The sequence below is a fragment of the Delftia sp. BGA-UO-ETr-SB1 genome, assembly GCF_059567865.1.
The window spans coordinates 563531-618471 of the sequence record NZ_JCAQOW010000004.1 but is presented as its reverse complement, the minus strand read 5'-3'; the positions used below and the strand labels follow the sequence as shown (position 1 = coordinate 618471).

54 protein-coding genes (2 of these 54 running past the window's edge) are annotated in these 54941 nt (G+C 67.3%); 29 read left to right on the top strand and 25 right to left on the bottom strand.

Annotated features, from left to right (window positions below; genetic code table 11):
* On the top strand, nucleotides 1-433 hold the end of the coding sequence (locus AC57B5_RS03295; RefSeq protein ID WP_496398722.1) for a sulfotransferase family protein. The gene continues 728 nt to the left of window position 1, outside the view; 433 of the gene's 1161 nt are visible here — the last part of the coding sequence; its start codon lies beyond the left edge, outside the window; the stop codon is at nucleotides 431-433.
* Nucleotides 434-677: 244 nt separating this feature from the next.
* Nucleotides 678-833, top strand: coding sequence for a hypothetical protein (locus AC57B5_RS03290; RefSeq protein WP_496398721.1), 156 nt, complete (start codon nucleotides 678-680; stop codon nucleotides 831-833).
* Between the two features lie 45 nt (nucleotides 834-878).
* Here AC57B5_RS03290 and AC57B5_RS03285 read toward each other — a convergent pair whose 3' ends face one another.
* A complete protein-coding gene (locus AC57B5_RS03285; protein ID WP_013802832.1) occupies nucleotides 879-1448 on the bottom strand; it encodes a helix-turn-helix domain-containing protein in 570 nt (189 codons plus the stop codon).
* A gap of 14 nt (nucleotides 1449-1462) precedes the next feature.
* Here AC57B5_RS03285 and AC57B5_RS03280 point away from each other — a divergent pair, with 14 nt between their 5' ends.
* Nucleotides 1463-2365 (top strand): DMT family transporter, encoded by a 903-nt coding sequence (locus AC57B5_RS03280; RefSeq protein WP_013802833.1) that lies wholly within the window; start codon nucleotides 1463-1465, stop codon nucleotides 2363-2365.
* A 655-nt stretch (nucleotides 2366-3020) separates the two neighbouring features.
* On the opposite strand, the gene AC57B5_RS03275 is transcribed toward AC57B5_RS03280, so the two are convergent.
* The gene (locus AC57B5_RS03275; protein WP_496398720.1) at nucleotides 3021-3413 is read right to left on the bottom strand and encodes a hypothetical protein; all 393 of its coding nucleotides are present in this window, start codon (nucleotides 3411-3413) and stop codon (nucleotides 3021-3023) included.
* Between AC57B5_RS03275 and AC57B5_RS03270 the strand changes: the two genes are divergently transcribed.
* From AC57B5_RS03270 to AC57B5_RS03225, 10 genes are all read left to right on the top strand, one after another.
* Complete coding sequence (locus tag AC57B5_RS03270; RefSeq protein WP_496398719.1) at nucleotides 3405-4799, top strand: hypothetical protein; 1395 nt, start codon at nucleotides 3405-3407, stop codon at nucleotides 4797-4799. The genes AC57B5_RS03275 and AC57B5_RS03270 overlap by 9 nt on opposite strands.
* Nucleotides 4800-4982: 183 nt before the next feature.
* Nucleotides 4983-5714 carry a type 1 glutamine amidotransferase gene (locus tag AC57B5_RS03265; protein WP_012205023.1) on the top strand — a complete coding sequence of 244 codons (732 nt, stop codon included), beginning with the start codon at nucleotides 4983-4985 and terminating at the stop codon, nucleotides 5712-5714.
* A gap of 110 nt (nucleotides 5715-5824) precedes the next feature.
* Entirely contained in the window at nucleotides 5825-6634 is an 810-nt protein-coding gene (locus AC57B5_RS03260) for a DeoR family transcriptional regulator (protein WP_496398718.1), read from the top strand.
* Between the two features lie 35 nt (nucleotides 6635-6669).
* Nucleotides 6670-7596 carry a substrate-binding domain-containing protein gene (locus tag AC57B5_RS03255; RefSeq protein WP_496398717.1) on the top strand — a complete coding sequence of 309 codons (927 nt, stop codon included), beginning with the start codon at nucleotides 6670-6672 and terminating at the stop codon, nucleotides 7594-7596.
* Nucleotides 7597-7655: 59 nt separating this feature from the next.
* Nucleotides 7656-9173 (top strand): sugar ABC transporter ATP-binding protein, encoded by a 1518-nt coding sequence (locus AC57B5_RS03250; RefSeq protein WP_496398716.1) that lies wholly within the window; start codon nucleotides 7656-7658, stop codon nucleotides 9171-9173.
* Nucleotides 9170-10216, top strand: coding sequence for an ABC transporter permease (locus AC57B5_RS03245; RefSeq protein WP_496398715.1), 1047 nt, complete (start codon nucleotides 9170-9172; stop codon nucleotides 10214-10216). Before AC57B5_RS03250 ends, AC57B5_RS03245 begins: the two co-directional genes overlap by 4 nt.
* Nucleotides 10217-10276: 60 nt before the next feature.
* Nucleotides 10277-11245 carry a tagatose kinase gene (locus tag AC57B5_RS03240; RefSeq protein ID WP_207444200.1) on the top strand — a complete coding sequence of 323 codons (969 nt, stop codon included), beginning with the start codon at nucleotides 10277-10279 and terminating at the stop codon, nucleotides 11243-11245.
* 4 nt (nucleotides 11246-11249) lie between these two features.
* On the top strand, nucleotides 11250-12638 hold the full coding sequence (locus AC57B5_RS03235) for a D-tagatose-bisphosphate aldolase, class II, non-catalytic subunit (RefSeq protein WP_496398714.1): 1389 nt from the start codon (nucleotides 11250-11252) through the stop codon (nucleotides 12636-12638).
* Between the two features lie 96 nt (nucleotides 12639-12734).
* Nucleotides 12735-12965, top strand: a complete 231-nt coding sequence (locus AC57B5_RS03230) for a ribbon-helix-helix domain-containing protein (RefSeq protein ID WP_496398713.1) — start codon at nucleotides 12735-12737, stop codon at nucleotides 12963-12965.
* Between the two features lie 9 nt (nucleotides 12966-12974).
* On the top strand, nucleotides 12975-13379 hold the full coding sequence (locus AC57B5_RS03225; protein ID WP_319072858.1) for a type II toxin-antitoxin system VapC family toxin: 405 nt from the start codon (nucleotides 12975-12977) through the stop codon (nucleotides 13377-13379).
* Nucleotides 13380-13397: 18 nt separating this feature from the next.
* Here AC57B5_RS03225 and AC57B5_RS03220 read toward each other — a convergent pair whose 3' ends face one another.
* Entirely contained in the window at nucleotides 13398-14312 is a 915-nt protein-coding gene (locus tag AC57B5_RS03220; protein WP_192367868.1) for a LysR family transcriptional regulator, read from the bottom strand.
* Between the two features lie 118 nt (nucleotides 14313-14430).
* Here AC57B5_RS03220 and AC57B5_RS03215 point away from each other — a divergent pair, with 118 nt between their 5' ends.
* Complete coding sequence (locus AC57B5_RS03215; protein WP_034392464.1) at nucleotides 14431-15474, top strand: bile acid:sodium symporter family protein; 1044 nt, start codon at nucleotides 14431-14433, stop codon at nucleotides 15472-15474.
* Nucleotides 15475-15533: 59 nt separating this feature from the next.
* Here AC57B5_RS03215 and AC57B5_RS03210 read toward each other — a convergent pair whose 3' ends face one another.
* From AC57B5_RS03210 to AC57B5_RS03190, 5 genes are all read right to left on the bottom strand, one after another.
* A complete protein-coding gene (locus AC57B5_RS03210; RefSeq protein WP_319072861.1) occupies nucleotides 15534-16634 on the bottom strand; it encodes a DUF6817 domain-containing protein in 1101 nt (366 codons plus the stop codon).
* On the bottom strand, nucleotides 16631-17161 hold the full coding sequence (locus AC57B5_RS03205) for a cupin domain-containing protein (RefSeq protein WP_496398712.1): 531 nt from the start codon (nucleotides 17159-17161) through the stop codon (nucleotides 16631-16633). Before AC57B5_RS03205 ends, AC57B5_RS03210 begins: the two co-directional genes overlap by 4 nt.
* Before the next feature lie 4 nt (nucleotides 17162-17165).
* Nucleotides 17166-17975 carry a MetQ/NlpA family ABC transporter substrate-binding protein gene (locus AC57B5_RS03200; protein ID WP_034368322.1) on the bottom strand — a complete coding sequence of 270 codons (810 nt, stop codon included), beginning with the start codon at nucleotides 17973-17975 and terminating at the stop codon, nucleotides 17166-17168.
* 70 nt (nucleotides 17976-18045) lie between these two features.
* A complete protein-coding gene (locus AC57B5_RS03195; protein WP_012205011.1) occupies nucleotides 18046-18711 on the bottom strand; it encodes a methionine ABC transporter permease in 666 nt (221 codons plus the stop codon).
* A 3-nt stretch (nucleotides 18712-18714) separates the two neighbouring features.
* Nucleotides 18715-19761 (bottom strand): methionine ABC transporter ATP-binding protein, encoded by a 1047-nt coding sequence (locus AC57B5_RS03190; RefSeq protein ID WP_012205010.1) that lies wholly within the window; start codon nucleotides 19759-19761, stop codon nucleotides 18715-18717.
* 433 nt (nucleotides 19762-20194) lie between these two features.
* Here AC57B5_RS03190 and AC57B5_RS03185 point away from each other — a divergent pair, with 433 nt between their 5' ends.
* The 6 genes from AC57B5_RS03185 (at nucleotide 20195) to AC57B5_RS03160 (ending at nucleotide 29061) form a co-directional block, all read left to right on the top strand.
* A complete protein-coding gene (locus AC57B5_RS03185; RefSeq protein WP_496398711.1) occupies nucleotides 20195-23116 on the top strand; it encodes a xanthine dehydrogenase family protein molybdopterin-binding subunit in 2922 nt (973 codons plus the stop codon).
* Nucleotides 23113-23718, top strand: coding sequence for a (2Fe-2S)-binding protein (locus AC57B5_RS03180; RefSeq protein ID WP_496398710.1), 606 nt, complete (start codon nucleotides 23113-23115; stop codon nucleotides 23716-23718). Before AC57B5_RS03185 ends, AC57B5_RS03180 begins: the two co-directional genes overlap by 4 nt.
* Nucleotides 23719-23723: 5 nt before the next feature.
* The gene (locus AC57B5_RS03175; protein ID WP_496398709.1) at nucleotides 23724-25181 is read left to right on the top strand and encodes a c-type cytochrome; all 1458 of its coding nucleotides are present in this window, start codon (nucleotides 23724-23726) and stop codon (nucleotides 25179-25181) included.
* A 461-nt stretch (nucleotides 25182-25642) separates the two neighbouring features.
* Entirely contained in the window at nucleotides 25643-26548 is a 906-nt protein-coding gene (locus AC57B5_RS03170; protein ID WP_043822631.1) for an SDR family oxidoreductase, read from the top strand.
* Nucleotides 26545-28050: an acyl-CoA synthetase gene (locus AC57B5_RS03165; RefSeq protein WP_496398708.1), complete on the top strand. Its 1506-nt coding sequence runs from the start codon at nucleotides 26545-26547 to the stop codon at nucleotides 28048-28050. Before AC57B5_RS03170 ends, AC57B5_RS03165 begins: the two co-directional genes overlap by 4 nt.
* A gap of 33 nt (nucleotides 28051-28083) precedes the next feature.
* Entirely contained in the window at nucleotides 28084-29061 is a 978-nt protein-coding gene (locus AC57B5_RS03160; RefSeq protein ID WP_012205004.1) for a Bug family tripartite tricarboxylate transporter substrate binding protein, read from the top strand.
* Between the two features lie 27 nt (nucleotides 29062-29088).
* On the opposite strand, the gene AC57B5_RS03155 is transcribed toward AC57B5_RS03160, so the two are convergent.
* The 3 genes from AC57B5_RS03155 to AC57B5_RS03145 form a co-directional block, all read right to left on the bottom strand.
* Nucleotides 29089-30003, bottom strand: coding sequence for a LysR family transcriptional regulator (locus tag AC57B5_RS03155; RefSeq protein WP_016448094.1), 915 nt, complete (start codon nucleotides 30001-30003; stop codon nucleotides 29089-29091).
* Between the two features lie 150 nt (nucleotides 30004-30153).
* On the bottom strand, nucleotides 30154-31158 hold the full coding sequence (locus tag AC57B5_RS03150; protein ID WP_238003059.1) for a tripartite tricarboxylate transporter substrate binding protein BugE: 1005 nt from the start codon (nucleotides 31156-31158) through the stop codon (nucleotides 30154-30156).
* 46 nt (nucleotides 31159-31204) lie between these two features.
* Nucleotides 31205-32173, bottom strand: a complete 969-nt coding sequence (locus AC57B5_RS03145; RefSeq protein WP_496398707.1) for an alpha/beta hydrolase — start codon at nucleotides 32171-32173, stop codon at nucleotides 31205-31207.
* Between the two features lie 132 nt (nucleotides 32174-32305).
* Between AC57B5_RS03145 and AC57B5_RS03140 the strand changes: the two genes are divergently transcribed.
* Nucleotides 32306-33241: a LysR family transcriptional regulator gene (locus AC57B5_RS03140; RefSeq protein WP_013802857.1), complete on the top strand. Its 936-nt coding sequence runs from the start codon at nucleotides 32306-32308 to the stop codon at nucleotides 33239-33241.
* 35 nt (nucleotides 33242-33276) lie between these two features.
* On the opposite strand, the gene AC57B5_RS03135 is transcribed toward AC57B5_RS03140, so the two are convergent.
* Nucleotides 33277-33897 carry a hypothetical protein gene (locus AC57B5_RS03135; RefSeq protein WP_496398706.1) on the bottom strand — a complete coding sequence of 207 codons (621 nt, stop codon included), beginning with the start codon at nucleotides 33895-33897 and terminating at the stop codon, nucleotides 33277-33279.
* Nucleotides 33898-34229: 332 nt separating this feature from the next.
* Here AC57B5_RS03135 and AC57B5_RS03130 point away from each other — a divergent pair, with 332 nt between their 5' ends.
* The 3 genes from AC57B5_RS03130 (at nucleotide 34230) to AC57B5_RS03120 (ending at nucleotide 36567) form a co-directional block, all read left to right on the top strand.
* A complete protein-coding gene (locus AC57B5_RS03130; protein WP_496399426.1) occupies nucleotides 34230-34631 on the top strand; it encodes a hypothetical protein in 402 nt (133 codons plus the stop codon).
* Between the two features lie 94 nt (nucleotides 34632-34725).
* Nucleotides 34726-36006, top strand: coding sequence for a hypothetical protein (locus AC57B5_RS03125; RefSeq protein WP_496398705.1), 1281 nt, complete (start codon nucleotides 34726-34728; stop codon nucleotides 36004-36006).
* Between the two features lie 189 nt (nucleotides 36007-36195).
* Entirely contained in the window at nucleotides 36196-36567 is a 372-nt protein-coding gene (locus AC57B5_RS03120; RefSeq protein WP_454709099.1) for a hypothetical protein, read from the top strand.
* Nucleotides 36568-36612: 45 nt separating this feature from the next.
* On the opposite strand, the gene AC57B5_RS03115 is transcribed toward AC57B5_RS03120, so the two are convergent.
* From AC57B5_RS03115 to fepB, 3 genes are read right to left on the bottom strand one after another with little or no spacing between them, the layout of a single operon-like run.
* Nucleotides 36613-37653, bottom strand: coding sequence for a FecCD family ABC transporter permease (locus AC57B5_RS03115; protein WP_202759840.1), 1041 nt, complete (start codon nucleotides 37651-37653; stop codon nucleotides 36613-36615).
* The gene (locus tag AC57B5_RS03110) at nucleotides 37650-38726 is read right to left on the bottom strand and encodes a FecCD family ABC transporter permease (protein WP_496398704.1); all 1077 of its coding nucleotides are present in this window, start codon (nucleotides 38724-38726) and stop codon (nucleotides 37650-37652) included. The genes AC57B5_RS03115 and AC57B5_RS03110 overlap by 4 nt, the downstream gene beginning before the upstream one ends.
* Nucleotides 38727-38729: 3 nt before the next feature.
* On the bottom strand, nucleotides 38730-39713 hold the full coding sequence (fepB, locus tag AC57B5_RS03105) for a Fe2+-enterobactin ABC transporter substrate-binding protein (protein WP_496398703.1): 984 nt from the start codon (nucleotides 39711-39713) through the stop codon (nucleotides 38730-38732).
* Nucleotides 39714-39832: 119 nt separating this feature from the next.
* Between fepB and AC57B5_RS03100 the strand changes: the two genes are divergently transcribed.
* Nucleotides 39833-40648: an ABC transporter ATP-binding protein gene (locus AC57B5_RS03100; protein WP_496398702.1), complete on the top strand. Its 816-nt coding sequence runs from the start codon at nucleotides 39833-39835 to the stop codon at nucleotides 40646-40648.
* Nucleotides 40649-40678: 30 nt separating this feature from the next.
* On the opposite strand, the gene AC57B5_RS03095 is transcribed toward AC57B5_RS03100, so the two are convergent.
* A complete protein-coding gene (locus AC57B5_RS03095; RefSeq protein WP_496398701.1) occupies nucleotides 40679-41470 on the bottom strand; it encodes an IclR family transcriptional regulator in 792 nt (263 codons plus the stop codon).
* A gap of 358 nt (nucleotides 41471-41828) precedes the next feature.
* Here AC57B5_RS03095 and AC57B5_RS03090 point away from each other — a divergent pair, with 358 nt between their 5' ends.
* Together AC57B5_RS03090 and AC57B5_RS03085 are read left to right on the top strand one after the other, a co-directional pair.
* Nucleotides 41829-43778 (top strand): TonB-dependent receptor, encoded by a 1950-nt coding sequence (locus AC57B5_RS03090; RefSeq protein WP_496398700.1) that lies wholly within the window; start codon nucleotides 41829-41831, stop codon nucleotides 43776-43778.
* 19 nt (nucleotides 43779-43797) lie between these two features.
* A complete protein-coding gene (locus AC57B5_RS03085; RefSeq protein ID WP_496398699.1) occupies nucleotides 43798-45108 on the top strand; it encodes an NtaA/DmoA family FMN-dependent monooxygenase in 1311 nt (436 codons plus the stop codon).
* Between the two features lie 27 nt (nucleotides 45109-45135).
* Here AC57B5_RS03085 and AC57B5_RS03080 read toward each other — a convergent pair whose 3' ends face one another.
* From AC57B5_RS03080 to AC57B5_RS03065, 4 genes are all read right to left on the bottom strand, one after another.
* Complete coding sequence (locus tag AC57B5_RS03080) at nucleotides 45136-45831, bottom strand: response regulator (protein ID WP_353175051.1); 696 nt, start codon at nucleotides 45829-45831, stop codon at nucleotides 45136-45138.
* Complete coding sequence (locus tag AC57B5_RS03075) at nucleotides 45828-47462, bottom strand: ATP-binding protein (protein WP_496398698.1); 1635 nt, start codon at nucleotides 47460-47462, stop codon at nucleotides 45828-45830. Before AC57B5_RS03075 ends, AC57B5_RS03080 begins: the two co-directional genes overlap by 4 nt.
* Nucleotides 47463-47474: 12 nt before the next feature.
* Nucleotides 47475-48398 carry a dioxygenase family protein gene (locus AC57B5_RS03070; protein WP_496398697.1) on the bottom strand — a complete coding sequence of 308 codons (924 nt, stop codon included), beginning with the start codon at nucleotides 48396-48398 and terminating at the stop codon, nucleotides 47475-47477.
* 82 nt (nucleotides 48399-48480) lie between these two features.
* On the bottom strand, nucleotides 48481-48780 hold the full coding sequence (locus tag AC57B5_RS03065; RefSeq protein WP_496398696.1) for a hypothetical protein: 300 nt from the start codon (nucleotides 48778-48780) through the stop codon (nucleotides 48481-48483).
* Between the two features lie 128 nt (nucleotides 48781-48908).
* On the opposite strand from AC57B5_RS03065, the gene AC57B5_RS03060 reads away from it, so the two are divergent.
* Nucleotides 48909-49352: a hypothetical protein gene (locus tag AC57B5_RS03060; RefSeq protein WP_496398695.1), complete on the top strand. Its 444-nt coding sequence runs from the start codon at nucleotides 48909-48911 to the stop codon at nucleotides 49350-49352.
* Here AC57B5_RS03060 and AC57B5_RS03055 read toward each other — a convergent pair.
* The 5 genes from AC57B5_RS03055 to AC57B5_RS03035 all read right to left on the bottom strand — a co-directional run bounded on the left by AC57B5_RS03055 (nucleotide 49327) and on the right by AC57B5_RS03035 (nucleotide 54096).
* On the bottom strand, nucleotides 49327-50385 hold the full coding sequence (locus AC57B5_RS03055; protein WP_496398694.1) for an Ldh family oxidoreductase: 1059 nt from the start codon (nucleotides 50383-50385) through the stop codon (nucleotides 49327-49329). The genes AC57B5_RS03060 and AC57B5_RS03055 overlap by 26 nt on opposite strands.
* Nucleotides 50378-50902: a gamma carbonic anhydrase family protein gene (locus AC57B5_RS03050; RefSeq protein WP_065347208.1), complete on the bottom strand. Its 525-nt coding sequence runs from the start codon at nucleotides 50900-50902 to the stop codon at nucleotides 50378-50380. The genes AC57B5_RS03055 and AC57B5_RS03050 overlap by 8 nt, the downstream gene beginning before the upstream one ends.
* A gap of 4 nt (nucleotides 50903-50906) precedes the next feature.
* Entirely contained in the window at nucleotides 50907-51890 is a 984-nt protein-coding gene (locus AC57B5_RS03045) for a tripartite tricarboxylate transporter substrate binding protein (RefSeq protein ID WP_099733969.1), read from the bottom strand.
* 77 nt (nucleotides 51891-51967) lie between these two features.
* Nucleotides 51968-53113, bottom strand: a complete 1146-nt coding sequence (locus AC57B5_RS03040; RefSeq protein ID WP_328511974.1) for a CaiB/BaiF CoA transferase family protein — start codon at nucleotides 53111-53113, stop codon at nucleotides 51968-51970.
* 29 nt (nucleotides 53114-53142) lie between these two features.
* On the bottom strand, nucleotides 53143-54096 hold the full coding sequence (locus AC57B5_RS03035; RefSeq protein WP_496398693.1) for a hydroxymethylglutaryl-CoA lyase: 954 nt from the start codon (nucleotides 54094-54096) through the stop codon (nucleotides 53143-53145).
* Nucleotides 54097-54210: 114 nt separating this feature from the next.
* Here AC57B5_RS03035 and AC57B5_RS03030 point away from each other — a divergent pair, with 114 nt between their 5' ends.
* Nucleotides 54211-54941: the 5' portion of a LysR family transcriptional regulator gene (locus AC57B5_RS03030; RefSeq protein ID WP_097202647.1), read on the top strand. It continues 193 nt past the right edge of the window; 731 of the gene's 924 nt are visible here — the first part of the coding sequence; it begins with the start codon at nucleotides 54211-54213; the stop codon falls past the right edge of the window.

Here is a 54941-nt window from a genome sequence, read left to right as displayed (position 1 = left end):
CCACAGGCAAGCCGGCCGGCACATGTCGGGCGACCCGTCGCTGGCTGGCGCCGGTCCGGTTTTCTGTTCCGGCAGTGGCAGCCAATCCTTTGTCTCCGTGCTCGACCACCGCATGCGCGTGCTGCAGGCAATGATGGAGCGGATGCGGGATCTGCACGAAAGCCAGGGCGTTCCTGTGCTGCACTATCGCCAGCTGGATGCCGAAGCCATGGGGCAGATAGCCCGGCGCTTCGACCTGCATGCAGGCGAGGCGGCGCGCCAGCGCATCGCCGCACGCCTTCGCCAGCATGCCAAGGCGCTGGACCAGCGCTTCAAGCCTGACGAGCGGGACAAGGCGGCCGTCTTTGGCGAAAGCGAACGCCAGCACATCGAGGCGCGCCTGGGTCCGCTGCACGCACAGCTGCTGCGGCGCGCACAACCCGTGGACGAATAGGCCGCGCCAAAGATCAGCGCCAGCAGCACATGGACAGCGCCCACGATGTGCCAGCCCCAGAAAAAACGGCGAGTCGATCTGCGGCTTTGCCCGTTCCTTTGATTTGCGCAGCACAGATCCTTTGGTAGTCCGCGCTGTGTATGAACAGCTTCAGGAAGAACTGCTCAGCTACCAAAAGAGCTTCCCTGTCCGCGCACCCGACTAGCTTGAGGAAGAACTCGGTTTGGACGGTGATGATCTGGACATGAGCGTTGCGCCAGCCATTGCACGCCGCTCGGGCAGGTCACTGGAAGGCGCGCAATCCAATCCCCATTACGGCCGCGTCATGACAGCGTCCGACCTTGTGTATTTCTTCAACTGCCAGTCTGAAGCGGCACCGCAGGCCACCGCATTTCACTGACGACAGTGCCTTGCCCAGAGAACGGCACAGACCGCTGTAGCGCCCTCAGGAAATCACATTGCGAATGAACCGCGTCACGCCTTCGTGCAGGTTCACGTAGGCGTAGTCCTGGGCGCTGCCGTAGATGGCGTAGTCGCCCGCCTCGATGGTCATGGGGCCTTCGCTCAGGTCCACCAGCAGGCGGCCTTCGACCACGACGATCATTTCATGCCAGCCTTCCGGGTCGGGTTGGGCCTGGTAGCGTTCGCCGGGCCCAAGGGACCAGGACCACAGCTGGGCCTCGCGCGTTGCAGGCACACTGCCCAGCAGCATGGCCTGGCTTTCGGGCCGGGTGCCGCGCCAGGCCATGGCGTCCATGCGCAGGCGCTGCGCGGCCGGGTCGCTGACGATTTCTATGAAGCTGGCGCCCAGCGCGTCGGCCAGCCTGTCCAGGCTGGACAGGCTGATGTTGGTGTCGCCGCCTTCCAGCTGCACGACCATGCGCCGGCTCAGGCCTGCGGCCTCGGCCAGGGCCGCCTGGCTCAGTCCTGCACGCTGGCGCAGGCGGCGCAGGTTTTCGCTGACGAAAGCCAGGACATCGGAGCGCTCGCCAGCGCTGTGCAATATATTTCTCATATGATCTGCGCAATATGTTGCACACGTCATCTTCTCACAGTTCGCGCACGCCGCTGCTCAGCCGGCAGGAGCTGGCCCTCATTGCCGTCACCATGGTCTGGGGCGGCACCTTTCTCGTGGTCCACCTGGCCATGCAGCACAGCGGGCCGCTGTTCTTTGTGGGTCTGCGCTTTGTCACGGCGGGTTTGATCGGGCTGCTGGTGTTTCGCAAGGCCATGGCCGGGCTCACGCGCACCGAGCTGGTGGCAGGCATCGCCATCGGCGCCAGCATCTTCCTGGGCTATGGCCTGCAGACCTTCGGGCTGCAGACCATCAGCAGCAGCAAGTCGGCGTTTCTGACGGCGCTGTATGTGCCGCTGGTGCCTCTTGTGCAATGGCTGGTGATGGGCAAGCCGCCGCGATTGATGAGCTGGATAGGCATCGGCCTGGCCTTCACGGGCCTGATGCTGGTGGCGGGACCGGAGTCCGGCGGCATGGAGTTGAACGTGGGCGAGATGGCAACCATGCTGAGCACGCTGGCCATTGCGGCCGAGGTGCTGCTGATCGGGCATTTCGCGGGCAAGGTCGATGCGCGGCGCGTGACCACGGTGCAGTTGCTGGCGGCCGGCGTCATGGCGCTGCTGGCCATGCCGGTGGCGGGCGAATCCGTGCCCGATTTCTCATGGGTCTGGCTGTCCGCCGCGGTGGCCATGGCCTGCGCCAGCATCCTGATCCAGCTGACCATGAACTGGGCCCAGAAGTCCCTGTCGCCCACGCGTGCGACCGTGATCTATGCCAGCGAGCCGGTCTGGGCCGGCATCGTGGGACGCATGGCCGGCGACCGGCTGCCGGGGCTGGCAATTCTGGGGGCCGCGCTGATCGTGGGCGGGGTGCTGGTCAGCGAGCTGCGCCTGGGCAGGCAAACACCCAAGCCGTAACGCACCCCGGCTGCGGCCCCCTGCGTGCTGGGCCGCACCTGTCCAACCCTGCGGCAAGGCCACAGGCGAATTGCTGCGTAGGACAAATTGCGGGGGCATGCCAAGCGCCTCGAAAACCCGGCCAGGACACTTCTCAGAAGCTCTTGAAAAACGGTATTTTTATAATCAATCAGAAACATCCGAGATCAAATAAGCTATTCCTAGGATAAATCCCATTTCCTCAATAATCCTAGGACGACTCTGAAAATCCGATTTTCATCAAAAAGATCATTACAAAACGCAATCAACCCTTTAGATTCCGCTTTTGAAAACAGGCAAGCCATTCATCGGCTTGATGGTCATTCAATTCAGGAACTCATGAAAGGGCGATGGCATGCAAAAGCGTGGCGCGGGAAATCGACGGAAATTGGCCGGCTTTACGGCGGCAATGGCAGTCAGCTGCACAATCGTTTTTGGGACGGGTGGCACCGCATGGGCCGCCTCGGCAGGGGAAGGTCGCGGCTATGCGCTGGAAGTGAAGGCCGGCGTTTCATTGGTAGGCCTCGGGCTGGATATCCCGCTGGTAGATACCGGACTGCAGAGTGCGCCGCCGGCGTTCAATGTCTCCGGGAAAATGCTTGCTGCAGACATCGGGGGCTCCAAAGATAGCTTGATTTCATTGAAGGCGGGTGTGCTCTCGGCAAGCACCGGGAGCTCGCTGGCGCAAAACCGCGTCGAAACAACCGCAGGCATCAGTGACATCAACCTGTCCCTCGCTGGCGTCGTGGCCATCAAGGCTGATGTGCTGCAGTCCCAAGTGCAGGCAACCTGCGTCAATGGTGCCGTCCAGCCCACCGGGGCCGCGACCATCGCGAACCTGAGCATCTCCGTGCTCGGTATCCCTGTCCCAATTCCACTGAATCCATCCCCCAATACCGGACTGAATACCGGAATTCTGGAAATCGTATTCAATGAGCAAAATCCCGTGGATGGGGGAATGGAAGTCAATGCCCTGCGCATTGGCGCGAAAATACCCACCCTCGCCGACATCAACCTCGTCTTGGGCCATTCGCAAGCCTCGCTTGCCGACTGCACCGCAGCGCAAGGGGATACCACGCCACCTGAGGTAGACATCACCACGTCCCCGGTGATCAATGCAGACAACCAGGACGCCTACATCGTCGCAGGCAGTTGCACCGCGGGCGATGGCAATGTGAAGGTGACCATCGGCACGGCCCCGAAGTTCGTGACCATGACGACGGCCTGCAATGCAGCCGGAGCCTGGACGGCACCGGCTGCCAATGTGGCCAGCCTGCCCCTGGGTCCGGTGGACATCACGGCCACCCAGACCGATGCGGCCGGCAACGCCGGCACGCGAAGTGTCATCACCACCAAGACCACGGCCGCAGCCACGGACACGACGGCACCCGTGGTCGCGGTGGACAACGCAGCCGCGATCAATGCCGGCAATGAGCACGGCTACACCGTCTCGGGCACCTGCACGGCCGGCGATGGCGATGTCAGGGTGCGCATCGGCACGGCGCCCAACTCCGTGGAAGCCATCGCAGCGTGCGGCAGCAACGGCCAATGGACCACTGCCGCCACCGACCTGGGCGAGCTGCCTGCGGGCACGGTGCCCATCCAGGCAAGCCAGACCGATGCGGCTGGCAATACAGGGACCGCCAATGTCTCCGTCACCAAGGCAGACACCACGCTGCCTGTGGTCACAGTGGGCACCCCACCCCAGATCAATGCTGGCAACCAGGGCGCCTACATCCTCTCTGGCACCTGCACAGTCGGCGCAGGCAGCGTTACGGTGACCATAGGCACGGCGCCCAACGCGGTGGTGGCCACTGCGCCCTGCGACAGCAATGGCGATTGGACCACCCCCGCCACCGACGTGAGCGCACTGCCTGCGGGCACGGTGGGCATCCATGTGGCTCAGACCAATGCCGCCGGCAATTCGGGCACGGCCGATGCCACGGTCACCAAGGTCGATACCACGCCGCCCACCACGCCCTCGGTCACGGTGGTGAATCCTCCCCCGATAGACGCGGGCAACCAGGGCGGCTACATCCTCTCTGGCACCTGCACGGCCGGCGGCGGCAGCGTGACGGTGAACATCGGCACGGCACCCAAGGCCGTGGTGGTGACCGTGCCCTGCGATGGCAATGGCCACTGGACCACTCCTGCCACAGACGTGAGCGGCCTGCCCAAGGGATCGGTGACCATCACGGTCACCCAGATCCAGGCGACGGGCGATGTCGACTCAAGCACTGCGACCACCACCAAGACCACGCCTGGCGCGGACGATGTTCCAGGCAGCGACTCCGTCGCAGCCATCCCCGTGGGCGGGGCCTGGGCCTCCCTGCTCCTGCTGGGCGCGGCGGCGCTGGGACTGCGCCGCCGTGGCAGGCAGGCGGGCCCGCAGCGCTCCGGGCGGCACCACGATTGACGTAGTTGCCACCATCAAAGGCGCCACGGCCGTGGCGCCTTTTTGCGTTGGGCCTGCGCAAGGCATGGGGCGGCCTTGATGCGGCCTTGATGGCGTTGTGCGCAAACACAATCCGCCCTTGAGGCAGCCGTCCCTAGAGTCAAGGCCTCACAACAAATGGCTTCCCGATGAAGCCGCGCCGCCATGAGACCTGTCGCCATCCTCCAGCACGAATCCGCCCAGGGCCCCGGCGTTCTGCGTGAACACCTGGAGCAGCAGTGCATTCCCTACCGACTGTTGCAGCCCGCCCTTGATGGCACAGCCCCTGTGCACGCCGCCGACTACAGCGGCATCGTGGTGCTGGGCAGCAACCACAGCGTGAACGAGGGCCTGCCGTGGATGGAGGATGAACAGGCCCTGCTGGCCGATGCGCTGCGCAGCGACATCCCCGTGCTCGGCCACTGCTTCGGCGCACAGATGCTGGCGCGTGCCATGGGCGCCAGGGTCTGGCGCAACCCCTGCCCCAACATTGGCTGGAGCCGCATCTGGGTGACGGCCGCCGCCCAGCAGGTCATGGACCTGCCGCGCGAGGCGACGATCTTCCATTGGCACTACGACACCTTCGAGATCCCGCGCGGCGCCGTGCGCACCATGTACGGCAGCCACTGCCTGAACAAGGGCTTTCGCCACGGCCGGCACTGGGCCTTCCAGGGCCACATGGAAGTGACCGCCGCCAGCGTGGCCGCCTGGTGCACCGAAGGCCATGACGAGCTGCTGCGCGCACGCGGCCCCGCGGCGCAGACCGAGAGCGAGATCCTGCGCCACCTGGACCTGCGCATTCCCGTGCTGAACGCCCTGGCCCACCGGACCTACCGGGCCTGGACGGCACAGTTGCAGCGCCCGGTGGTCGTGAACCTGGGCGTGGCCAGCCGATAGCCCTCCCCGAAGCGGACGCCCCGGTGAATACCCGGGGAGCGCTTGACGTGGCGTTTGCACGCAAGGAAACTTTCGATACGAAATAAAAAACTTTCGAATCGAAAGAACACATGCAGGACCAAGGCAACAGTTCACTCAAGCGCAGGCTGCAGATCGTGGAGCTGGCGCGCAAGACCGACGAGGTGCGGGTGGAGGCGCTGAGCGTGCTCTTCGGCGTCTCCACCGTCACCATCCGCAACGATCTGCACTACCTTGAGCAGCAAGGCTATGTGGTGCGCGCCTTCGGCAAGGCGCGCTACAACCCGGCCCTGCTCAAGACGGCCGCCGAGCTGCCCGGCGCCCCTGCCGCCGCGCAAGGCCCGGCGCAGGCCCAGGTGGCCCAGGGCGCGCGGGGCTGGATCGAGGACGACGCCTCGGTCTTCCTGGGCAGCGGCCGCATCACCCACCGCGTGCTGCCGTTGCTGGCCAGCCGCCAGGGCATTGCGCTGACGCTGCACGACCTGGCCATGGTGGCGACAGCGCGGCAGTTTCTCGATTGCGCCATTCACGTCACGGGCGGCGCGCTGGCCGGCGACGAGCCCGGCCTCATCGGCCCCGGGGCAGAAGCGGGCCTGCGGGCCCGGCCGCTGGACATCTGCCTGTTCGAGATCTGCGGCATCGACGACCGCAACCGCCTGCTGTGCCGCGACCCAGGCGCGGCTCGCCTGTATTCGGCGGCCGTGGAGCACAGCACCAAGGCCGTGGCGCTGGCCCTGGATTTGGACAGCACCACGGGCGGGCACCCGGTCTGCGATATCGCCCAGATCGACGGCCTGTGCGCCCACCAGGACATGGAGCCGGGCGCCTTCGATCTGCTGGCGCACCACCGGCTGCAGGCCACCCGCAAGGCCGAGGGCCGCATCGAATTCGCCAGAACCTGAGTTTTTTCCACAACGACAGAGGGAGGGAGACAGCCATGGACCGCAACACGTTTCTCCGGCGCATGCTGGCCGGCGCATTCACATTCGGCCTGCCGGCCAGCCCGGCGCTTGCACAGCCGGGCCCCGGCCCCAACCCTGCCCGCACCCTCGGCGTGTCCCTGCTCACGCAGCAGCACCCGTTCTACCTGGAGCTGGCCCAGGCCATGCAGCAGGAAGCCGCGCGGCAGGGGCTGAAGCTGGACCTGAGCATTGCCAACCAGGACCTGGGCAAGCAGATCTCCGATGTGGAGGACTTCGTCAGCAAGAAGGTCGATGCCATCATCCTGTCGCCCGTCGATTCCCGGGGCGTGAAGGCCGCCGTGCTCAAGGCTGCCGCCGCCCGCATTCCCGTGATCACCGTGGACATTGCCGCCAGCGGGGTCGAGGTCGCGTCGCACGTGGCCACCGACAACCGCGCGGGCGGCGTGCTGGCCGGCCAGCTCATGGGTCGGGCCACGGGCGGCAAGGGCCAGATCGGCGTGCTGCACTACCCGTCCATACAGTCCGTGGTCGATCGCGTGGAGGGTTTCAAGTCCGCCATCGCCACCTTCCCCGGCATGAAGATCGTCTCCGTGCAGCCGGGCATCACGCGGGCCGAGGCCCTGGCCGCTTCGCAGAACATGCTGCAGGCCCACCCCGACCTGGCAGGCATCTTCGGGTTTGGCGACGACGCGGCCCTGGCTGCACTGGCCAGCGTCAAGGGCGCAAGAAAGCTGGAGCAGGTCAAGATCGTCGGCTTTGACGGCATGGCCGAGGCGCGCGCGGCCGTGGACCGGGAGCCGGCCTTCGTGGGCGTGATCCGCCAGTACCCCGACCAGTTGGGACTGCAAGCCGTGGCCATTGCCGCGCAGCTGCTGTCGGGCAAGCCGGTGGAAAAATTCCACCCCGTGTTGCCCGGCGTGTACACGGCTGCCGCCAGGTAAATGGACCTGCGGAGCCCGCCATGCCAGGCCCCACTGCACACAGCCACCCAGGCCGTGCCATGCTCGACGCCGTTGCGCCGCCCCCCATGCTCGAGGCCCGGGCGCTGGCCAAATCCTTCGGCGCCGTGCAGGCGCTCAAAGGCGTTTCCTTCCGCCTGCGCGCAGGCACGGTGCACACGCTGCTGGGCGAGAACGGGGCCGGCAAATCCACCCTGCTCAAGATCCTGGCCGGCGTGCACCGGCCCGATGGCGGCCAGCTGCTGATCGAGGGCACCGGCACCGAGCTGGCCAGCGCCGCCGATGCGCAGCGCCACGGCATCGCCATCGTTCACCAGGAGCTGAGCCTGGCGCCCAACCTCAGCGTGGCGGACAACCTGTTTGCCGCGCGGCTCCCGCAGCGGGCCGGCTGCGTGGACCGCCGCGCACTGCGCCGCGACGCCGCCGCACTGCTGGCCCGCCTGGGCATGGACCTGGACCCCAACGCGCAGGTGGCCGAACTGTCGCTGGCCCAGCGCCAGCTGGTGGAGATCGCCAAGGCGCTGTGCCAGCCCGCGCGCATCGTCATCATGGATGAGCCCACGTCCTCGCTCAGCGACAGCGAGGCGCAGATTCTCTTCACCCTCATCGCCCGTCTCAAGGCCGAAGGGCGCGCCATCATCTACGTCTCGCACCGCATGGACGAGATCATGCGCATCTCCGACCAGATCACCGTCATGCGCGATGGCAGCTCCATCTGCACCCTGGCGCGGGACGAGACCGACATCGGGGCGCTGATCGCGCTCATGGTGGGGCGCCAGATGCAGGACATCTATCCGCCGCGCGGCCCCGCCCCTGACCGCAGCACGCGCGCCCTGCTCCAGGTGCGCGGACTGGGCCAGGCCGGGCGCTTCGAAGGCATTGACTTCGAGGTCCACGCGGGCGAGATCGTGGGCTTCTTCGGGCTGGTCGGCTCGGGCCGGTCCGATGTCATGGATGCGCTGTTCGGCATGCACCGCTGCACGGGCAGCATCCTCATGCACGGCCGGCCGCTGCGCCTGCGCTCGCCGGCCGACGCCATTGGCCAGGGCATGGCCTTCGTGACCGAGAACCGCAAGGAGCAAGGCCTGGTGCTGGACCAGTCCGTGCAGCACAACATCTGCATGGTGCAGGTGCACAGCGGGCGCGGCGGCGCACTGCTCACCGACGAGGCCGCCGAGCAATCGCTGGCCCGCGCCTGCGTGCAGCGGCTGAAGATACGCGTTGCCGGCCTGCACCAGCCCGTGCGCCAGCTGTCGGGCGGCAACCAGCAAAAGATCGTGTTCGCCAAATGGCTGGCCATGCGCCCCCGGCTGCTGGTGCTGGACGAGCCCACGCGCGGCATCGACGTGGGCGCGAAGTTCGAGATCTATGCCCTGATCCGCGAGCTGGCAGCGGCCGGCACGGCCGTCATCCTGGTGTCGTCGGAACTGCCCGAGGCACTGGCCATGAGCGACCGGCTGCTGGTCATGCGCAACAAGCGCCTCGTCCAGAGCCTGGACACCCTTCATCTGCGCCAGGAGACCGTGATGGCGCACGCCACCGGAGCAGGACTGCCATGACCCCTTCCGAACTGAGCATCACCGCGCCTGGCTCCTCCAAGGCCTCCAACGCCGCCGACGCCGCCGAAAGCATCCCGGACAGCCAGGAAACATGGCGAGACGGCTTGCGAGGTGGCTGGCGATCGCTGCGGCGCCACGCCGGCACCCTCATGGGCCTGGCCGCCCTGGTGCTGCTGTTCTCCCTGCTGTCGCCGGCCTTTCTGACGGGCGGCAACCTGCGCAACGTGCTGCTGCAGGTGTCCATCATCGCCATCGTGGCCTTCGGCATGACCTATGTGCTGCTGCTGGGCGAGATCGACCTCTCGGTGGGATCGGTGGTCGCCCTGGCCGGCAGCGCGGCCGGCCTGATGCTGGGCCAGGGCCTGGCGCCCGCCCTGGTGCTGCCCGCCGTGCTGCTGTGCGGCCTGCTGCTGGGCGCGCTCAACGGCTCGCTGTCGGCGCTGCTGCATCTGCCGTCCTTCATCGTGACGGTGGCGACCATGGGCATCTTCCGGGGTCTGGCCTATATCGTCTCGGGCGGCATGCCGGCGCCGGTGGACAACGAGGCCTTTCTGTGGATCGGCAACGGCGAATGGCTGGGCATGCCCGTGCCCATCTGGATCCTGGCCGCACTGCTGGCCGCCAACCACTTCGTGCTGGCCCGTACCGTCTTTGGCCGCAAGACCTATCTGGCAGGCGGCAATGCCGAGGCGGCCACCTATGCGGGCATACGGGTGGGGCGGCTGAAGATCGCCATCTTCATGCTGTCGGGGCTGATGGCGGCCGTGGGCGGCCTGCTGCTCACCTCGCGCCTGTACTCGGCCCAGCCCAACGCGGCCATGGGCTGGGAGCTGGACGCCATTGCCGCCGCCGTGCTGGGCGGCACGCGCCTGGCCGGAGGCCACGGCAGCGTTGCGGGAACCTTGATAGGGGCGCTGATGATCGGCGTCATCAACAACGGCATGAACCTGATGAGCGTGCCCTACTTCTATCAGCTCATCGTCAAGGGCAGCGTGATTCTGGTGGCCGTGTGCATCGATGTGCACAGCAGGCGCAGGCGCTGACGCATGGGCCGGCGGTGCAGCGAACGGCGCACGGGGTTTGATTCCAAAGGGAGGGAGAGCATGCAATCCATCATGACCATGGGCGAGATCCTCGTCGAAATCATGGCCGAGCGAAAAGGCCAGAGCTTTCGCGCGCCGGGGCCGCTGGCCGGGCCCTATGCCAGCGGGGCGCCCGCCATCTTCATCGACCAGGTGGCCCGGCTGGGGCATCCGGCCGCCATCATCGGCTGCGTGGGCGATGATGATTTTGGCTGGCTCAACATCGACCGCCTGCGCCGCGACGGCGTGGACACCAGCGCCATCGCCGTGTGCAAGGGCGCCGTCACGGGCAGCGCCTTCGTCACCTACCGCGACAGCGGCGAGCGCGACTTCATCTTCAACATCACCAACAGCGCCTCGGCACAGCTGCAGCCCGAGCAGGTCAACCAGGCCGTGCTCAAGGACTGCGCGCACTTCCATGTCATGGGCTCGTCGCTGTTCTCGTTTCGCATCATCGATGCAATGAAGAAGGCCATCGAGATCGTCAAGGCCCAGGGCGGCACCGTGTCCTTCGATCCGAACGTGCGCAAGGAGATGCTGCGCATCCCCGAAATGCGCGAAGCCCTGGCCTACATCCTGGAGTTCACCGACATCTTCCTGCCCAGCGGCCACGAGGTCACGCAGCTGGCCCGCTCGGCCGACGAGGCCGGCGCCATCGCCGAGATCTTCGCGCGAGGCGTGCGCGAAATCGTGGTCAAGCGCGGCGCCGACGGCTGCAGCTACTTCAGTGCCGACGAGCGCATCGACCTCGACGCCCTCCGCGTGAACGTGGCCGACCCCACGGGTGCGGGCGACTGCTTTGGCGCCACCTTCATCGCCTGCCGGCGCCTGGGCAAGACCGCGCTGCAATCGCTGCGCTACGCCAATGCGGCCGGCGCGCTCGCCGTCTCCAGCAAGGGGCCGATGGAGGGGACATCCGGCTTTGCGGGGCTCGACGCACTGCTGGCACAACAGCCGCAGCACCTGCGGCATGCGGTGATGGAGGGCTGAAACCATGCCCGCCCACCCCACCCACCCCACCCACCTCACCCACCCCACCCACCTCACCCACCCCACCCATCTCACCCACTTCACCCGCCTAGTGCAGTCACGCTCCACGCAAACGCCAGCAGCCGCAGGCGATGCGCGCGCAACAGGCAACGCACTCGGCATCTACTCCATCTGCTCGGCCCATCCCCTGGTCATCGAGGCCGCCATGCACCAGGCGCTGGACGACGGCACGCCCCTGCTGGTGGAAGCCACCGCCAACCAGGTCAACCAGTTCGGCGGCTACACCGGCATGCAGCCCGCCGACTTCCGCCGCTTCGTGCTGACCATCGCCCGCCGCGTCGGCCTGCCGCTGGAGCGCGTGCTGCTGGGCGGCGACCACCTGGGCCCCACGGCGTGGACGCACCTGCCTGCCGCCGAGGCCATGGACCTGGCGCAGGACCTGGTACACGCCTATGCAGCGGCCGGCTTCGTGAAGCTGCACCTGGACGCCAGCATGGCCTGCGCAGACGACCCCCAGGCGCTGGACGACGAAACCGTGGCCCGCCGCGCTGCCCTGCTCTGCCAGGCGGCCGAGCGCGGCAGCACCTGCCCGGCGCCCGGCCCCGTCTACGTGATCGGCACCGAAGTGCCCGTGCCCGGCGGCGCCGCGCATGCGCTGGAGCATGTGCAAGTCACTGCCCGCGCCGACGCCCAGCGCACGCTGCAGGTGCACCGCGACGTCTTCGCGCAACAGGGGCTGGACCCCGTCTGGCCGCGCATCATTGCCATGGTGGTCCAGCCCGGCGTGGAGTTCGATCACACGCGCGTGGTGGACTACGCGCCCGGCGAAGCGGCCGACCTCAAGCAGTTGCTGGCCCAGCACCCGCAACTGGTCTTCGAGGCCCACTCCACCGACTACCAGCGGCCCGAGGCCCTGCGCCAGCTGGTGCAGGACGGCTTTGCCATCCTCAAGGTCGGCCCCGGCGCCACCTTTGCGCTGCGCGAGGTGCTGTTCGCGCTGGCCGCCATCGAAGAGCAGCTCATCGACGCGCACCAGCGCTCCCACCTGCCCGCCGTGCTGGAGTCCGCCATGCTGGGCCGCCCCGCCAGCTGGGAACGCTACTACCGCGGCGAGCAGCCCGATCCCGGCGCCCAAAGGCTGCTGCGCATCTACAGCTACAGCGACCGCATCCGCTACTACTGGGCCGACCCCACGGTGAACGCCGCCGTGGCCCGGCTGCTGGACAACCTGTCCGCCTGCGCCCTGCCCGAGAACATGCTCAGCCAGTTCCTCCCAGCCCAATACCAGGCCGTGCGCGCCGGGCGGCTGGCCCCCTCGCCCCACGCGCTGGTGCTGGACCGCGTGCGCGAGGCGATCAGGCCGTATGCGGCGGCTTGTGGGGGTGTTGTGTGATGCGCCAGCCTCGGAGGGGAACTGGGTCTTGAACTGGGCAATTATGGTTGCACATATACTTTTTGAACCCGTTCCCCCGCTCAAGGAGTAGCTGCCATGTCGCAAATCACACTCTATTTGGACGACACCACCCAAGCTCTGGTGGAAGAGGCGGCCAGAGCCAATGGCATGTCCAAGAGCCGCTGGGTCGCCGAGGTCATTCGCAAGTACGCAGCGCATGAATGGCCTCAGGAATGCATTGAGCTGGCAGGTCGCTTCGCCGATTTCCCTCTTGCGAACGAACATAACGCTCCAGTTGCCGCCGATGTGCCCCGAGTCGGCTATTGACATGCGGCCATGCTGATCCTCGACAGCAACACCATCAGCTATTACTTTCGCGGAGACCCGCAGGTAGTGCCTCGCCTGCAGGCTTTGCGCCCCAACGACATCGGCGTACCGGCCATCGTGGAGTACGAGCTGCGTTATGGACTGCAACGCTTGCCACCAGCCGCCTCCGCGCCTCGTCTTGAGGCATTGGTTCAACTCCTGCGCCCCATGCAGTTGCTGGCATTCGACAGCGAATGCGCGACTCATGCCGCCCGCATACGCGCAGCGCTGGAGGCCAAGGGCACGCCGATAGGGCCGCACGACACCTTGATCGCAGCAACTGCATTGCGCCATCAGGCAGCGCTGGTCACCCGCAATATCCGGGAGTTTTCTCGTGTGCCCGACTTGCAGTGCCTGAACTGGCACATGGATTGATCCTCGCCCGCCACAGCCTCACAGCTGCGCCGCCTCCCCCCTGATCAAATCCCAAACGCTTTGCGCCACGGGCGACAGTTCGCGCTGGCGGCGGCGCACCAGCATGATGTCGCGCTGCACGCGCGGCAGCAGGGGGCGGCTGGCGAGGGCGTCGGGGGCGGCTCCACTCGCGGGAGTTCGCCATTCCTGCGGCACGGCCAGTTCCGGCACCACGCTCAGGCCCAGGCCCGCCTGGAGCATGCAGAAGATGGTGGTGGTGTGGCCGACTTCCTGGACCACGGCGGCCTCGGCGTCGTGGGCCTGCAGCGCGGCGTCGATCAGGCGGCGGCTGCCCGAGGCGTGGTCCAGCAGCACCAGCGGCTGGCCGGCCAGGTCGCTCCAGGCCACCTGGCGCTTGCGGGCCAGCCGGTGCGTGGCCGGGCAGACCAGGCAAAAGGGCTCGCTGAGTATGGTTTCGCAGTGCAGGTCGTCGCGGCCCTGCGGGTCGATGACCACGCCGAAGTCCACCTCGCCGCTGCGCACGCTTTGCAGCACATCGCTCTGGATGCGGTCCAGCAGCAGCAGCTCGATGCCCGGCGCCTGCTCGCGGCAGCGCGCAATGCAGCGCGGCATCAGGTGGGCCGACAGCGTGGGGCTGCTGGCCACGCGCACCTTGCCCAGGCGCTGGGTGGCCAGGCCGCTGACTTCGAGCAGGCACTCATCCAGCGCATCCAGCACGCGCGTGGCATGGCCCTGCAGCAGGCGGCCGGCGTCGGTCAGTTCCACCTCGCGCGTGGTGCGGTGCAAAAGCTGCACGCCCAGGGCCTGTTCCAGCTCGGTGACATTGCGGCTGACGGCGGGCTGGGTCAGCGCCATCAGCTCGCCGGCACGGCTGAAGTTGCGGCTTTCCGCCACGGCCAGGAAGGCGCGCAGCTGGCGCAGGCTGATATTCATACGGAAAAATTATAAAACCATCAGATAAATCCATTTCTCTTTTCAATGGCCGTGGCGTCCAATCGGGGCCTTGCAGCCTGGCTGCACGAACCGATAGTTAGTTGGAGAGAGTTTTCCCATGGCACGCCCCCGCTTCGCCCCTGACAATTTCACGCTGATGCTGCTGTCCACCGTGGCACTGGCCAGCTTCCTGCCCGCCTCGGGCACCGTCTCGCAATGGCTGGAGGTGGCGACCACGCTCATGGTCAGCCTGCTGTTCTTCCTGCACGGCGCCAAGCTCTCGCGCGAGGCCATCTTTGCCGGCATAGGCCACTGGCGCCTGCACCTGACCATCTTCGCGGCCACCTTCGTGCTCTTTCCCCTGCTGGGCTGGGCGCTGCGCCCCGTGCTCGAGCCGCTGGTCACGCCCGAGATGTACATGGGAGTGCTCTTCCTGTGCACGCTGCCGGCCACGGTGCAATCGGCCATCGCCTTCACGGCCATGGCGCGCGGCAACATGCCCGCCGCCGTGTGCAGCGCATCGGCCTCCACGCTGATGGGCATCGTGATCACGCCCATCCTGGTCAGCATGCTGCTGCACAAGAGCGCCGAAGGGGGCGACGCGCTGCAGGCCATCGGCAAGATCGCGCTGCAGCTGCTGCTGCCCTTTGTGCTGGGCCACCTGCTGCGGCCCGTGATCGGCGGCTTCATCTCGCGCCATGCCAAGCGCGTGAAGTTCGTGGACCAGGGCTCCATCCTGCTGGTGGTGTACACGGCCTTCAGCGCCGCCGTCATCAGCGGCCTGTGGCAGCAGACGCCCCTGCCCGCGCTGCTGGGCCTGCTGCTGCTGTCGTCCATCCTGCTGGCCCTGGTGCTGGTCATCACGTCGTGGACGGCGCGCCGCCTGGGCTTTTCCAAGGAGGACGAGATCACCCTGGTGTTCTGCGGCTCCAAGAAGAGCCTGGTCAGCGGCGTGCCCATGGCCAAGGTGCTGTTCGAGTCCAGCGCGGTGGGCGCCATCGTGCTGCCGCTGATGGTCTTCCACCAGCTGCAGCTCATGGTCTGCGCCGTGCTGGCCCAGCGCTATGCACGCCGGCCCATGCACCCCGAGGCGATCGAGGATGGCGCCGTGCCCGCCAGCGCTGCGCCGGCCGCCAAGGCCGAAACGGCGCCGGCCAAATAAGGCGCGGGCGCGCTCCCATCACAAAAAAGCCTGGCTCTCGCGCCAGGCTTTTTTGCATCTCAGCCCTTCAGGGCCAGGTTGTTGAGCTTGTCCAGGCGTTCAGGCCAGGTTCCCTGCTGCGCCGACTGCAGCAGGATGCGCGTCCAGGCGATCCAGGCGTCCCACTGCACGCGCTTGTCCCAGGCATTGCCCCAGCCGCTGAAGCACTGCAGCGCGCTGGTGGCTGCGCGCGCGGCGTCGTCGGCGCGGCCGGCAGACAGGTAGAGCTGGGCCAGCACCATCTGCGGCTCGCCCACCCAGGGGTTCAGGCGCACGGCGCTTTCCAGCACGGCCGTGGCGGCGTCCAGGTCCACCAGCGGCTGGTCCAGCTGGATCACCGACCAGTACAGCGACACGGCAGCGGCCTCGTCGCCGGGCGACAGCTGCCGGCTGCAATGGTCGAACACCGGCGGCAGCGGCAGTTGGGCGCGCAGCGCCGGGTGCTGCAGCGCACGGCCCAGGTCGCTGATCTGGCTGAGCATGCGGCTGGCAGGCCGCATGGGACCGGGCCACAGCGAGGCCGCCCAGTGCACGCCCTGCTGCCGCTGGTTCTGCACCTGCGGAAACTGCGAGTAGATGTCTTCCTGCCAGCTGAACCACTGCTCCATGGCATCGGCCATGCTCACGATGGTGAAGGCCGCCACCTCATAGGCGCTCAGGCGCTGGCTGCGGCCGGCGGATTCCAGCGCCATGGAGCCGTCTTCGGCCAGGTCGCCGGCCAGGATCTTCTGCATGAACTGCGTGCGGCTCATGGTGCAGAACAGGTAGACCAGGTGCTCGGCGCCCTCGCCCACCAGTTCGCGCAGGCGGCCGCGCTCGCTGCCCGCGTCGAACTTGACCAGGTCCACGAAGGCGTTGCCGTAGACGCTGTGCAGCAGGCCCAGCAGGCGCACGTCGCGCGGCTGGCGCCACAGCGCCAGCGAACGCGCCACGCCCGCCAAGTGGTGGCGGAAGGTGCCGGCCTTGTGCCAGTCCTGGCCCACGCCGCGCGCCAGCACCACGGGCAGCACGGGGGCGAGGTCGGCATCCCTGCGCAGCCATTCCTCGTCCAGCAGGTCCTGGGCGCGTGTGAACAGCGCCTCGTCAAGTGTCTGGAACAGTGTCGGGACAGGCAGGCTCATGCAGGCACCTCCATGGCAGCGGCGGGCCGCTGGGTATATTGCGCCACCCACCCCGCCGTATCGGCGAACAGGCGCAGCGCCTTGATGCGCCGCGTGGCGGTCAGCGTGAAGCGGTGCTCCACGCCGGCCGGTATGCGCAGGTAGTCGCCGGGCTGCACGCGCAGCACGCGCTCTTGGCCGCCGGCATCGAAGAAGCCGAACAGGCCTTCGCCTTCGAGGATGTAGCGCACCTCGTCATCGGCATGGGTGTGGGGCTTGTCGAAGCGCTCCAGCGCCTCGTCCAGGCCCGGCGTGCCCGGGTGCAGCACGACCAGATCCATGCTGTGGTAGCCATGGGCCACGCATTCGTCGACCACCAGCATGCCCACGGCCTGGACCACGGTGGCCTTGCCGCCATCGTCCAGCTGGGCCTGTGCCAGCAGCGCGGCCAGGCCGGGCTCGGGCGCCAGCGGGCGGCGCTGCCATTGCACGCCGATGGCGGCCACGAAGTCCGCGTCGGAAACCCGGTGGGATGCGAGGCTGCCCATGGTCTTACCAGGCCGCCGTGTAGGCGCCCTTGAACTGCGTGTCGATGAACTGGCGCACCTCGGGCGACTGGTAGGCCTTGACGAACGCCTGCAGGCCCGCGTCCTTTTCATGGCCGGCGCGCGTGGCGATCAGCACGGTCACGTACGGCGTGTCCGTGGCTTCCAGCGCCAGCGAATCCTTTTGCGGCGACAGGCCTGCGGCCACGGCGTAGCTGCTGTTGACGGCGGCGGCGTCCAGGTCGTCCAGCGAGCGCGCCAGCTGGGCGGCCTCCAGCTCGACGAAGCGCAGCTTCTTCGGATTGGCCGTGATGTCCAGCACCGAGGCACGGGCGCCCGCGCCGGTCTTCAGTTCGATCAGCTTTTGCGCGGCCAGCACCATCAGTGCGCGAGAGCCGTTGGTGGGGTCGTTGGGGATGCCCACGCGCGCACCGCTCTTGAGGTCGGCCAGGCTTTTGATCTTCTTGGAATACACGCCCATCTGCTGGTTGACCGCACGGGCCACGGGCACGAGCTTGTAACCACGGTCCTTGTTCTGGGCGTCCATGAAGGGCTGGTGCTGGTAGATGTTGGCATCCAGCTCACCCTGCGACAGGGCAGCGTTGGGCTGGATGAAGTCGCCGAACTCGACCAGCTTCACCTTCAGGCCGTTCTTCTCGGCCACCTTCCTGGCCACCTCGGCGATCTGGGCATGTGGGCCCGAGGTCACGCCGATGGTGACCGAGCCGTCGGCCGCATGAGCCGGCAGTGCGACCAGCCCGGCAAGGGGCAGGACGGCGGCCAGGGCCAGCGATTGAAGCAATGCGCGCTTTTTCATGGAATCCCTCTTTCAGACAATCTCGCGGCAGCTTGCCGCCCCGGCTGCCCCGGCCGCCGGGGTGTGTGGATCAGCGGTGGCTGAGCCTGCGCACCGCCCAGTCGCCCAGGCTCTGGATGGCCTGCACGAAGAAGATCAGAATGATGACCACGGCCAGCATCACATCGGGCAAAAAGCGCTGGTAGCCGTAGCGGATGCCCAGGTCGCCCAGGCCGCCGCCGCCAATGGCGCCGGCCATGGCCGAGTAGCCGGTCAGGCTCACGAAGCTGATGGTCAGGCCCGCCACGATGCCGGGCAGCGCCTCGGGCAGCAGGATCTTCCAGACGATCTGGCCCGTGGTAGCGCCCATGGACTGGGCCGCTTCCACCAGGCCGTTGTCCACCTCGCGCAGCGCGGTCTCCACCAGGCGCGCCACGAAGGGCGCTGCCGCAATAGTCAGCGGCACCACGGCCGCCCAGGTGCCGATGGACGAGCCCGTGATCAGACGCGTCAGCGGGATGATGGCCACCAGCAGGATGATGAAGGGGGTGGAGCGCAGGGCATTGACGATCCAGCCCACGATCTTGTTGGCCGGGCCGTTCTGCAGCACGCCGCCGTGGTCGGTCAGGCGCAGAAACACTCCCAGGGGAATGCCGATCAGGCCGCCCACCAGGCCCGAGACGCCGACCATGATGATGGTCTCCCACAGCGAGCTGACGAACAGCTCCAGCATCATTTCCGAAAAATTCTCAAACATCGCTCAATCCCTGGTGGAAACGATCTGCACCTGCACGCCGGTGGCGCGCAGATGGTCCACGGCGGCATCGATCTTTGCCGCGTCGCCGCTGGCGAAGACGGCCAGCGAGCCGAAGGTCTGCTCCTGGATCTCGTCGATCTGGCCATGCAGGATGGACAGGTCCAGCCCCAGCTCGCGGATCAGGTGCGACAGGATGGGCTGGTAGGCGCTCTCGCCCGCATACGACAGGCGCAGCAGCCGGCCTTGCTGGCCCGGCGCCAGCTGGGCGGCCAGCGCATTCACGCGCACGGCCACCGACTCGGGCAGTTGCTGGGGAACGATCTCGTCGATCAGGCTGCGCGTGATGGCCTGCTGCGGGCGCGTGAACACGTCGATCACGGGGCCCAGCTCGGCGATCTCGCCGCCGTCGATCACGGCCACGCGGTCGGCGATCTGCTTGATCACCTGCATCTGGTGCGTGATCAGCACCACGGTCAGGCCCAGCTCGCGGTTGACCTTGCGCAGCAGGTCCAGGATGGAACGCGTGGTCTCGGGGTCCAGTGCCGAGGTGGCTTCGTCGGACAGCAGCACCTTGGGGTGGCTGGCCAGCGCGCGCGCAATGCCCACGCGCTGCTTTTGCCCGCCCGAGATCTGCGCGGGATAGCGGTCGCGCAGCGCGCTCAGGCCCACCAGGTCCAGCAGCGGGTCCACGCGCTTCTTGATGTCGTCGGCCGACATGCCCGCCATCTCCAGCGGCAGCGCGGCGTTGTCGAACACCGTGCGCGAGGACAGCAGGTTGAAATGCTGGAACACCATGCCGATGTCGCGGCGCGCCGTGCGCAGCTCGGCATCGCTGAGCTGCATCAGGTCACGGCCGCCCACCAGCACCTGGCCGGAGGTGGGGCGGTTGAGCAGGTTCAGGCAGCGCACCAGCGAGCTTTTGCCCGCGCCGCTGCGGCCGATGATGCCGAACACCTCGCCCGACTCGATCTGCAGGTTGATGCCCCGCAAGGCATGGACGGGCCCGGTGGGGCCCTTGTAGGTCAGGGAAAGATCCCGAATCTCGATCATGAAAAAACGCCGCGGCGCAGGACGGCCTGGGGACGCCGCTGCGCATTGTTGGGAAGTGGGAGCAAATATAGGTTGCGCGTATAAAAACGCAAACTATAAAAAAATAAAGTAATAAGAAGCTCCGGTTATGCCCGGGACTTCACTACTTTCTGCACAACCCTCAACTATGCCTGAATGTGGACACGCCCTTGCCCTGCCGGGCTATGCGCGGCGCCACAGAGCACTGCGGCAAGGCCCTTCTTGCGCCGGCGTCTGATTGACAGTGCGGCCGGCACGCTGCCGTCGCGGCCTGGCGGCCCTGGCCCGCTCCTGCTTTTGACGATGGCAAGCACCCGCCGCTGCCGCCGCGCTGACGCCAGAAGCAGCCTTTGCTGACAGGCCGCGCGGCATGCGCACTCCTACAGTGGGCTCAACCCCACAGGAGAAGAGCGCCATGCGCCCAGAACAACACTCCGGCGCCGGCAGCCAGGCCGGCGCGGCTCCCTTGTCGCGGCGCGGCTTTCTGCAGGCCGCCAGCATCGCAGGCGTCAGCGTCTGGGTGGCGCCGCTGGCCAGCCAGGCCTATGCAGCCCTCTTTGAAGACCGCGTCCTGGGCAGCGTGGCCCGCGAGCCGGCCACGCAGCTGCCGCGCATGCGGCTCGATGGCCGCTCCAAGGTCATGGGCGCCAAGGTCTTCGCCCGCGACATCCGCGCACGCGACATGCCGCACTGGCCCCAGCAGCAATCCCATGCCTTCATCGTGCGCACCACGCTGGCCGACCGGCTGTTCGATGGAATGGACCTGTCTTCCCTGGACGGCGAACTGGCGCCCGACCGCGTAGTCACGGCCGAAGACCTGGCGAGCGACGGCCTGGCATTTCCCGAGTTCTATGGCGAAGACATGCTGCTGCCCGCAGGCAAGACCCCCGCCTACCTGGGCCAGGCCGTGGCCATCCTCATCTACCACGACTTCGCGCGCTTTCGCTTTGCCAAGGAAAGGCTGCAGGCCACGGCCGGCGTCATCCGCTACGGCCGCATCACGGGCGCGCTGGACCGTCCGCCCTGGGGCGTGTTCCGCTACGTGCGCCAGGGCGGCGCCACGGCCTTTGACGACGACGTGTTCTCCAGCCTGCGCGATGCCCCGCTGTTCCCCGCCGAACGCAAGCCGCTGGTCTGGCCGCAGATCTCCAAGGCCGACGCGGTCACGGCACGCGGCCTGCGCGCGGCCGAGCAGATCGCCCAGGAGCTGGCCACGCCGCCCGCCGACTGGCTGGTGCTGCAGCGCCACTACGCCACGCAATCGGTGGACACGGCCGCGCTGGAGCCCGACAACGCCAACTGCTGGTATGACGCGGCCACGCAAAGCCTGCACATGGTGCTGGCCACGCAATCGCCGCACGAGGTGGCCGAATGGGCTGCGCAGATGGTGCAGGCCAGCAGGTTCCCGCTCAAGAACCTTTTCGTGCACCCGTGCTACACGGTGGGCTACGGCTCCAAGGACCACGCGCCCATGCCCTACTACGGCCTGGTCTGCGCGCTGTATGCGGACGGCAAGCCCGTGCGCCTGGCCAATGACCGGTTCGAGCAGTTCCAGTCCTCGCTCAAGCGCCATGCCTTCGAGATCGACTACACCATGGCCATCGACAGGAAGACCGGCCTTTTCCAGAGCCTGGTGGCCAGCATGACGGCCAATGGCGGCGGCAGGGCCAACTTCTCGCCCTCCGTCGCCATGGTCGGCGGCACGGCGGCGCAGTCCATCTACTACTTTCCCAAGAACGACATCACCGCCGTGGCCCTGGCCAGCCGCGCGCTGGACGCGGGCTCGGCACGCGGCTACGGCACGCTGCAGAGCATGGCGGCCACCGAAATGATGGTGGACGAAATCGCCGAACTGCTGCAGATCGACCCCATCGAGCTGCGCCTGCGCAACGTGCTGACCTCGGGCGCCAAGAACACCCAGGGCGCCATTGCCGCCGGTGCCCTGCGCGCCGACGAGGTGCTGGAGCGCGCCCGCCGCCATCCGCTGTGGACCGAGCGCGCCAAGCGCAAGACCGCCTACGAGGCCAGCCACCCGGGCCAGCGCTACGGCGTGGGCTTTGCCTGCGTGCAAAAGGACTTCGGCACGGGCGGCGAGGCGGCCTTCGCCCGCATCGAGATATCGCCCCAGGGCCGCGTGCTGCTGCACCACTCGGGCACCGAGATCGGCACGGGCATGGGCACCTCGCAGGCCCAGCTGTGCGTGCAATGGTTCGGCAAGCCCGCCGACGAGCTGCAGACCGCCTGCCTGGACTGGCCGGAGCTGCCGCTCAAGGCCGAGGGCGACAACTACACCATGCCCCAGGCCGACCAGGACCGCTTCGCCACCCGGCCGCTGTGGACGCCGGTCTACGCCTCGCCAGCCAGTGCCAGCAACTCGGCCTACTACTACAGCCACGCCACCAGCGAGACGGCGCGCGTGGTCTTCGAGCACGGCCTGTGGCCGGCCGCCGTCGCCATCTGGAGCCAGGGCACGGGCGGCGGCCAGAAGGCGCCCTACGTGGTGCGCCGCGAGGACGCGCGCTGGGTCAACGGCATGCTCACGGCCAACGGCATGCAGCCGCTGTCCCTGCAGGCCCTGGCCCAGAAGGCCCATGCCATGCAGCTGGTCACGGGCGCCGTGGGCCATACCTTCAACCGCTGGCAATGGGCCGAGGCCGACTTCGACATCCTGGGCACCAGCGCGCGCCGGCCGCTGGACGCGCTGGCCGTGCGCCTGGGCAGCGCGCCCGATGCCGGCGCCGTCACGCCGGCCCCTGACACCACCGACACGCCGCAGGCGGCCACGCCCGTCGAGGCCTCTGTCACCGCGCGGCGCAGCGCCGCCGGCTACCGCATGATTGCGCGGCGCAACCTGTTCTATCCGCCCATGCAGCGCAACAACGCGGGCGTCACCTACTACAGCGCCAATGCGGCCCTGGTCGAGCTGGCGGTGGACACGGGCACGGGCGCAGTCGAGCTGCTGGCCCACCACTCCATCATGGAGTGCGGGCGGCCCATCGTGCCCGAGCTGGTGCACGGCCAGCTTGAAGGCGGCATCGCCATGGGCATAGGCCACGCCCTGTACGAAACCATGCCGCTGTACGAGGGCGGCCCCGGCGACGGCAACTGGAACTTCCACCGCTACCACCTGCCGCGCGGCAGCGAGGTGGCGGTCTGGAAGCAGACGGCCGAGCTGCTGGCACCTCTGTCGGACACCGATCCGCCCAAGGGCATTGCCGAGGTGGTGATGATTCCCATCGTCGCCGCCATCGTCAACGGACTGCACCACGCCATAGGCAAGCGCTTCCACGACCTGCCCGTGACCCCGCAAAAGATCAGGGAGGCACTCGCACCATGAGCCTTGTCCCGCGCCCCTTGTCGCTGACCGTCAACGGCCAGAGCGTCGGCCCCATGGACGTGCCCGAAGGCATGCCCATGATCGACTTCCTGCACGAATACCTGAACCTCACCGGCTCGCGCCTGGGCTGCGGCATCGGCGAATGCCGGGCCTGCACCGTCATCGTGGACGGGCCAGAGGGCAGCCGCGAGATGCGCACCTGCATCACCGGCGCCCACTACTTCCAGGGCCGCAAGGTCCGCACCATCGAAGGCATTGCCGACCCGGCCGGAGCGGACACCGCGCCCCTATCAGCCCCGGCCGCCTCGGGCGCCTCGGGTACCTCGGGCCAGCCACGCAAGGTCATCGCCATCAGCCCCGTGCAGCAGAAGTACCTTGAGCATTTCAGCTTCCAGTGCGGCTACTGCACGCCGGGCTTCGTCATCGCGGCCACGGTGCTGGTAGAGCGCCTGGCCAAGGCGCCCATCCGCGCGGCCGATGTGGAGCAGGTCGTGGGCGAGGCGCTGCAGCCCCACCTGTGCCGCTGCACCGGCTATGTGCGCTACTACGCGGCCGTGAAGGACCTGGTCCTGAACACGCCCGGGCTGACCTTGAAAGGATGAGCGCCATGTCCGCCGCCGACCCCAGCGCAGCCGCCCCCGCCGCCGCCACCGCCGCCACCGCCGCGCCACCTGCCGACTACAGCGGTGCCCGCCCCCCGCCACCGCGCAGGCCCAGGCGCCGCTGGCGCGGGCTGCTGCTCGTCCTCCTGCTGCTGGCCGTGCTGTTTGCCATTGCCGCCGTCTGGGGCAACCGGCCCCATGTGCCGCAGCGCGAGCCGCAGGCCGTGCACCGCAGCCCGCAGCAGCTGGCCCAGGGCCTGTACCTGGCGCGCGCCGCCGACTGCATGGCTTGCCATGACGGGGTGGGTGGCATAGGTGGCGCCCGGGAAGGCCAGCCCTTTGCGGGCGGCAAGCCCCTGCCCACGCCCTTCGGCACCCTCTACGGCACCAACATCACCCCCGACCCGGACCACGGCATAGGCCGCTGGACGGCCGAGGAATTCCACGCCGCCGTCACGCGCGGCACGGCGCCGGGCGGGCGCCAGCTCTACCCGGCCATGCCCTATGCCTCCTACCACCTGATGAGCCGCGAAGACTCGGACCTGATCTACGGCTACCTGATGAACATCCGGCCCGTGGCCCAGCCCAACACCAAGCCCGCCCTGCCCTTCCCCTTCAACCTGCGCGTGCTGATGTTCGGCTGGAAGACGCTGTTCCTGTCCAGCGCGCCCCTGCCCGTGGGCTCACAGGGCCAGAGCCCGGCCTGGCTGCGCGGGCAGTACCTGGGCAATGTCATGGGCCATTGCGCCGAATGCCACACGCCGCGCGGCATGTTCGGCCAGATGCAGAAGGACCGCTGGCTGCAGGGCGGCACGCTGTCGCTGTTCACGGCCCCCGGCATCACCGCCGAAGCCCTGGCCGCACGCGGCTGGACGCGCGAGGGCATGGCCCAGTTCCTGCAAACGGGCTTCTCGGCCCATGGCAGCGCCTTCGACGAAATGCACGAGGTCATCGCCAACAGCACCCGGTACCTCACGGCCGAGGACATGACGGCGCTGTCCACCTTCCTGCTGGGCGACAACCCGCCCGCGCCCCAGCCCCTGCCGGCCGCCGCGCCCCCGGATTCCGGTACCGGCAACAGCGCGGGCAATGGCGCGGGCACGCTGGACGCGGGCCGGGGCCACTACATGGCGCTGTGCGCCAGCTGCCACGGCAGCGAGGGCCTGGGCCGCAGCCTCACCATGCCCCCACTCAAGGGCAACAGCACCGTGCGCCAGGCCGACGCCCGCAACCTGGTGCTGGCCATCCTCGTCGGCCTGCCCAAGCACCCGGCCACCCAGCAGGGCCCCACGCCTCTGCCCGGCATGCCCGGCTTCATGCAGGAGTTGACCGATGGCGAAGTCGCCGCCCTGGCCAACTACACCCGCACGGCCCTGGGCGGCCAGCCCGCCGACGTGACGGCCGCCCAGGTGGCCGACCTGCGCAGCGCAGCCGGAAAGTCAGGGCACAAGGCTGCGCCGTGAAACACCGGCTGTTCTACGGAGCCCAACCCGTATGCCCGCGCCTGCGGCGTGGCTGTTGCGGGGTTGCAAGCCTGCCGAAGGACAGGCTTGCTTCGTCATCTGACTCGCCGTGATGTCTGAACGTAGCGCGCAGCGCGAAGTGAGTTTCACGGCGAACCCCGCAACCGCCGCGACGCAGGTTGCCCGCAGCGAAGCGGAGGGTCGCGGGCATTCGGGTCGCCTTCTTTGACCTGACCTTTCTTGGCGAATCAAGAAAGGGCAGTCGGCCGCCGGGCCGAGACCCGGCCTCGAAAAACAACCACCCGGCAGGGGGAAATGAGCCCCCGTGCACTCGCTGACAAGCCGCGGTCACAGCCCCAAAACACAAGCCCATTGTTTCCACCACGGAACCAACCGCGTTCCACCACCCTCCTTTGCCAGCCGCCCCTGTCTCCCTAGAGTGAAAGCAAAAGGAGACAAGCATGTTCGAAGCCAATTTATTCCAGGGCCAGCGCGTCCTGATCACCGGGGGCGGCACGGGGCTGGGCCTGGCCATGGCGGCCAAGCTGGCAGAGCTGGGTGCCGAGCTGCACCTGTGCGGCCGGCGGCGCTCCGTGGTGCAGCAGGCCTGCGAGATGCTGAACAACGACACGGGCGCGCAGGCCTTTGCGCATGAACTCGACATTCGCCAGCCCGAGGCCGTGCACACCGTCATCGACCGCATCTGGGCCGAACACGGCCCGCTGACCGGCTTGGTCAACAACGCGGCCGGCAACTTCGTCAGCCGCACCGAGGACCTGAGCATCAACGGCTTCCATGCCATATCGGACATCGTCTTCCGGGGCACCTTCTACGTCACCCAGGCCGTGGGCCGCCGCTGGATCGCCGAAGGGCTGCCGGGCTCGGTGCTGTCCATCGTCGTCACCTGGGTGGACACGGGTTCGCCCTTCGTCGTGCCCTCGGCCATGTCCAAGGCCGGGCTGGACGCCATGACCAAATCGCTGGCCGTGGAATGGGGTCCCAAGCGCATACGGTTCAACGCGATTGCGCCGGGCGTGATTCCCACCCAGGGCGCCAGCCAGCGCCTGCGCCCCAGGATCGACGGCAACGAGGACTCGGCCGACCGCCGCCGCCTGGACAACCCCACGCGCCGCCTGGGCACGGGCGAGGACATCGGCAACATGGCCGCCTTCATCCTGGCCCCGGGCAACACCTGGCTCAACGGCCAGACCATCACGCTGGACGGCGGCGACGCCCTGGCCAATGGCGCCTACTTCACCGAATACCAGGCCTGGGACGATGCCGACTGGGCGCGCGCCCGGCAGATGGCCAAGGCCGCCAACCAGCCCAACGTCAACGATGGGGAGCAGGAGGCCACGCCCACATGAGCACCGCCGCCACGCCCCATTCCACCCTGGTCTTCGAACAGCGCACGCTGACCGGCGCCGCCCAGCAGCAGCGCGGCCGCCAGCTGGCCCAGGGCCTGCGCAGCCTGGGCCTGGCCGAAGGCGACGTGCTGGCCGTCTTCCTGCGCAACGGCATCGAATACGCCGACGTGGTCCATGCCTGCCGCATTGCGGGCATCTACTACTGCCCCGTCAACTGGCATTTCACGGCCACGGAGATCGACTACATCCTGGCCGACAGCGGCGCCCGCGCCCTCATCACCAGCCAGGACCTGCTCGACGGCCTCAAGGGCGAACTCTATGCGGACCTGCCCCGGCGCGTCGCCCACGCGCGCGAGCCGGAGCTGGACTACGAAACCTGGCTGGCCGCCCAGGCACCCTACGACGGCCCGCTGGTCGCGCCGCGCGGCCACATGGCCTATACATCGGGCACCACGGGCCGCCCCAAGGGCGTGCTGCGCAAGGCGTTTCCCGTGGAAGAACTGCCCCGGCGCCTGGCCGTGAACCAGGCGCTGATCGCCACCGCCTACGGCCTGCAGCCCGGCGCGCGCACCCTGCTGACCGCGCCCATCTACCACAGCGCGCCCAGCCTGTACTTCCAGAACGCGCTCATGCTCAGCGAGCTGGTGGTGCTGGAGCAGCGCTTCGACCCCGAGCGCTTCCTGCAGCTGGTGCAGGAGCACCGCATCGACACCGCCTACATGGTGCCCATCATGTACGTGCGCCTGCTCAGGCTGCCGCGCGAGGTGCGCGAGCGCTACGACATCTCCTCGCTGCGCTTCATCGCCTCCACCGGCTCGCCCTGCGCGCCCGAGGTCAAGAAGGCCATGATCGAGTGGATGGGGCCCATCATCAACGAGACCTATGCCTCCAGCGAGTCGGGCCTGGTCACCTTCATCGGCTCGGCCGACGCGCTCGCCCACCCGGGCAGCGCGGGCCTGCCGCTGCAGGACGCCGAAGTCCGCATCCTCGACAGGCAGGGCCAGGCCCTGCCCACGGGCGAGGTCGGCCTGATCTACGTGCGCCAGCCCGCCTATGCCGACTTCACCTACAAGGGCAACGAAGAGGCCCGCCGCAAGATGGACCAGGGCGGCCTGATCACCCTGGGCGATATGGGCTACCTGGACGAAGAAGGCTTTCTCTACGTCTGCGACCGCGACTCGGACATGGTGATCTCCGGCGGCGTGAACATCTACCCGGCCGAAATAGAGAACGAGCTGCTCAGGCACCCCGGCATAGCAGACTGCGCCGTCATCGGCGTGCCCGATGCCGAGTACGGCGAACGGCTGCTGGCCCTGGTCGAGCCCGGCCAGTCAGGCACACTGCCCGAGGCCGAACTGAAAGAATGGCTGCGCGGCCGGCTGGCGGCCTACAAGCTGCCGCGCAGCTTCGTCTTCCAGCGCCTGCCCCGCGACGACAACGGAAAGATCGCCAAAAGAAAGCTGCGCGACGCCCACTGGGGCGCGACGCAGCGCAAGATCTGAACCCGCCAACACCGAAAGAGAAGGAGACAACGCATGAACAAGGCCATCGCATTGCTGCTTGCCGCTGCGGCCACCGCAGCCGCAGCCCCCGGGTTCGCCCAGTCCGACTACCCCAGCAAGCCCATCAAGCTCATCGCCCCGTATGCGCCGGGCGGCTCGGTCGATGTGCTGGCCCGCACCCTGGCCACGCACCTGTCCACCGAGCTCAAGCAGTCCGTGGTCGTGGAGAACCGGCCGGGCGCCAACACCATGATTGCCGCCTCGGCCGTGGCGCGCTCGCCGGCCGACGGCTACACCCTGCTGCTGGCCAGCAATGCCAGCATGGTGCTCAACCCCCTGCTCTACAAAAAGCTGAGCTACAACCCCGACCGGGAGCTGAAGCTCACCAACATCCTGGCCGAGGCCCCGCTGGTGCTGGTCACCAACAGCCAGACCGGCATCAAAAACGTGGCCGACCTCAAGGCCTACTCCAAGGCCCACGCGGGCAAGCTCAACTACAGCTCGGTCGGCCTGGGCAACCCGCTGCAGCTGACCACCGAGCTGATCAAGTCCCGCCTGGACGTGGCCGCCACCCACATTCCCTTCAACGGCAGCGCGCCGGCCCTCACCGCCCTCATGGCCAACGACACCCAGCTCATGGTGGACGTGGCCGGCACCTCCCTGCCGCACATCAAGGCCGGCAAGCTGGTGGCCATTGCCACCACCGGGCCCGAGCGCTCGCAGTTCCTGCCGCAGACGCCCACCATTGCCGAATCGGGCGTGCCGGGCTTCAGGGCCTCCACCTGGTTCGGCATTGCCGTGCCCGCAGGCACGCCAGCGGACGCGCGCAACACCCTGCAGGCCGCCGTCAACAAGGTCATGCTCAACCCCGAGTTCGCAAGCGCCCTGGGCAACCAGACCCTGGCCGCCAGAAAGCCCCAGACCCAGGCCCAGCTCGACGACTTCCTGGCCGCTGACGGCCAGATGTGGCGCAAGGTGATCGCGGACAACGCGATTGCGCTGGAGAACTGAAGACCGAAAAGGTGATGAACTAAGGACCTAAGGGCCGGACACCTCGGCCTGCTCCACGAAGCGCAGCAGGCTGGCCCTGAGGAACTCGGTCATCACCTTGACGGCATGCGAGGGCCGCCGGTCCTCGGCCGTGATGATGTACAGCCGGTCGCCCAGGCCGGACACCGTCCAGTCCGGGCACACGCGCTGCACGGCGCCCGATCGCAGCTCGTCCATCACCATGTAGTTGGGCAAGGTGGCCACGCCGCTGCCCCGGAGCATGGACTGCTTGAGGAAGGGGAAATGCTCGCTGGTGATGCAGGGCTCGCACTTCAGTGCAATCTCCTGCTGCCCCTTTTTTACCGAGACGGCATAGGTCTTGCCATCGCCGGGCGGCGTCAGCAGCACGCCGTGGGGAATCTCGGCGGGGTCGTGGAACGGCCGCGCCTTGGCATAGGCGCTGCTGGCATACAGGCCAAAGCCCACCGGCCCCAGGTCGCGCGCCACCAGGTGCTCCTGCACGTCGCGCGCCACGCGCACGGCCACATCCACCTGGGCGCTCATGGGATCGCTCACCCGGTTGGAGAACAGCACGCGGATGCGCACCTGCGGGTGCCGCTTCTGGAACGCCAGCAGCATGTCGGCCAGGTACAGCTCGCCCAGGCCCGTGGGAATGCTCAGCCGCACCGAGCCCGTCACCACATGCTGCAGCGCGTCGATGGCGCCCTGCGCCGCCTCCACCTCCTGGATGATGCTGCGCCCGTGCTCGTACAGCACCTCGCCCGCCGCCGTCAGCAAAAAGCTGCGCGTCGTGCGGTGCAGCAGGGTCACGCCCAGCGCCGTCTCCAGCGCCTTGAGCTCCTTGCTCACCTTGGAGCGCGTGATATCGCGCTTGCGCGCCGCAGCGCTGAGGCTGCGCGCGTCCACGATCTCTACGAAATTGCGGATGAGGTTGATGTCCATGGCTTGAGAGCGGCAGATCAGGCGGCCAGCCTTGTGCGCGGCCGCAGGCAACGCGCCCGGACCGCCCCCCCGGACTATGGCACCGTCACGACGCCTGACCCCGCCACCCGTGGGCGCCGGGACACAGGGCTTTCCCCGGTGCCCGCCGCATCAGTCCAGGCTGATCTGCGACGAAGAGGCCACCTGCTTCCAGGTCGTCACATCCTTGAGGATCACCGCGCCGAACTGCTCCGGCGTATTGGCCACCACCGTGCCGCCCAGCTCTGCCAGGCGCTGGCGCAGTTGCGGATCGGCAAGGGCCTGCACGCTGGCCTTGTGCAGCTTGTCGCGGATGTCCTTGGGCAGGCCCTTGGGCGCAAGCAGGCCGTTCCAGGCCTGCACGGCGTAGCCGGACACGCCGGACTCTGCAAAGGTCGGCACATCGGGCAGCTCGCTGCTGCGCTGGGCCGTGGCCACGGCCAGCGGGCGGATCTTGCCGGACTTGATGTGCGGCAGCGAGGCCGGCAGCGGCTCCCACAGCATGGACACCTGGCCGCCGATCAAATCGGTGAAGGCCGGGCCCGCGCCACGGTAGGGCACATGCATGATCTGCACGCCCGCCTTGGCCTTGAACAGCTCCATGGCCAGATGGCCCAACCCGCCCGCGCCCGAGGACGCATACGACAGATGGCCCGGCTGCGCCTTGGCCAGCGCGATCAGCTCCTTCAGATTGGCCGCCTTGACCGAGGGATGCACGCTGAGCACGCCCGGCACCGTGATCACCTGGGTGATGGGCGTGAAATCCTTCACCGCGTCATAGGGCAGCTTGGTGTAGACGGCCGGATTCGTGCCGTGCGTGCTGGACGTGGCGCCCAGCAGCGTATAGCCGTCCGGCTTGGCATCGGCCACGAAGCGGGTGCCCAGCGAGCCACCGGCACCGGCCTTGTTCTCCACGATCACCGAGGCGCCCAGCACCTTGCCCAGCTGCTGCGCGAACAGGCGGTTCACCACATCGGCCGTGCCGCCTGGCGGGAAGGGAACGATCAGGCGGATGGGCTCGGCCGTGGGCCAGCCGGCATCGGCCGCCAGGGCCGACTGCGCGGGCGCCAGCGCGCCCAGGGCCAGGGCCGCCGTGGTTGCAGACAGGCTGCGGATCATGAAATTGCGGCGTTGCATAGGATTTTTCTCCTCGTTGAAATTCTTCGGAACCAGCACTCTCCAGTCACCGGCCCAGGCGCTCCAGCCAGGCCAGCACCCGGCCCAGCACCTCGTCGCCATTGGTGTCCAGCATGCAGAAATGCGAATTGCCGGTAATGCCTGCGGCCGGTAGGTCCAGCACCTCGGCACGGCCGCCCAGGCGGCGCAGCAGCTGCCAATACACATCGGTCTGCGCGCGGTACTTCTGCCACTGCGGGCTGTGCGCGAAATGGTCGCCCCACACCGCCAGGTGCGGGATGGCCGATGCAGGCGCGAAGGCATCCGCCCCCTCCTGCCCCTGTTGCTCCTGTTGCTCCTGTTGCACCACCGGCATGCCCGTAGGCTCCACGCCCACCACGGCGCGCACCAGGTGCGGCTTGCGGCTGGCCGCATGCGCGGCAAAGCCACCGCCCTGGCTGTGGCCCATCACCACGCAGGGGCCGAACTGCTCCAGCAGCGCGTCATAGGCCGCCATGGCCATGGCCTCGTGCCCCAGCCAGCGCGGCACCATCTGCCGCACCAGGGCGTCAAAATTCTCATGTGGAAACCGCTGGCCAACGAAGGGCTCGCCCACACCGTCGCCTGAAGGCGCCGCATGGCCTATGCGAAACAGCGTCCACGCCTCCTCGGCACTGCGGAACACGGGCGCCTCGGCATAGATCTCGGGGAACATCGCCCAGCCCGCGCGGCCGCGCTCCACGGCATCGCAGACCACCACGTCATGGCCGGCCTCCAGCAGGCGCCACAGCCAGCCCTGGCGCCCATCGGGCGTGGACTCCCACTGCGCACCCGTCATGCCGCCGCCGTGCCACAGCAGCACCGGCAGGGGGCTGCGCGGACGCGCCAGCCGGTACTCCATGGCGTACATCTGGCCCACGGCATAGCTGCCATTCATGTCCAGCGGCCGCTCGCCGCCATTGCGCACCACTTCCCTGTGCTGGATCGGCAGATCCCGCACCGTGCGCTGCGCACCGCCAATGAAATGGCTTTGCATCTTCCTGAGGCAAACTTCAGGCATAACAGGGCTTCTCTCGCATGCCGCCATGCTAGGCATGCCCCGCCTTGGTGCTGTGCCGATTGCGGCGGGGCTGTGCCGGATCAGCACAGCCCTGCACCCACCCTACCCATGCACGAACTCAACCTCAAACTGCTGCAGGACCTGCAGGCCCTGGCCGACACCGGCAGCCTCTACAAGGCCGCCGAGCGCCGCCACATCACCCACCCCGCCTTCGGCCGCCGCATCCGCGCGCTGGAGGAATGGGCGGGCACGCCCCTGGTCGAGCGCGGCCACCAATCCACCACGCTCACGGCCGCCGGCAAGACGCTGCTGGCCTCGGCCCATGAAGTGCTGGGCATCCTGGAGCAGACCCACGGCCTGCTGCAGCGCCCCCACCGCACGCGCGATGAAACCATCACCATCGCGGCCGGCCGCACGCTGTCGCACACCGTCCTGCCGGGCATCATCACCGCCCTCAACCAGGCCATGCCCCAGCTGTGCTGGAAAGTGGTCACCACCAGCCTGGACTACGGCGTGGAAATGCTGCTGCAAGGCAAGGTGGACCTGCTCATGTGCCACGCCCAGCCCGCCATCGAAGGCAGCCTGCAGGGCCACCACCTGGCCTGGCTGCCCGTGGGCCAGGACACGCTGATCCCCGTCAGCATCCCCCTGGTCCCGCAACTGCCCAAATACGCCCTGCCCGCCCACGGCGGCGGCCCGCTGGTGCCCTACCTGGACTACGCGCAAAGCATGTCCCTGGGCAAGATCCTGCGCAGCCACCTGCACGAACTGTGCGACACCACGCGCCTGCGCACCGTCTACGAGGCCGACCTCGCCGACTCCCTGCACGCCATGGTCCACCAGGGCCTGGGCCTGGCCTGGCTGCCGCTCACCCTGGTCAAGACCGACCTGACCGAAGGCCGCCTGGCCCGCGCGGCCGGGCCCGACAAGGACGTGCCCATCAACGTGCGGCTCTACCGCCGGCCTGCGGCGCAGAGCAAGCCGCTCACGCGCAGGGTGTGGGCGGGGTTGGAGAATCTTTATGGGAGGAGTCAGAAGTCGTGAGCACTCAGTCTGACCCGTAGCGTTCGACCTTCACGTTACTCAGCGTCTGCGAATTTAGAGCTGCAGAACTCATCCACCATCGCCTTGAACATCGGGCTTTGGCCAGTCTCTGCGGCCACCAGCGTACTGGCAGCATTCGAATAGAAAGCGCGATAGCCGGAATAGGCACCGGCTTCATTCTTGCCATCAATTTTTCCGCACAGCGTGGGCTGTTCATCCACGTTGCTGATAAACAAGTCCTTGAAGCGTGCAGACTGGGGATTCTGGAGCTTCTTGGATGTACTGATCTTCGCGTTTGCCACGAAGCTCTTCCAATTGCCACCGGCGATCTGGCCGACTGCCTGTTCATTGGATTGGCGCTTTTCCTGCGAGGATTTCAAATCAGCCTTTGAGAACTTGCGCCCCATCACGCTGGCCTCTTCCACCTCCGCACTGGTCTTGCCCACAGAGCACACCAGCTTTGCACCCTTGTAATTGAACTCAAGATTGATGCGGTCGTCCTGTGCAAACGTTCGCGCCTTGTCGTCTACGGGCGAAGCGGCATCGGGGAATGTCTTGAGGCACGCCTTTATCGCACTGTCGCGATTGGCCACAGGTGCGGCGGCAACGCCCAATGCCATCTGCGCAACGGCCATTGCAATGATCAGCTTCTTCATGTGTTCCGCTCCCTTATCCAATTGATTCATTCATGCCCGACTTGGGCGCGGGCATCTTATCAGTTGCATTTGAATCATTCGCGCAATGGACGATGCGGATTCCCACTTCGGATTGCTTCCCTTCATCACCTTGCCAAACAGCTGCTTCTCAAAGCCTGCATTCGGCCACGCAGACACACCGAATCGCTGCCCCGCCCTCCGCACCCTGCGGCATCAGGCAGGCCACATTGCAGAGATGGAAGCTGCCCAGGACTTTCCCCTTGGCCCCGCTGCAGCCTTGAACTAGCATGGCCTGCACCGTCCCGGCCGGGACGGATCTTCCCTGGGCATCGATGAGCTTTCCCGTTCAGATTCCGATCCGAGTCCCCTGCCCTCCGGGCGCCTGCATCTGCGAGCACGACGCCCTGCTCGCCGACTCCATGGCTGACCAGCGCATCCTGCGGCTCACCAGGGAAGAGGAAAAACGCCTGCTGCAGCGGCTGGAACGCATCACCAGCCTGCAGGACCTGCGCCATGTGGAGCAGCGCATGTATGAACAGCTCGGCATCCGCGTGCGCATCAAGGCCGGCGCCAGCGAAGTGCGCACCGTGCGCGGCATACAGATCGAGGTCTTGCCCATGCGCGGGCTGTGCAGCAAGACGCGGCAGGCGATTCCTGCGGCGATTCGGCGGGGGATGGAGAGGACGCCGGAGGTGGCGTTTGAGTTGTTGGATGAGGGGGGGTTGTTTGGGTGAGTAGTCAGACCGATTATTGACGACCCCGATATTAGACCTATTCAATAATTACATTTGACATTCAAAAATTAAATCACAACTGATTAGGATAAATGTGAAGAAAATTTCCAACAACCCCTCATCAAAAGAGATGATAGAACTTTTAAACGCTTTTGAAAACCTTGAAGCGCTATACAAACACGTTCCGTTTGCCCGAAATTTTCTCCCCAACGCTGGGCAAATTTTCACTGACCTTCAAGAGATAAAAAAGCAATCTGAACTACTTTTTATCCCAGATCGTTTTAATGAGAACTTCTCACAAATGGGATGGATTGCCTATGAGTCAATGAACATAGACGTAATGATTGAGGCGCTTGAAAGAAAAACAACTGTTGGCATCGAAGACGCGGAACAGTTACTTGCGGATCACTACGATCAAAAAACACTAGACTATGGAATCATCCGTTTTCATAGTCATCCAGAATTCCGGAAGAGGCTACGATTGATTGAATTGGCCAGAACAGACTATCTCGCAGGCAGATTTCATGCATGCGTACCTCTTCTACTATCAATAGTAGATGGCCTTGTTAATGACATATCTAAGAGTGTTGGCTTCTTCGCGGATAGTGTTGACATGACAGCATGGGACAGTATTGCTGCTCATGAGACAGGGCTTTCAGCAATTGCCAAGATTATGCGCTCAGGAAGAAACAAAACAAACGAGGAACCAATCAGCATTCCATTTCGGAACGGAATATTACACGGGCGTGATCTCGCCTTTGATAACAAATTGGTTGCAGCAAAATGCTGGTCAACCATTTTTGCAGTTCGAGATTGGGCTAATTCAGTAGCCAACAGCAGAAATCAGCCTCAAGCGATGGATGATTTCTGCTGGTCTCAACTATTCAGAAAAGCTACCGAAAACAAAAAAATCCGGAACGCCCTTGAAGCTTGGAAGCCTCGCCAATCGGAAGAAGTAGTTCATTTACCATCTCATGGTCCAGCAACATCTATTCGCGAACAAACTCCAGAGCGCATAGTTGCCGAATTCATCGAAAATTGGGAAAAAGGAAGATATGGACTAATGGCTGAATTATTAGTTGATTTTTCAGATATACCGAAAGGAAAAAGATCCGGCAGGACCAAACGAGATTTTGGTTCGCACAAACCAATTTCATACACGATAATCGGCGTTACAGATGAGTCTGCTGCAATTTCTCAAATCGAAGTTGAAATCGTCTTTGAGAAGCAAAACATTCACACCCCCATTTTCTTCAATATCCGCACTGTCTATCAAAGCAGTAGCAATGATTTATTAATAAGAGGAGAAAAAAATGGCTCATGGAAAATCGTGCAAAACAGCTTTGGAAATGTGATATACGGCAGCTCGATGTAATTTTCAACCGCTGTTTAGATATTTAGCACACAGCTACGAAACCCGTAGTATCTCTAGCACTTCAGACAAGCGAACATCCTCCACTTTTGAAGAGGATGCCATGCCACACGCCAGTCATCAGAGGGGACACAAGCCGACAGACTCCTTGCCAGTTGCAGACTGGGTAACGCCCCACAGGAGCAGCAACCCATGAAGCACATCCCCCCATCCCCTCCCCCCGAAAACACCCAGACCCAGAAACTCGCAACAGCTCTGCACGAAATGGACCGTTTCGTGCAGCAAGGCTGTGCCGAGGTTTCCGCCCTGGCCCAGCTGGCGCTGGCCTGGCTGGAGATCCCCGAAGGCCATCAGCGGCTGGACGTGGTGGCGCAGGCGCTGGTGACCATTCGCAACAGCGCTGAATCGCTGGCGGAGTTCGCGGGCAGTGAAGCCCGGGTGATGAACTGCGAGTACGAGGACCAGGCAGAGGTGCGCCGCAGCGAGGCGGCCAAGGTGGCTGCCGAAGAGGCCGGGCATGTGTACACCGTGGCGGGGCCTGGGGTGGCGCGCGGCGTCAGGTAGTCCCGCAGGTACTGGGTCTGCGCCCGTTGCACCCTGCACGGCCGTCTATCCCTTGCGCGTGCGAAACAGCAGCCACAGCAGATACACCCCGCCCAGCAGCCCCGTCACCAGCCCGATGGGCAGATGCAGGCGCACGGGTGCCCACTGGCTGAGCATGTCGGCCGCCAGCAGCAGAACGGCGCCCATGGCTGCCGCCGTGAACAGGGGCACGTCGGGCGACAGCCCCAGGCGCCTGGCCACCTGGGGCGCGGCCAGCGCGATGAAGGCGATGGGCCCCGCCGCTGCCGTGGCGATGGCGGTCAGGGCCACGGCAGCCATCACCATGGTGAGCCGCGTGCGCGGCACGTTGACGCCGAGCTGGGTGGCGGCATCGTCGCCCAGCTCCAGCAGGTTGATGCGGCGGGCGCACCACAGCACGACGGGCACGATGGCGATGAAGCCCAGCGCGGCGGGCACGACATGGGCCCAGGTCCGCGCGCTGAGCGAGCCGGCCAGCCAGCGCTGCGCGGCGACGGCCCGGTCCAGGTCCCCCATGACCAGCAAGATGGTGTTCAGGCCCGAGAGCGTGGCCCCCACGCCTATGCCCACCAGCACCAGCCGGTAGCCGCCGGCAGCACGCCGGCCCCCGGACAGCGCAAGCACGACCGCCGCCGTGGCCATGCCCGACAGCACGGCGGCCAGCGATGTCCACAGCGGCCCGGCGTCACCCAGCACGATGAGCGCAATCGCCCCGCTGGCCGCGCCGGTGGTGAAGCCGATCACGTCCGGCGAGCCCAGCGCGTTGCGGGAGATGGACTGGAAGATGGCGCCCGCCATGCCAAGCGACGCGCCCACGAAGACGGCCGTGAGGACACGCGGCAGCCGCACCCGCTGCACGATGCGCTCTGCTGCGGGGTTGGAGCCCGTGCCCAGCAGGCTGTCCAGCACTTCGGCGGGGCTGAGGGACAGGGTTCCCGTGCCCAGCAGCAGCACACCCAGCACCAGGGCCAGCACGACCAGCGCCATGCCCACGGCCAGCGGCCTGGGCCGCCAGAGAAACGAACAGGCTCCCCAGCGCACAACGGATGTGTTCACGGAGGTCTTCATAGCCTGCTCAAGCGGTATCTGCACGCCACCCAGACAAAGAACGGCCCGCCGATCAGGCAGGCGACGATGCCCGCAGCCACTTCGGCAGGTGCTGCGACGACGCGGCCCAGCACATCGGCACCCAGCAGCAGCACCGCCGCGTAGAGCGCGGACAGCGGCAGTATCCAGCGGTAGTCCGGCCCGCACGAGAGGCGTGCCAGATGCGGTGCCACCAGGCCGACGAAGGCGATGGGCCCCACGGCCGCCGTGGCCGCCCCGGCCAGCAGCATGACCGCAAGGCAGGCCAGTTGTGCGGTGGCGCGCACATTGACGCCCAGCGCCAGGCCCACGTCATGCCCCAGCGCCATGGCGTTGAGCTGGCCGACGATGGCCCAGGCCGCCGCCAGCCCCGCCGCCACGGCGGCCGCCAGCACGGCGGCGCTGGCATAGCCGCTGCCCTCCAGGGAGCCGGCCGCCCAGTGGCGGAAGCCGTCAAAGACTTCCGGGGGCGCGTTGAGCAGGATGATGCCGGCGCTGGAGGTGAGCATGACCGACAGGCCGGCCCCGGCCAGGACCAGGCGCACCGGGTGCGCGCCCGCGCCCCGGGACTGCCCGAACGCGAAGACGGCGGCGCCCGCCAGCCCCGCGCCGGCAAAGGCGCACCAGACGTACTGGAGCACGGACGTCAGGCCGAAGGCCGTCATGCCGATGAGCACGGCCAGCGCCGCACCCGCGTTGACGCCCAGCAGGCCCGGCTCCGCCAGGGGATTGCGGGTGACGGCCTGCATGAGCGCGCCGGCCACGCCCAGCGCCATGCCGGCCAGGATGGCCACCACGGTGCGGGGCATGCGCAGCAGGCTGACGATCAGGTGCTGGTCATCACGCAGGTCCGGAGCCCGCAGCGCGCCGAGGATGTCGGCCAGCGCAATGTCGCGCGAGCCGACGGTGATGCCGAGCACGGCGATGATGGCCAGCGCCAGCAGCCCGCCTGCAAGGCCCAGCCAACGCCTGCAGTGCAGGGAGGAGCGCGGGGAGGAGCGCAAACAGGAGCGCTGGGCAGGCCGCGCCGCCGCGCCTTGGAGCCGTGCACGCATGGCTCAGCGGAAATGGCTTGCCACGGCGTCGACCATCTGCTGCCCCGAGTAGTAGTCGATGCGAAACGAGGTCGGGCCCAGCGGATAGACGCGCCGGCCGGCAACGGCGGGCAGGTTGGCCAGCAGCGGATCGTCCAGGAAGGCCTGCACATCGCCCTGCGAGGCGCCGAGCAGGAAGACGGAGTCGCCGGTGATGGCGGCCGAGAGATTCTCGCGGGAGATGAATTCGAAGTCCGAGGCGCGTGTGACCTGGGCGGCCAGCGCGGGCGGCAGGCCCTCCACCTTGAAGCCCAGTGCGGCCAGCAGCCGCGCATGGGGGCTGGCGGCGCGGCCTATGGAGTAGCTGCCGGCCAGGTTGTAGGCGACGATGCTGACAGGCTGGGCCGGTGGCGTGATGGAGGCGGCGGTCTGCGCCACATGGGCATCGAAGCGGGCAATGGCTGCGGCGGCCTGCTTCGCATGGCCCGTGATGCGGCCCAGCTCGGTGGCGATGTCCTGCCAGGACTGGCTGGAGTAGTCGACCACGACCATGGGCACGCCCTGCGACTGCAGTTCGGTGCGGTGCTGGGCCACGCTGTCGGCCCCGGTGGCGGAGGCCACCAGCAGGTCGGGGCTGGCGCCGATGGCGGCCTCGATGTCGAATTGCAGGTTGCGGTAGAGCACCTGCACGCCGCGCTTGTCGGCAACCGCGGCCCATTGCGAGAAAAAGCCCTTGTCGTCGGTCATGCGGCTGGGCGTGGTCGCGGCGGTCGCAACGACCGGCGCATCGATGGCCAGCAGGATGCCGGTCACGCTGGGCGAGGTGGAGACGATGCGCCGGGGCAGCGGTGCATGGTCTGCGTGTGCTGCAGCCGGCGTATCCGATGTACCCGGCGTATGCGGTGCGGCGCCCGCCACGGGAACGGCGGCGCGTGGAAACCATGCGAAACAGGCCAGCACGGCCAGTGCGGCGGCCGCGCCCAGGGCGGCAAGTTGGAGTCTGTTCATCTCGATCCGAAGCGACGGGGCCGGGCGCCAGGGCGGCGTCTTCAGCGTATTCCGTATTGTAGAATTCATTCCACATTGCAAACACCGAAGGACCTATCGATTGTGGGAAATGACCGGCCATGACGCAGCGCCTGAGTGCTGATGCGGTGACGCTGCGCTACGGCGAGCGCACGATTTCGCAGGGCCTGTCCCTTGCCATTCCCGATGGTTCCTTCACCGTCATCGTGGGGCCGAACGCCTGCGGCAAGTCCACCCTGCTGCGCGCGCTGTCGCGGCTGCTGGTGCCGGTGGCCGGGCAGGTCATCCTCGATGGCCGGCACATCTCGCAATTTCCCGCCAAGGAGGTGGCACGGCGCCTGGGCCTGCTGCCGCAAAGCGCGGTGGCGCCCGAGGGCATCACGGTGGCGGACCTGGTGGCGCGGGGGCGCTACCCCCATCAATCCTTCCTGAGGCAGTGGACGGACGCGGATGAGCAAGCCGTGGCCGAGGCCATGCAGGCCACCGATGTGGCAGCACTGTCCGACCGCCTGCTGGACGAGCTGTCAGGCGGCCAGCGCCAGCGGGTGTGGATTGCGATGGTGCTGGCGCAGCAGACGCCGATCCTGTTGCTGGACGAGCCCACGACGTTCCTGGACATCGCCCACCAGATCGAGCTGATGGAGCTGCTGGCGGATCTCAACGACGCCGGCCGCACGGTGGTTGCGGTGCTGCACGACCTCAACCAGGCCTGCCGCTATGCCTCGCACCTGATCGCCATGCGCGACGGGCGCATTGCCGCGCAGGGCGCGCCCGGAGCGATCTTCACGGAGCAGTTGGTGCAGGAGGTGTTCGGCCTGCCGGCCGTGATCATGGCAGACCCTGTGTCGGGGACGCCCCTGGTGGTGCCCAGGGGGCGCAGGGCCGTGAATGCCAGGGAGCGCGCCGCAGGGAACTGAGGCGCCCGGGCATTTTTCCCGGCGCGGCTTTCAAGGCGAATCTGCGCTGAAGGCCCGCCCGCCCGTGGACTGGTTGATCAGGCTGGCCTCGCGGAACAGCGCGACCCGGTCTTGCGGCGACTTGAGCTGGCCCAGGTCCGAGACGGTGGTGACCGTGCAGACGATTTCATGCTGCGCATCGAACACCGGCGCCGCCTGGCCCGTGACGTTGGACAGCAGGTGGCTGGTCATCTCGGACCAGCAGCGCTCGCGCACTTCGTCGAGCACGGCCTTGGCCGGCGGCTTGCCACGGAAATGCGGGGGCTGCTGGCGCCGTGCGGCGTCGATGGTGGCCTTGGGCAGGAAGGCCTGGAACACCAGGCCGCAGGCAGTGTTGTCTATGGGCAGGATGTCGCCCAGCGCCAGCGGGTTGATTGAGAAGTAGGCGCTGCGGTACCAGCGCACCAGGGTGGGCCCCCGGTCGGTCCAGATGGCCACGCCGCCGCTGAGCGCATGGCTGTGCGTCAGCGCCTTCATGCGCTGCGCCGCAATCTCCACCGCATCCACACGCTTGAGCGCGCCAATGCCGATGCTCAGCGCCGCGCTGCCCAGGTCATACAGGCCGCTGGCCGGGTCCTGCTTGGCCAGGCCTTCCTTGACGAGGCTTTGCAGGTAGCGGTGGGCCGTGGAGCCCCCCGTTCCCGTTCGCCGGGCCACCTCGCCCAGCGCCAGTTCGCTTTCGGCATTGGCCAGGACCATGAGAAACCGGGTGGCGATGGAGACGGACTGGATGGTGCCGGAGCGCTTCTCGCCGGCTGTCGTCTGAGGTGTTGTTGTTTTCAAGGGCTGGGCTTTCTTGCCTGTACCAGGCGCATCGCAGGTGGGGGCGCGAGCGCCGCCGGTGTCGATGATACCGGCTCTGCCGAAGGCTCTGCACGGGTGCGCGCACACCATTTCGCTGCTGTTTTTTTCTTCCGCATGTGGGAATGCATTCCCTACTGTGGAATTTCAATGCATGATGGCGACCTTTGAAAAATACGAATCATTCTCATCAAAGGAAGATGCTGTGAAGCTGTGTTTCCATCGCAGGCTCCCGTCCCGGGCGGGCGCCATCGCACTCTCTACCCTGATGGCGCCGGCCGGCGCCTTCGCACAGGGCGCATCGGGTTCCGGGGGGGAATCCAACGCGCTTGAAGCGGTCGTGGTCAGCGGAGAAAAGGTCAGGCGCGAACTCAAGGACACGGCCTCCTCCGTGTCGGTCAAGGCCGGCAAGGACCTGGCCCGGCAGGAGTCCGGCAATGCCTCGGTCCACGAGGTGCTGCACGACGTGCCCAACGTGGTCTACACCGACACGGTGGGCGCGCCCATCATCCGCGGGCAGGACACGCAGGGCCCCAACAACGGCCAGAACGTCTTCTGGGGCGGCACGGTGCCGCGCGCCACCATCAACCTGGATGGGCACTACCTCAACTACAACGAGATGTTCTTCGGCGCGACCTCGGTCTGGGATGTGGAGAGCATCGAGGTGTTCCGCGGCCCGCAGACCACCTCGCAGGGTGCCAATGCCATTGCGGGCGCCATCGTCGTGAACACCAAGGACCCCAGCTTCAAGCGCGAAGGGGCCTACCAGCTGGAGGCGGGCGACTACCACTCGCGGCGTGCGTCCATCGCCGTCTCCGGCCCCGTGGGCGAGGAGCTGGCCGCGCGGCTGGCCGTGGACTACTCGGGGCGCGACACTTTCATCGACTACACCAATCCGCAGTTCCAGCGGGGCCAGGCCGATCAGGATTTCCGCGCGCTGAACGCACGCATGAAGTTACTGTGGCTGCCCAGCCGCATTCCGGGCCTGGAGGCCAAGTTCACCTATTCCCACAACGACAGCAACCGCCCCAGCCAGGAGGCAGCGTCCGCTCCGTTCAACGCGCTGGAGCACTGGACGACGACCATGCCCAGCTGGAAGCAGAAGACCGACACCGGCATCCTCGACCTCAGCTACGAGCTGGGCAATGGCGTGCGGCTGGTCAACCAGTCCCAGTACTCGCGCTCGTCCGTGCAGCGCTACACGGGCATCCCCGGCGAGGGCGATGCCGATATCCGCCAGAACAATGTCTCCAATGAGCTCCGCGCCCTGGTGGGCAGCGACAAGGACCGCCTGAGCGGCTTCGGCGGCGTCTACTACGCGCGCACCGGCACGGACGAAAGCCTGCTGCTGCGCGGCCTGTCCGCCTTCGACGACACGAAGAAGAACCTGGGCGTCTTCGGCGAGCTGAACTGGCGCCTGGCCGACCGCTGGACCCTGACCAGCGGCCTGCGCTACCAGCAGGACGAGGTGGTGCGCACCGGCACTTCGGTGCTGGCACCCACCGCCCTCGACTACACGAAAACCTTCTCGGCACTGCTGCCCAAGCTGTCCCTGGCCTATGCCGCCACACCGCGCTGGACCGTGGGCGCGCTGGTCAGCCGGGGCTACAACCCGGGCGGTGTGTCGCTGAACCTCACCAGCCGGCAATGGGCCTATTTCAAGAAGGAGTCGATCTGGAACTACGAACTGTTCAGCCGCGCCAGCCTGCTCGATGACCGGCTGATGCTCAACACCAACCTGTTCTACATGGACATGCGGGATGCGCAGTACAACATCCCCGTGGTCATCTCCCCGGGCGTGGCCCAGTCCTACACCATCAACGCGGAGAAGGCCCATGCCTATGGCTTCGAGCTGGGCGCCGACTACCGCGCGCTGGACAACCTGCGGATCAAGGCCGGCGTGGGCGTGCTGCGCACCCGCATCGAGGAAATGGGCAGCAACCCCGGCTACGAGCACAACCGCTTCGCCCGCTCGCCCGGCTACAACCTGAGCCTGGGCGTGAGCTGGGACGCCAGCCCCCGGTTCAATGTCTCCGGCCAGGTGCGCCACCTGGACGGCTACTACTCCGATACCGCCAACACGCGCGCCTATGCGGTCGGCTCCAACACCATCGCCGACCTGCGCATGACCTATGCCTACAGCGCGCGCGTGCAGCTGTACGGCTATATCAAGAACGTCTTCGACAGGCGCGCACCGACGTACCTGCAGCAAAACCGCGGCATCGGCGGCATCGAGGCCAGCATGACCGCGCCGCGCATGATCGGCGTGGGCGTGCGCGGAACGTTCTGAGATGGGAATGACAGCAGACATGACAACCCGCAAACCCCTGCACATCGGCCTTTCGCTGGCCCCCACCTGGCTGAGCGGCGACGCCTGGCGGCGGCCCGGCAGCAATATCGAAGGGCTGTACTCCAGCGACTTCGCCCTGGACCTGGCCCGGCGCGCCGAGGCTGCGCACCTGGACTTCGTCTTCCGCCCGGACGTGAGCTTTCTGCCCATGGAGGCGCTGGAGACTGGCGCGGGCTTCGCCAGCCTGGACCCCACGGTGCTGATGGCAGCGCTGGCACGCGAGACCTCGCGCATCGGCCTGGTGTCCACGGTATCGACCACGTTTTTCCCGCCCTATGCGGTGGCGCGCCAGCTGCAGTCGCTGCACTGGATCAGCAACGGCCGCGCCGGATGGAACATCGTCACGGCCCTGCAGGGCCACGAGAACTTCGGGCTGCAGGCCATGCCCGATGCCGATGAACGCTATGCGCGGGCCGCAGAGTTCACCGACGTGGTGCGCCGGCTGTGGGCCAGCTTTCCCAACGAGGCCTTGAAGATCGACCGGGACAGCGGCCGCTACGCCGATGCCTCGCTGGTCCACCCCATAGACCACGAGGGACCGCACCTGAAGGTGCGCGGCCCGCTGAACCTGCCGGAGTTCGGTGGCACGCGCATTCCGCTGGTGCAGGCGGGCGCGTCCAGCACCGGGCGCGACTTTGCCGCATCGGTGGCAGACATTGTTTTCGCGCCCACGCCGGACCTGGACGCGGCGCTGGAGCTACGCCGGGACCTGTCTCGGCGCGCACAGCGCCATGGGCGCCAGGCGCAGGATGTGCGCCTGCTGCCCGGCCTGAGCCTGTACCTGGCCGACACCCGCGAGCAGGCCCGGGAGATGTTCCAGCAGACGCACGGCCGGGTGGACAGGGGCCGCAAGCTGGCGTCGATCAAGGCCATGGTCGGCCTGGACCTGACGGATTGGCCCGCAGACCGGCCGATCACCGCAGCCGACCTTCCGCCGCCCGTGGCAACCCCGTCCAGCCGCACGCATGCGGGCCTGCTCAGGCGCCTGATGGAGCGCGAGCCATTGCGTATCGACGAGTTGCTGCAGCGGCCGGAAATCCTCTCCGCCGCGCACTGGCAGGTGGTCGGCACGGTGGACGATGCCGTGGCGCAGATCACCGAGTGGAGCGCTGCCGGCGCCATCGACGGCTTTCTGGCCGCGCCCGGCGGCTCCGTCGAGTCCCTGCATTGCGTGCTGGAGCAGCTGGTGCCGCGCCTGGTGGAGGCCGGCCTGTTCCGCTCCCGCTACACGGGCACCACGTTCATGGAGCACCTCGACGAGTCGAGGTAGGGGCTGCGCCCTGCCCTCGCCTGGCCTTCACTGCGCCCGCGTGTCGGAACCGCCATCGGGCTCGAACGCAAAGCCCACGCCATAGACGGAGCGAATCCACTCATGGCGGTCGTCCGCCGCCTTGAGTTTCTTGCGCAGGTTCTTGATGTGGCTGTCGATGGCGCGCTCGTTCACGTCCAGCGTGTCGGCGCAGGCCAGCTCCAGCAGCTGCGCGCGGGAGTACAGGCGGCCGGGCTGGCGCATCAGGGCCTGCAGCAAGGTCAGCTCCCGCTTGGTCAGCGGCAGCACGCTGCCGTTGAGCATGGCGCGGCCCTGCTCGGGCAGCAGCGTCAGGCGTTGCTGCGCGGGGCCGGGGCCGGCACTGCGGCGCAGCACGGCCTTGACGCGGGCCACGACTTCGCGCGGGGCGAAGGGTTTGCAGATGTAGTCGTCCGCGCCCAGCTCCAGGCCCAGCAGGCGGTCCATTTCCTCGACACGCGCGGTGAGCAGGATGACGGGGCTGGCGCTGTGGGGGCGGAACTGGCGCAGGATGTCCAGGCCGTCCAGCCCCGGCAGCATGATGTCCAGCACGGTGAGGTCGGGCGGGGAGCGCAGCATGCGGTCCAGCGCCTCGCGCCCGTGGCGGATGTGCTCGACTTCGTAGCCTGCATGGCGCAGGTAGTCGATGACGATGGCGGCCATGTCGGCTTCGTCTTCGACCAGGAGGATGCGGGCTGGCTTCATGGCGCGGGATTTTCCAGCAAGGGCAGCCACAGCGTGATGCGCAGGCCGCCGAGCGGCGAGGCAGCCGCCTCGATGCTGCCGCCATGGGCCTGGACGATGGTGCGGCAGATGGCCAGCCCCAGGCCGGAGCCGCCCAGGCCATCGCCGTCGCGCACGCGGGAGGCGTCCACGCGATAGAGGCGGTCGAACAGGCGCGGCAGGTGCGGGCTGGCCACGCCGGGAGCCGTGTCGTCCCAGCGCAGTTGCAGCATGCTGCGGTCCTGCATCTGGACGATTTCGGCGGACACCTGCAGCCGCCCGCCCGCAGCCGTGTAGCGCAGGCTGTTTTCCAGCAGGTTGGCAAACACCTGGTGCAGCCGGTGCGGGTCGCCCTGCACCAGCGGCGGCGGAACGCGCGCAGCCAGCTGGTCCACGGTGGAGCGGTCCAGGCCGATGCCCACCTGCTCGAAGCCGGGCCGCGCGCCGTCCAGCGCCTCGCCCAGCAGGGTCAGCACATGCACGGGCACATGGCCCGAGCCGTGCAGGGCCTGCGGGTCGTCCAGGCTCACGCGCAGGTCGCTGACCAGCCGTATCAGCCGCATGATCTGCCGATGCAGGCGCAGCGCCATGCGGTCGTCCATGGGCAGCACGCCGTCCTGCACGGCCTCGACCTCGGCGCGCATGGTGGACAGGGGCGTGCGCAGCTCATGCGCCACGTCGGCCAGCCAGCGCTGGCGCGAGGCCTCCATGGTGGCCAGCTGCACGGCCATGTCGTTGAAGGTTTCCGCAAGGCGGGCCAGCTCCGCATCGCCCTTGATGGCCACGCGCGTGTCCAGCCGCCCGGCCGCAATGCCGCGCAGGCCGTCGACAAAGGCGGTCAGCGGCTCCAGCCAGCGCCGCGTGAGCCAGGCCGACAGCAGCAGCGCCAGCAGCAGGCCGGCCAGCCCGGTCCAGGCCACAAAACCCATCTGCTGCGCGAGGAAAGCGCGGTCCAGGTCGCGTTGCATGCCCTGCCCGGTCTGCACGGGGGACAGCACGATCTCGCCAATGGCCTGCCCATTGGCGGCGCGCAGAACGCGGTGCGCCGCACCGGGCTGCGGCGCCATGCCGGAGATGAGCTGGCCCTGGGCATCCAGCAGGCCCACGCGCGCCCACGGGCCGCCGAAGGGGCGATCCGGCGGCGGGCCAGGGCGGTCTGTACGGTCGGAGCGATCTGAGCGAGCTGAGCGATCTGCAGGCTCTCCGCCTTCCAGCCCAGGTGGCGGCGGAAACTCCGGGCCAGGCCCCGGACCGAGGCTTCCCTCAAAACCAGGCCTCGGCTCCGGCATGGGCATGGGCATGGGGGGCCGTGGCCCGGGCTCACCCGCAGGAAAGCCCCGGCCCATGCCTGCGCCCGGGCGCACCATGTCGCGCCAGAAACCGGGGTTGGCGCGCGCCGCATCCCAGCCGCCGTTTTGCTCGTGGTGCTGGACCAGCCGCTCGGCCAGCCCGTCCATGCCGGTCAGCTCCACCTCGGCCATGTACGGGCCCAGGCCCCGCTGCAGGCCCAGGCGGGAGAAGCCGAGAAACACCAGCAGCAGGGCCACCAGCAGCACGGCCAGGGCGAAGAAGGCCTTGTGCTGCAGCTTCAGGCGCGGGAGGCGGAGGCTCATTCAGTTGCTGCGTCAGACGGCAATGCCGATGGAAATCGTGGCGGTGTGGCCATTGGTGGTGTCTCCGGTGAAGGTGGGCGTCTGCCAGGCGATCTGCTCGCTGGTGTTGTCGCCGAAGACATTGTCCGATGTCACGCTGACCCGCGACAGGTTGGAGACGCTGGCGCTGTAGCCGCTGACACCGGCATAGACGGCGCTGGCCACATCCTTGGGCATGGCCATCTGCGAGGTCAGCAGCTTGTTGGTGTAGCTGCCGGCCGTGTTGAGGCTGCGGAACACCTCGAAGTGCATGTGCGGCCAACGCCCGTCATAGCAGCCCGGGAAGATGGTCACAAAGGTGCATTCGCCATTGCTGTCCGTCGCCTGCACGCCGCGCAGGAAGTTCTGGTTGAGCAGGTCGGTGGAGTACAGCGAATACTCGCCCTCGCGGGTGCAATGCCACAGGTAGATGGCATAGCCTTCCAGCGGGCTGCAGTTGGTGCCGACGTTGACCAGGGTGATCTTGAGCGTCAGCGGCAGGCCTGCGGCCGTGCCGCTCATGCCGCCAAAGCTGCTGCGCAGGTCGCTGCGCACCACGCCGCTTTGCGACAGCACGTTGACCAGGCTGCCGCGCGAGCCGTTGGAGCCGTCGGCGGGGTAAGGGCCCTCGGTTTCCGTGGGATCGACCATGCAGGTGCCGGTCGTGGTTCCAGTACCCGTACCTGTGCCCGTTCCCGTGTCGGTGCCCGTTCCTGTCCCGGTTCCTGTGCCGGTCCCTGTCGAATCACCGGAATCACCTCCGCCGCCACCGCAGGCGGACAAGAGCGCGGCAGCGCCACCGGCAGCCATCAGGCCCAACAGGCGGCGGCGCTCGGACAGGCGGCGCGCCATGACTTGCAGATCGTGCTGAAGGCCCAGGTCGTGGGCAAGATCATGGGCATCTTGAGAGTGGTTCATGGGGATGGCTTTTCATGAGGGCCTGTGCGCAGGCCCGTGGGGTTGCAGACAGCCCGGCGGCGTGGCTCACCGGGCCACGCGATCACTGCTGCGGATGGGGCGGCGGCCCGCCTGCGCCGGGCCCGCCAGCCGGCATGGCCACCAGCTGCCCATTCAGGCTGCGGCAGGTGCCGGCCAGCGTCTTGCCATCGGGCATGGTCAGCGTCACGCTGTCACCCTCGGCCTTGCCCTGGCAGGCGGTATAGGCCTCGGGCGGCGGCGACGGCGGATTGCCGTGCCCCCCGTGGCCCTGCGCATGGCTGCAGGCCGCCGCGAAGGCCGCCATAGCCAGCACCAGGGCCGGGCGAATGCGTGAAGCGTTGGTTTGCGAGAAAACAATCATGGTCTTTTCCTGGAGTTGCCAAGGAATTCTTGCGACCAATATGGGGGGAAATTGGGAGAAGTGGGGACGAGCTGGTACAAGCTCACAGAGCGAGTGGGTCAACAAGCTCTGCATCGCACAACAGAACCATGAAACCAACAAGATTCCTGCTGCTGGCCGCCCTGCTCGGCCCACCCGCTCTTGCTGCAGATCTGACCGTGATCGAAATGCATGCGGCAATCGGCAATGATCGCCCTTACAGCCTGGATGGCCAGCGGGTCAGTCCGGCTCAGTTGAGAAACACACTCTCCAAGAAGCTGATCGCTGCCCCCGATGCCAAAAGTACGGTTCGCATTGCCGTGCTGGTCGATCCCGATGTGAAGGTCGGCGCCCTCTCCGAGCTTCGCGGTCTGGTGATGAAAGTGGGATTCGGCATGCCGCGCTATTTCATGACGACGCGGGTGAATGACAAGCTCTCCGAGATCCAGGTGAACTACAGCCCGGTCTTCCCGAGAAGCGGGCTGGAGGCGGCGATGTCGTCCGGCCAACCGGCTGCGGATCCGTCGCTCACAACGCCAGCGCCACCCCGCTGAGCCGTGCCAGCGCCTGCAACTCATTGATCAGCGCAGACGACAGAGGGATGCCTTCGGCGCGGCGCTGGAGCTCGCATTCATGCTGGCGCAGTCCGGGATAGCGGCCTTGGGTGCCCTGGGCCGCGAGCAGGCCGGTGATCCAGCTGGCCATGTAGTTGTCAAATCCCCGGGGTGACGGTGCGGCCAGGGCTGGGTTGATGACCAGCAGAAAGGCGCAGGCGTTGGCGGCGGAACCTTCCGCCGATCCGGGTACAGCGGGCTGGAACAGGCCGCCGCCCAGCGCGCCCGCCAGGCATTCGACCACCATGGCCAGGCCCAGGCCCTTGTGGCCGGCCATGGGCTGCATGGCGCCCTGCAGTGCGGCGTGGGGATCGGTGGTGGGATGGCCGTGTGCGTCCAGCGCCCAATGCGGCGGGATTTGCGCATGGCCGTCGCGGGCGGCAGCCATTACAGCGCCGCGTGCGACCGCACTCAGGGCCATGTCGAAGACCAGTGGCGGCTGTCCGGCCACGGGCGCGGCGAAGGCGATGGGGTTGTTGCCCAGCGCAGGCCGCGTGGCACCGGGCATGGCCATGATGGGCGGCGTGCGCTGGCACAGCAGGGCCATGCAGCCCTGTTCCACGGCGGGCAGCAGCAGCACGCCCAGGGCGCCGAGGTGGCCGCAGGCCTCGATGTGGCAGGCCACCACGGCCTGGCTTGCGGCCCTGTCCAGGCAGGCTTGCAGCGCCAGCTCCAGCACGGGCTGGCCCAGGGCATGGTCGCCATGGCAGCGCAGCAGGCCGTTGCGCTCCTGCAGGCTGGGCTTGGCCCGTGTATGGATGGTGCCTTCGCGGATGCGCTGCACATAGGGCGGCAGTCTTGCCACGCCATGCGTGTCCACGCCGCGCAGGCTGGTGCGCACCAGTGCCTGGGCGGTGGCCTGCGCGTGGCATGCGCTCACATCAAAGGCCTGGAGCACGCCAGCAGCCCAGGCTTGCAGCGCTGCGGCAGGCATGCGCACGGCGTCGGTCAGCGGGTTCAGGGAATCAGTCAATGCGCTGCAGCTCCTGGCGAAAGGACATTGCACGCTCCACGTAGCTGGCGGCGCTTTGCAGCAGGCCCGCGACTTCTTCGTCACTGAGCGTACGCACCAGCTTGGCGGGGGCGCCAAGAATCAGCGAGCGCGGAGGGAACTGCTTGCCTTCGGTGACGATGGCGCCGGCACCCACCAGGCTGTGCGCGCCGATGACGGCACCGTTGAGCACCACGGCCTGTATGCCGATGAGCGAGCCCTCCCCCACGCTGCAGCCATGCAGCATGGCCTGGTGGCCCACGGTGACATGGGCAGCCAGGGTGAGCGCGAAGCCGGGATCGGCATGCAGCACGGCGCCTTCCTGCACGTTGCTGCCCTCGCCTATGCGCACGGGTTCGTTGTCGCCGCGCGCCACGGCGCCGGGCCAGAGGCTGGCGCCCTCGCCCAGTGTGACGTCGCCGATGAGCGTGGCCTCGGCCGCCACATAGGCGGATGCGGGCAGCTGCGGTGCCTTGTTCCGATAACGATAGAGGGCCATGCGCTTACTCCAACGTGACATTGGCTTTTTTGACCAGGCGCGCAAAGCGTTCCTGCTCGGAGCGCAGGAACTGGGCTGCCGCCTCGGGGCTGTTGAGCACGGTGTATTCGTCGCGCCGTGCAAAGCCGGCCTTGACCTCGGGGTCGGCAAAGGCGGTGGCGATGCCGTCGTGCAGGCGGCGCACCTGGGCGGGCGGCATGCCCTTGGGGCCTATGGCGGCCACCCAGCCGGCGATGTCCACGCCGGGAAAGCCCTGCTCTGCCACGGTGGGCACATCGGGCAGCGATGCCACGCGCTCGCGGCCCATGATGCCGATGGCACGCAGCGCGCCGGATTTGAGGTGCGCCTGCGCCGTGCCCACGGCGATCACGCCGAAGTCCACCTGCCCGCTGAGCAGGTCCACCACCATCTGGCCCACGCCCTTGTAGGGAATGTGGCGTGCCGTGGTGCCGGCCGCGTCCAGAAAGACTTCGGCCGCGAGGTGGAAGATGGTGCCGTTGCCGGACGAGGCGTAGTTGAGGTCGCCGGGCCGCGCCTTCATGAGCGCCTGCAGTTCGCGCGCATTGCGCGCCGCCACCTTGGGGTGGACGACCAGCACGAAGGGCGAGCCGCCGACGATGGACAGCGGCGTGATGTCGGCCAGGCTGTCGTAGGGCAGCTTCTTGAAGACGCTGGGGTTGACGGCGTGGTTGTTGGAGATGAAGGCGATGGTGTTGCCATCGGCCGGCGCCTTGACCAGCATCTGCGTTCCCGTGATGCCGCCCGCGCCCGGCAGGTTCTCTATGACCACGGGCTGGCCGCCCAGCGAGCGCACCAGCGCAGTCTGGGCCGAGCGCACGATGGTGTCGGCGCCCGAGCCTGCCCCCACGGGCAGGATGACGCGCAGCGGCGTGCCATTTTGGGCACGCACGCCCAGGGCAGCGGCCCCCAGCGATGCGCCGGCCAGGGCCAGCAGGGTGCGGCGGCGGGTGGGATGGGACGAGTGCATGGGGTTGTCTCCTTTTTGTGTTGTCTCATGCGCGCCGGGGTGGTTTTTCTGCGGCCTTCGGCGCCCGGGGTTGGCTGTCAGGTCCGTGATGCAAGGGCTCCGAGGATTTCTTCGGTGTGCTCGCCAATCCCGGCCAGCGGCATGCGCACGCCGGGACGGTGGCCGTTCATGAGCAGGGGCAGCAGCACCACGTCGGTCTGGCCGCCGTCTTCGGTCTGCATGGAAGCCAGGCCGCCGCTTTGGCGCAGGTGCGGGTCGTCCACCAGTTGCTCAGGCCGAGTGATGGGAGCGTAGGGAATGCCTGCGGCCTCCAGCTGCGGCGCGAGCCGGGCCGATTCATGGCTGGCCAGGATGGCGCCCAGCTCGGCCAGCAGTTGAGGGCGCACTGCCACACGGGCGGCGTTGTCGGCGTATTCGGGGCGCTGCAGCAGGTCGGCGCGGTCCAGCACGCGGCACAGGGTGGCGAACTGCTTGTCGCTGACGGCGCCGATGAACAGCTGCTCGCCACCGGCCAGGGTGAACACGTCGTAGACGCTCCAGGCCGATACGCGCGAGGGCATGGGCGGCGGTGCCTCGCCGGTCATCAGGTACTGCTGCATGTGCTGGGAGGACAGGAAGACGCAGTTCTCGAACAGCGCGCTTTGCACCTCCTGGCCGCGCCCGGTGCGCTCACGCTCGCGCAGGGCCGCGAGCACGCCGATGGCGCCGAACATGCCGCCCATGATGTCGTTGACGCTGGTGCCCGCGCGCAGCGGCCGGCCCACGGGTCCGGTCATGTACGACAGGCCGCCCATCATCTGCACCACCTCGTCCAGCGCCAGGCGCTTTTCGTAGGGGCCGGGCAGAAAGCCCTTGTGGCTGACGTAGATGAGGCCGGGCGAGCGCTGCGACAGCGTGGCGTGGTCCAGGCCCAGGGACTGCATGAGGCCGGGGCGGAAGTTCTCCAGCACCACGTCGCTGCCAGCGGCCAGTTCAGCAGCGGTGGCGCGGCCCGCTTCGGTGGTGATGTCCAGCACCACGCTTTTCTTGTTGCGGTTGAAGCTGCGGAAAAAGCCGATGCCCAGGCCGGGCAGCGTGCGCGTTTTGTCGCCGCCCGGTGGCTCGACCTTGATGACTTCGGCGCCCAGGTCGGCCAGGATCATGCCGCAGGTGGGGCCCATGACCATGTGGGTGAATTCGATGACGCGGATGCCGGACAGCGGCAGCAGGGGTTCGGTGGCCATACAGGTGTGCTCGTGGGAAGGTAAGGGGTTCATGCAGCGGCGGGGGCTGCGTCGGCGGTGACGCTGCGCGGCAAGCCCGCGCGCCACAGCGCGCCGTGCAGGCTTTCGCCGTCCAGCCAGGCGGCCACCTTGGCGCGCAGGCGCAGCAGGGCCTCGATGTCCAGGCCCGTGTCGATGTCCATGGTGTCCAGCATGAAGGCCAGGTCTTCGGTGGAGGCATTGCCGCTGGCGCCGGGCGCATGGGGGCAGCCGCCGATGCCGGCCAGCGTGGCGTCAAAGCGCGTGACGCCGGTTTGCAGTGCGGCATGCACATTGGCCAGGGCCAGGCCGCGCGTGTCGTGGAAGTGGCCGCACCAAAAGCGCTCGCCCGCAATGCGCCGCGCCTGCTCGAACAGCGATTGCACCTGGCCCGGCCCGCCGTGGCCCACGGTGTCGGCCATGCTGACGCGGTCGGCCCCCGCGTCCAGCAGCGCCTGCATGCAGCGCAGCACCTCGGCCGGCTCCACCCTGCCCTGCAGCGTGCAGCCGAAGGCCGTGCCAATGCCGCCCTCGATCAGCATCGTCGAACCCGCCGCATCGCGTGCGGCACGCATGCGGGCCACCTCGGCCACGACCTCATCGGGCGTCTTGCGCAGGTTGGCCAGGCTGTGGGCATGGCTGGCCGACAGCGGCACCAGCATCAGCTCGGCCCCGCTGGCAAGGGCGCTTTCGGCACCGCGCAGATTGGGCACCAGCACGGAGACGAACAGGCCCGGCAGCGTTCGGGCATAGGCCACCAGCTCGGCCGTGTCGGCCAGTTGGGGCAGCAGGCGCGCAGGGACGAAGGAGCCGACTTCGATCTCGCGCTGGCCGGCAGCGTAGGCATCGCGTATCCATTCCTTCTTGCGCTCGGTGGACAGCACGGTCTGGATGCTTTGCAGGCCATCGCGCAGGCCGACCTCGCGGATGACGGCGGACTGCAGGGCACGGATGGGTTCTGGCATGGGAAGGTTCGCGTGGGGTGGTTTGTCTTGAATGGCACTTTAGACATTCCCACCAGCGTGCAGAAGCGATAATTTTTCGCCTTAGAGTTTCCCAAATGGAAATCCATAACCGCCATGAAAGACCTGGACCTGACCACCCTGCGGCTCTTTGTCGCCGCCTGCGACCTGGGCAACATCGCCCGCGCGGGCGAGCAGCAGCACATCGGCTCATCGGCCATCAGCAAGCGCATGGCGCTGCTGGAAGAGCAGGTGCAGGCCCCGCTGCTGGAGCGCCACCGCCGCGGCGTGGTGCCCACGGCAGCCGGGCTGATGCTGCTGGAGCACGCACGCGCCATGCTGGCCAGCGCCGACCGCGCGGCGCGCGACATGGCGGCCTACCAGCACGGCGTGAAGGGACAGGTGCGGATACTGGCCTCGGTCTCGTCGATTGCCGAGTCGCTGCCCGATGACATTGCGGCCTTTCTGCAAAAGCCCGAGCACGCGCAGATCCGCGTGGACATCGAGGAGCTGACCAGCAGCGAAATCATCCGATCCATCCGCGAAGGCCTGGCCCTGGTGGGCGTGTGCTGGAACGCGGCCGATCTGGAGGGCCTGCAGACCCTGCCCTACCGCTGCGACACCCTGGCCGTGGCCGTGCCGGCCGGCCACCCGCTGGCCTTGCGCGACAGCTGCAGCTTCAGCGAAACGCTGGATTGCGAGCATGTGGGCCTGCCCGCCTCCACGGCCGTCTACACCATGCTGGCGCGGGCGGCGGCCATCATCGGCCGGCCCATCAATTACCGCGCCGTGGTCAGCTCCTTCGACGCCACGATCCGCTGCGTACGCGCCGGCCTGGGCGTGGCCAT

What these genes read in the sequence shown, in the direction of transcription:
- AC57B5_RS03290 (WP_496398721.1), top strand. Translation starts at nt 678, where the DNA reads ATGAGCGTTGCGCCAGCCATTGCACGCCGCTCGGGCAGGTCACTGGAA.
- AC57B5_RS03285 (WP_013802832.1), bottom strand. Translation starts at nt 1,448, where the DNA reads ATGAGAAATATATTGCACAGCGCTGGCGAGCGCTCCGATGTCCTGGCT.
- AC57B5_RS03280 (WP_013802833.1), top strand. Translation starts at nt 1,463, where the DNA reads ATGTTGCACACGTCATCTTCTCACAGTTCGCGCACGCCGCTGCTCAGC.
- AC57B5_RS03275 (WP_496398720.1), bottom strand. Translation starts at nt 3,413, where the DNA reads ATGGCCCAAGACGAGGTTGATGTCGGCGAGGGTGGGTATTTTCGCGCC.
- AC57B5_RS03265 (WP_012205023.1), top strand. Translation starts at nt 4,983, where the DNA reads ATGAGACCTGTCGCCATCCTCCAGCACGAATCCGCCCAGGGCCCCGGC.
- AC57B5_RS03260 (WP_496398718.1), top strand. Translation starts at nt 5,825, where the DNA reads ATGCAGGACCAAGGCAACAGTTCACTCAAGCGCAGGCTGCAGATCGTG.
- AC57B5_RS03255 (WP_496398717.1), top strand. Translation starts at nt 6,670, where the DNA reads ATGGACCGCAACACGTTTCTCCGGCGCATGCTGGCCGGCGCATTCACA.
- AC57B5_RS03250 (WP_496398716.1), top strand. Translation starts at nt 7,656, where the DNA reads ATGCTCGACGCCGTTGCGCCGCCCCCCATGCTCGAGGCCCGGGCGCTG.
- AC57B5_RS03245 (WP_496398715.1), top strand. Translation starts at nt 9,170, where the DNA reads ATGACCCCTTCCGAACTGAGCATCACCGCGCCTGGCTCCTCCAAGGCC.
- AC57B5_RS03240 (WP_207444200.1), top strand. Translation starts at nt 10,277, where the DNA reads ATGCAATCCATCATGACCATGGGCGAGATCCTCGTCGAAATCATGGCC.
- AC57B5_RS03235 (WP_496398714.1), top strand. Translation starts at nt 11,250, where the DNA reads ATGCCCGCCCACCCCACCCACCCCACCCACCTCACCCACCCCACCCAC.
- AC57B5_RS03230 (WP_496398713.1), top strand. Translation starts at nt 12,735, where the DNA reads ATGTCGCAAATCACACTCTATTTGGACGACACCACCCAAGCTCTGGTG.
- AC57B5_RS03225 (WP_319072858.1), top strand. Translation starts at nt 12,975, where the DNA reads ATGCTGATCCTCGACAGCAACACCATCAGCTATTACTTTCGCGGAGAC.
- AC57B5_RS03220 (WP_192367868.1), bottom strand. Translation starts at nt 14,312, where the DNA reads ATGAATATCAGCCTGCGCCAGCTGCGCGCCTTCCTGGCCGTGGCGGAA.
- AC57B5_RS03215 (WP_034392464.1), top strand. Translation starts at nt 14,431, where the DNA reads ATGGCACGCCCCCGCTTCGCCCCTGACAATTTCACGCTGATGCTGCTG.
- AC57B5_RS03210 (WP_319072861.1), bottom strand. Translation starts at nt 16,634, where the DNA reads ATGAGCCTGCCTGTCCCGACACTGTTCCAGACACTTGACGAGGCGCTG.
- AC57B5_RS03205 (WP_496398712.1), bottom strand. Translation starts at nt 17,161, where the DNA reads ATGGGCAGCCTCGCATCCCACCGGGTTTCCGACGCGGACTTCGTGGCC.
- AC57B5_RS03200 (WP_034368322.1), bottom strand. Translation starts at nt 17,975, where the DNA reads ATGAAAAAGCGCGCATTGCTTCAATCGCTGGCCCTGGCCGCCGTCCTG.
- AC57B5_RS03195 (WP_012205011.1), bottom strand. Translation starts at nt 18,711, where the DNA reads ATGTTTGAGAATTTTTCGGAAATGATGCTGGAGCTGTTCGTCAGCTCG.
- AC57B5_RS03190 (WP_012205010.1), bottom strand. Translation starts at nt 19,761, where the DNA reads ATGATCGAGATTCGGGATCTTTCCCTGACCTACAAGGGCCCCACCGGG.
- AC57B5_RS03185 (WP_496398711.1), top strand. Translation starts at nt 20,195, where the DNA reads ATGCGCCCAGAACAACACTCCGGCGCCGGCAGCCAGGCCGGCGCGGCT.
- AC57B5_RS03180 (WP_496398710.1), top strand. Translation starts at nt 23,113, where the DNA reads ATGAGCCTTGTCCCGCGCCCCTTGTCGCTGACCGTCAACGGCCAGAGC.
- AC57B5_RS03175 (WP_496398709.1), top strand. Translation starts at nt 23,724, where the DNA reads ATGTCCGCCGCCGACCCCAGCGCAGCCGCCCCCGCCGCCGCCACCGCC.
- AC57B5_RS03170 (WP_043822631.1), top strand. Translation starts at nt 25,643, where the DNA reads ATGTTCGAAGCCAATTTATTCCAGGGCCAGCGCGTCCTGATCACCGGG.
- AC57B5_RS03165 (WP_496398708.1), top strand. Translation starts at nt 26,545, where the DNA reads ATGAGCACCGCCGCCACGCCCCATTCCACCCTGGTCTTCGAACAGCGC.
- AC57B5_RS03160 (WP_012205004.1), top strand. Translation starts at nt 28,084, where the DNA reads ATGAACAAGGCCATCGCATTGCTGCTTGCCGCTGCGGCCACCGCAGCC.
- AC57B5_RS03155 (WP_016448094.1), bottom strand. Translation starts at nt 30,003, where the DNA reads ATGGACATCAACCTCATCCGCAATTTCGTAGAGATCGTGGACGCGCGC.
- AC57B5_RS03150 (WP_238003059.1), bottom strand. Translation starts at nt 31,158, where the DNA reads ATGCAACGCCGCAATTTCATGATCCGCAGCCTGTCTGCAACCACGGCG.
- AC57B5_RS03145 (WP_496398707.1), bottom strand. Translation starts at nt 32,173, where the DNA reads ATGCAAAGCCATTTCATTGGCGGTGCGCAGCGCACGGTGCGGGATCTG.
- AC57B5_RS03140 (WP_013802857.1), top strand. Translation starts at nt 32,306, where the DNA reads ATGCACGAACTCAACCTCAAACTGCTGCAGGACCTGCAGGCCCTGGCC.
- AC57B5_RS03135 (WP_496398706.1), bottom strand. Translation starts at nt 33,897, where the DNA reads ATGAAGAAGCTGATCATTGCAATGGCCGTTGCGCAGATGGCATTGGGC.
- AC57B5_RS03130 (WP_496399426.1), top strand. Translation starts at nt 34,230, where the DNA reads ATGAGCTTTCCCGTTCAGATTCCGATCCGAGTCCCCTGCCCTCCGGGC.
- AC57B5_RS03120 (WP_454709099.1), top strand. Translation starts at nt 36,196, where the DNA reads ATGAAGCACATCCCCCCATCCCCTCCCCCCGAAAACACCCAGACCCAG.
- AC57B5_RS03115 (WP_202759840.1), bottom strand. Translation starts at nt 37,653, where the DNA reads ATGAAGACCTCCGTGAACACATCCGTTGTGCGCTGGGGAGCCTGTTCG.
- AC57B5_RS03110 (WP_496398704.1), bottom strand. Translation starts at nt 38,726, where the DNA reads ATGCGTGCACGGCTCCAAGGCGCGGCGGCGCGGCCTGCCCAGCGCTCC.
- fepB (WP_496398703.1), bottom strand. Translation starts at nt 39,713, where the DNA reads ATGAACAGACTCCAACTTGCCGCCCTGGGCGCGGCCGCCGCACTGGCC.
- AC57B5_RS03100 (WP_496398702.1), top strand. Translation starts at nt 39,833, where the DNA reads ATGACGCAGCGCCTGAGTGCTGATGCGGTGACGCTGCGCTACGGCGAG.
- AC57B5_RS03085 (WP_496398699.1), top strand. Translation starts at nt 43,798, where the DNA reads ATGACAACCCGCAAACCCCTGCACATCGGCCTTTCGCTGGCCCCCACC.
- AC57B5_RS03080 (WP_353175051.1), bottom strand. Translation starts at nt 45,831, where the DNA reads ATGAAGCCAGCCCGCATCCTCCTGGTCGAAGACGAAGCCGACATGGCC.
- AC57B5_RS03075 (WP_496398698.1), bottom strand. Translation starts at nt 47,462, where the DNA reads ATGAGCCTCCGCCTCCCGCGCCTGAAGCTGCAGCACAAGGCCTTCTTC.
- AC57B5_RS03070 (WP_496398697.1), bottom strand. Translation starts at nt 48,398, where the DNA reads ATGAACCACTCTCAAGATGCCCATGATCTTGCCCACGACCTGGGCCTT.
- AC57B5_RS03065 (WP_496398696.1), bottom strand. Translation starts at nt 48,780, where the DNA reads ATGATTGTTTTCTCGCAAACCAACGCTTCACGCATTCGCCCGGCCCTG.
- AC57B5_RS03060 (WP_496398695.1), top strand. Translation starts at nt 48,909, where the DNA reads ATGAAACCAACAAGATTCCTGCTGCTGGCCGCCCTGCTCGGCCCACCC.
- AC57B5_RS03050 (WP_065347208.1), bottom strand. Translation starts at nt 50,902, where the DNA reads ATGGCCCTCTATCGTTATCGGAACAAGGCACCGCAGCTGCCCGCATCC.
- AC57B5_RS03045 (WP_099733969.1), bottom strand. Translation starts at nt 51,890, where the DNA reads ATGCACTCGTCCCATCCCACCCGCCGCCGCACCCTGCTGGCCCTGGCC.
- AC57B5_RS03040 (WP_328511974.1), bottom strand. Translation starts at nt 53,113, where the DNA reads ATGGCCACCGAACCCCTGCTGCCGCTGTCCGGCATCCGCGTCATCGAA.
- AC57B5_RS03035 (WP_496398693.1), bottom strand. Translation starts at nt 54,096, where the DNA reads ATGCCAGAACCCATCCGTGCCCTGCAGTCCGCCGTCATCCGCGAGGTC.